The sequence below is a fragment of the Zavarzinella formosa DSM 19928 genome, from assembly GCF_000255705.1.
Lineage (GTDB): Bacteria > Planctomycetota > Planctomycetia > Gemmatales > Gemmataceae > Zavarzinella > Zavarzinella formosa.
The window spans coordinates 256919-314589 of record NZ_JH636443.1 but is presented as its reverse complement, the minus strand read 5'-3'; the positions used below and the strand labels follow the sequence as shown (position 1 = coordinate 314589).

At 60.1% G+C, this 57671-nt stretch carries 44 protein-coding genes and 2 pseudogenes (1 of these 46 cut by a window edge); 27 read left to right on the top strand and 19 right to left on the bottom strand.

What is annotated here, in order from left to right:
- The 6 genes from BGIM_RS0126625 to BGIM_RS0126600 all read right to left on the bottom strand — a co-directional run.
- Positions 1–250, bottom strand: partial view of a PIN domain-containing protein gene (locus tag BGIM_RS0126625; protein WP_020472754.1) — the 5' portion only. 197 nt of this gene lie to the left of the window's left edge; 250 of the gene's 447 nt are visible here — the first part of the coding sequence; its start codon is at positions 248–250; its stop codon lies off the left edge, out of view.
- Positions 247–558: an antitoxin family protein gene (locus tag BGIM_RS52550; RefSeq protein ID WP_020472753.1), complete on the bottom strand. Its 312-nt coding sequence runs from the start codon at positions 556–558 to the stop codon at positions 247–249. Before BGIM_RS52550 ends, BGIM_RS0126625 begins: the two co-directional genes overlap by 4 nt.
- A 119-nt stretch (positions 559–677) precedes the next feature.
- Positions 678–1844 (bottom strand): pyridoxal phosphate-dependent aminotransferase, encoded by a 1167-nt coding sequence (locus BGIM_RS0126615; protein ID WP_020472752.1) that lies wholly within the window; start codon positions 1842–1844, stop codon positions 678–680.
- A 157-nt stretch (positions 1845–2001) separates the two neighbouring features.
- Positions 2002–2745, bottom strand: a complete 744-nt coding sequence (locus tag BGIM_RS0126610; RefSeq protein WP_020472751.1) for a YebC/PmpR family DNA-binding transcriptional regulator — start codon at positions 2743–2745, stop codon at positions 2002–2004.
- An 86-nt stretch (positions 2746–2831) separates the two neighbouring features.
- Complete coding sequence (locus BGIM_RS0126605; protein WP_029630580.1) at positions 2832–3725, bottom strand: transglutaminase family protein; 894 nt, start codon at positions 3723–3725, stop codon at positions 2832–2834.
- Between the two features lie 246 nt (positions 3726–3971).
- Positions 3972–4445: a hypothetical protein gene (locus BGIM_RS0126600; protein WP_020472749.1), complete on the bottom strand. Its 474-nt coding sequence runs from the start codon at positions 4443–4445 to the stop codon at positions 3972–3974.
- A gap of 326 nt (positions 4446–4771) precedes the next feature.
- On the opposite strand from BGIM_RS0126600, the gene BGIM_RS0126590 reads away from it, so the two are divergent.
- Positions 4772–8077, top strand: coding sequence for a YCF48-related protein (locus tag BGIM_RS0126590; protein WP_020472747.1), 3306 nt, complete (start codon positions 4772–4774; stop codon positions 8075–8077).
- A 158-nt stretch (positions 8078–8235) separates the two neighbouring features.
- Here BGIM_RS0126590 and BGIM_RS0126585 read toward each other — a convergent pair whose 3' ends face one another.
- Positions 8236–9042 carry an SDR family NAD(P)-dependent oxidoreductase gene (locus BGIM_RS0126585; protein ID WP_029630578.1) on the bottom strand — a complete coding sequence of 269 codons (807 nt, stop codon included), beginning with the start codon at positions 9040–9042 and terminating at the stop codon, positions 8236–8238.
- Between the two features lie 86 nt (positions 9043–9128).
- Here BGIM_RS0126585 and BGIM_RS0126580 point away from each other — a divergent pair, with 86 nt between their 5' ends.
- Positions 9129–10151 (top strand): AAA family ATPase, encoded by a 1023-nt coding sequence (locus BGIM_RS0126580; protein ID WP_020472745.1) that lies wholly within the window; start codon positions 9129–9131, stop codon positions 10149–10151.
- A 108-nt stretch (positions 10152–10259) separates the two neighbouring features.
- On the opposite strand, the gene BGIM_RS0126575 is transcribed toward BGIM_RS0126580, so the two are convergent.
- Together BGIM_RS0126575 and trhA are read right to left on the bottom strand one after the other, a co-directional pair.
- Positions 10260–10862 carry a 3'-5' exonuclease gene (locus BGIM_RS0126575; protein ID WP_020472744.1) on the bottom strand — a complete coding sequence of 201 codons (603 nt, stop codon included), beginning with the start codon at positions 10860–10862 and terminating at the stop codon, positions 10260–10262.
- 52 nt (positions 10863–10914) lie between these two features.
- Positions 10915–11637: a PAQR family membrane homeostasis protein TrhA gene (gene trhA, locus BGIM_RS0126570; protein WP_020472743.1), complete on the bottom strand. Its 723-nt coding sequence runs from the start codon at positions 11635–11637 to the stop codon at positions 10915–10917.
- Positions 11638–11814: 177 nt separating this feature from the next.
- On the opposite strand from trhA, the gene BGIM_RS0126565 reads away from it, so the two are divergent.
- Complete coding sequence (locus BGIM_RS0126565; protein ID WP_020472742.1) at positions 11815–12330, top strand: CBS domain-containing protein; 516 nt, start codon at positions 11815–11817, stop codon at positions 12328–12330.
- A gap of 294 nt (positions 12331–12624) precedes the next feature.
- On the opposite strand, the gene BGIM_RS0126555 is transcribed toward BGIM_RS0126565, so the two are convergent.
- Positions 12625–13155, bottom strand: coding sequence for a nucleoside deaminase (locus tag BGIM_RS0126555; RefSeq protein ID WP_020472741.1), 531 nt, complete (start codon positions 13153–13155; stop codon positions 12625–12627).
- A 173-nt stretch (positions 13156–13328) separates the two neighbouring features.
- On the opposite strand from BGIM_RS0126555, the gene aroF (BGIM_RS0126550) reads away from it, so the two are divergent.
- The 8 genes from aroF (BGIM_RS0126550) (at position 13329) to BGIM_RS0126515 (ending at position 25328) form a co-directional block, all read left to right on the top strand.
- On the top strand, positions 13329–14348 hold the full coding sequence (gene aroF / locus BGIM_RS0126550) for a 3-deoxy-7-phosphoheptulonate synthase (protein WP_020472740.1): 1020 nt from the start codon (positions 13329–13331) through the stop codon (positions 14346–14348).
- A gap of 202 nt (positions 14349–14550) precedes the next feature.
- Positions 14551–15573, top strand: coding sequence for a 3-deoxy-7-phosphoheptulonate synthase (gene aroF / locus BGIM_RS0126545; protein WP_020472739.1), 1023 nt, complete (start codon positions 14551–14553; stop codon positions 15571–15573).
- A 70-nt stretch (positions 15574–15643) separates the two neighbouring features.
- On the top strand, positions 15644–17647 hold the full coding sequence (locus BGIM_RS58325; RefSeq protein ID WP_020472738.1) for a protein kinase domain-containing protein: 2004 nt from the start codon (positions 15644–15646) through the stop codon (positions 17645–17647).
- Between the two features lie 82 nt (positions 17648–17729).
- Positions 17730–19763 carry a serine/threonine-protein kinase gene (locus tag BGIM_RS58320; protein ID WP_020472737.1) on the top strand — a complete coding sequence of 678 codons (2034 nt, stop codon included), beginning with the start codon at positions 17730–17732 and terminating at the stop codon, positions 19761–19763.
- Positions 19764–19863: 100 nt separating this feature from the next.
- A complete protein-coding gene (locus BGIM_RS66560; RefSeq protein WP_020472736.1) occupies positions 19864–22788 on the top strand; it encodes a serine/threonine-protein kinase in 2925 nt (974 codons plus the stop codon).
- A 72-nt stretch (positions 22789–22860) separates the two neighbouring features.
- Positions 22861–23613, top strand: a complete 753-nt coding sequence (gene tpiA, locus BGIM_RS0126525; protein ID WP_020472735.1) for a triose-phosphate isomerase — start codon at positions 22861–22863, stop codon at positions 23611–23613.
- Between the two features lie 151 nt (positions 23614–23764).
- A complete protein-coding gene (locus BGIM_RS0126520; protein ID WP_020472734.1) occupies positions 23765–24787 on the top strand; it encodes a DNA cytosine methyltransferase in 1023 nt (340 codons plus the stop codon).
- Entirely contained in the window at positions 24780–25328 is a 549-nt protein-coding gene (locus BGIM_RS0126515; RefSeq protein WP_238537722.1) for an HNH endonuclease, read from the top strand. The genes BGIM_RS0126520 and BGIM_RS0126515 overlap by 8 nt, the downstream gene beginning before the upstream one ends.
- A gap of 60 nt (positions 25329–25388) precedes the next feature.
- Here BGIM_RS0126515 and BGIM_RS0126510 read toward each other — a convergent pair whose 3' ends face one another.
- Entirely contained in the window at positions 25389–27452 is a 2064-nt protein-coding gene (locus BGIM_RS0126510) for a S46 family peptidase (protein WP_020472732.1), read from the bottom strand.
- A gap of 143 nt (positions 27453–27595) precedes the next feature.
- Between BGIM_RS0126510 and BGIM_RS0126505 the strand changes: the two genes are divergently transcribed.
- Both BGIM_RS0126505 and BGIM_RS0126500 read left to right on the top strand, forming a co-directional pair.
- Entirely contained in the window at positions 27596–28384 is a 789-nt protein-coding gene (locus BGIM_RS0126505) for a sugar phosphate isomerase/epimerase family protein (RefSeq protein WP_020472731.1), read from the top strand.
- A 159-nt stretch (positions 28385–28543) separates the two neighbouring features.
- Positions 28544–30481 (top strand): hypothetical protein, encoded by a 1938-nt coding sequence (locus tag BGIM_RS0126500; protein WP_020472730.1) that lies wholly within the window; start codon positions 28544–28546, stop codon positions 30479–30481.
- Positions 30482–30626: 145 nt separating this feature from the next.
- Here the strand turns inward: BGIM_RS0126500 and BGIM_RS58310 are convergent, their stop codons facing one another.
- The 3 genes from BGIM_RS58310 to BGIM_RS0126485 form a co-directional block, all read right to left on the bottom strand.
- Positions 30627–32987: a serine/threonine-protein kinase gene (locus tag BGIM_RS58310; protein WP_052640015.1), complete on the bottom strand. Its 2361-nt coding sequence runs from the start codon at positions 32985–32987 to the stop codon at positions 30627–30629.
- A gap of 181 nt (positions 32988–33168) precedes the next feature.
- On the bottom strand, positions 33169–33849 hold the full coding sequence (locus tag BGIM_RS0126490) for a hypothetical protein (RefSeq protein WP_020472728.1): 681 nt from the start codon (positions 33847–33849) through the stop codon (positions 33169–33171).
- 33 nt (positions 33850–33882) lie between these two features.
- Complete coding sequence (locus BGIM_RS0126485) at positions 33883–35805, bottom strand: anthrax toxin lethal factor-related metalloendopeptidase (RefSeq protein ID WP_020472727.1); 1923 nt, start codon at positions 35803–35805, stop codon at positions 33883–33885.
- Positions 35806–35889: 84 nt separating this feature from the next.
- On the opposite strand from BGIM_RS0126485, the gene BGIM_RS0126480 reads away from it, so the two are divergent.
- Both BGIM_RS0126480 and BGIM_RS0126475 read left to right on the top strand, forming a co-directional pair.
- Positions 35890–36324 carry a BlaI/MecI/CopY family transcriptional regulator gene (locus tag BGIM_RS0126480; RefSeq protein ID WP_029630570.1) on the top strand — a complete coding sequence of 145 codons (435 nt, stop codon included), beginning with the start codon at positions 35890–35892 and terminating at the stop codon, positions 36322–36324.
- On the top strand, positions 36321–37937 hold the full coding sequence (locus BGIM_RS0126475) for a M56 family metallopeptidase (protein WP_020472725.1): 1617 nt from the start codon (positions 36321–36323) through the stop codon (positions 37935–37937). The genes BGIM_RS0126480 and BGIM_RS0126475 overlap by 4 nt, the downstream gene beginning before the upstream one ends.
- A 203-nt stretch (positions 37938–38140) precedes the next feature.
- On the opposite strand, the gene BGIM_RS0126470 is transcribed toward BGIM_RS0126475, so the two are convergent.
- Positions 38141–39007: a bestrophin family protein gene (locus tag BGIM_RS0126470; RefSeq protein ID WP_020472724.1), complete on the bottom strand. Its 867-nt coding sequence runs from the start codon at positions 39005–39007 to the stop codon at positions 38141–38143.
- A 187-nt stretch (positions 39008–39194) separates the two neighbouring features.
- Here BGIM_RS0126470 and BGIM_RS52525 point away from each other — a divergent pair, with 187 nt between their 5' ends.
- The gene (locus BGIM_RS52525) at positions 39195–39602 is read left to right on the top strand and encodes a hypothetical protein (RefSeq protein WP_020472723.1); all 408 of its coding nucleotides are present in this window, start codon (positions 39195–39197) and stop codon (positions 39600–39602) included.
- 140 nt (positions 39603–39742) lie between these two features.
- On the opposite strand, the gene BGIM_RS0126460 is transcribed toward BGIM_RS52525, so the two are convergent.
- The 3 genes from BGIM_RS0126460 to pyrH all read right to left on the bottom strand — a co-directional run bounded on the left by BGIM_RS0126460 (position 39743) and on the right by pyrH (position 44715).
- Entirely contained in the window at positions 39743–42742 is a 3000-nt protein-coding gene (locus BGIM_RS0126460) for a calcium-translocating P-type ATPase, PMCA-type (protein WP_020472722.1), read from the bottom strand.
- Between the two features lie 434 nt (positions 42743–43176).
- Entirely contained in the window at positions 43177–43737 is a 561-nt protein-coding gene (gene frr / locus BGIM_RS0126455; protein WP_020472721.1) for a ribosome recycling factor, read from the bottom strand.
- Positions 43738–43974: 237 nt separating this feature from the next.
- Positions 43975–44715 (bottom strand): UMP kinase, encoded by a 741-nt coding sequence (gene pyrH, locus BGIM_RS0126450; RefSeq protein ID WP_029630568.1) that lies wholly within the window; start codon positions 44713–44715, stop codon positions 43975–43977.
- A gap of 144 nt (positions 44716–44859) precedes the next feature.
- On the opposite strand from pyrH, the gene prfA reads away from it, so the two are divergent.
- The 4 genes from prfA (at position 44860) to BGIM_RS0126425 (ending at position 47912) form a co-directional block, all read left to right on the top strand.
- Complete coding sequence (prfA, locus tag BGIM_RS0126445) at positions 44860–45936, top strand: peptide chain release factor 1 (RefSeq protein ID WP_020472719.1); 1077 nt, start codon at positions 44860–44862, stop codon at positions 45934–45936.
- Positions 45937–46062: 126 nt separating this feature from the next.
- The gene (gene prmC, locus BGIM_RS0126440) at positions 46063–46929 is read left to right on the top strand and encodes a peptide chain release factor N(5)-glutamine methyltransferase (protein ID WP_020472718.1); all 867 of its coding nucleotides are present in this window, start codon (positions 46063–46065) and stop codon (positions 46927–46929) included.
- Between the two features lie 172 nt (positions 46930–47101).
- The gene (locus BGIM_RS63330; protein ID WP_020472716.1) at positions 47102–47608 is read left to right on the top strand and encodes a hypothetical protein; all 507 of its coding nucleotides are present in this window, start codon (positions 47102–47104) and stop codon (positions 47606–47608) included.
- Between the two features lie 88 nt (positions 47609–47696).
- A complete protein-coding gene (locus tag BGIM_RS0126425) occupies positions 47697–47912 on the top strand; it encodes a hypothetical protein (protein WP_020472715.1) in 216 nt (71 codons plus the stop codon).
- Positions 47913–48296: 384 nt separating this feature from the next.
- Here the strand turns inward: BGIM_RS0126425 and BGIM_RS0126420 are convergent.
- A pseudogene (locus tag BGIM_RS0126420) lies at positions 48297–49124 on the bottom strand (IS701 family transposase); the annotation flags it as partial.
- Between the two features lie 487 nt (positions 49125–49611).
- On the opposite strand from BGIM_RS0126420, the gene BGIM_RS0126410 reads away from it, so the two are divergent.
- From BGIM_RS0126410 to BGIM_RS67275, 7 genes and pseudogenes are all read left to right on the top strand, one after another.
- A complete protein-coding gene (locus tag BGIM_RS0126410; RefSeq protein WP_040890605.1) occupies positions 49612–50523 on the top strand; it encodes a DUF1559 domain-containing protein in 912 nt (303 codons plus the stop codon).
- Positions 50524–50561: 38 nt separating this feature from the next.
- Complete coding sequence (locus tag BGIM_RS0126405) at positions 50562–51011, top strand: hypothetical protein (RefSeq protein WP_157369440.1); 450 nt, start codon at positions 50562–50564, stop codon at positions 51009–51011.
- 620 nt (positions 51012–51631) lie between these two features.
- Positions 51632–52072, top strand: coding sequence for a hypothetical protein (locus BGIM_RS58305; RefSeq protein WP_020472711.1), 441 nt, complete (start codon positions 51632–51634; stop codon positions 52070–52072).
- Positions 52073–52084: 12 nt separating this feature from the next.
- Complete coding sequence (locus BGIM_RS52515) at positions 52085–53080, top strand: DUF1559 domain-containing protein (RefSeq protein WP_020472710.1); 996 nt, start codon at positions 52085–52087, stop codon at positions 53078–53080.
- A gap of 27 nt (positions 53081–53107) precedes the next feature.
- Complete coding sequence (locus BGIM_RS0126390; RefSeq protein ID WP_169331891.1) at positions 53108–54463, top strand: sulfatase; 1356 nt, start codon at positions 53108–53110, stop codon at positions 54461–54463.
- 175 nt (positions 54464–54638) lie between these two features.
- Positions 54639–57251: a DUF1549 domain-containing protein gene (locus tag BGIM_RS0126380; protein WP_020472708.1), complete on the top strand. Its 2613-nt coding sequence runs from the start codon at positions 54639–54641 to the stop codon at positions 57249–57251.
- Between the two features lie 209 nt (positions 57252–57460).
- Positions 57461–57671: pseudogene (locus BGIM_RS67275) on the top strand (DUF1501 domain-containing protein); the annotation flags it as partial.

The following is a 57671-nucleotide window of genomic DNA, read 5'->3' as shown; positions in this document are numbered from 1 at the left end:
TCGCTGGCGTGGAAAGAGAAAGATATTCAAGCCGTCGGCCCAAATCATCAAGGTTGGCCAACGCCTGAAAACTTGCCAGACGCATCAGCGACCGCCTGATTTCATAGTCGGCAATTTCGGCGACGATTACCCGCCGTCCCGCCGTCAGGAGGCTTTGAAGCCACGTTCGGCAGGCTGCCGCATGTGGCGGGTTTCGCGGATGGGCAAGGATTCCGAGCGGAGTGGAGTCCAGAACGATCACATCGCTCACGGCTCGGGAACCTCCGCCGGAAGCGATGGTTCCCGGCCTGACCAGCGCCGGTCTTCATTTAACTCGGCAATGATGTCATAACCGCCGTCATCCGGCGGCATCGTGGCCATCAGGGCGAACCATTCATCAATCGATTTGCATTCACTAACTCGCCGGGCGTATTCGACATCTTCTGTGGTCGGCAACCGCTCCGGTCCAATCGCCGGGAATGGGAGGACGGTCAGTTGGACTCGCTGCCCCTCGGACAGCCCCGGCGGCTCGGTTGGTCGAAACACGCCCCCCTCGAAGATGGCTGATATGGTGGTCATGATTTGTTCTCCCTTCAACCATCATGATAAGCGATCATGCTTGCAAACGGCGGAGGTTCAGCCATTGGCTTCCGTGGTCCGCGCTCCGCTGCGAAGACTCCGCGTCGCGGCTTCACGGCTTATTCCGGCGTCATCGACCGCAAGCCTTGCAAGCGTTCGCCGGCCGCTTTCAGGGTTTCGTCTTTCTTGGCGAACATGAAGCGGACCATTGTCTTGCCGAGTTCCTTCGGGGAGAAGAAACTGCTGCCGGGGACGGCCGAGACGCCGACGGTTTCGATCATGCGTTTCACGAAGGCGGTGTCGTCGTTCCAGCCGAGGGGGGCGATGTCGGTCATCACGTAGTAGGCCCCCTCCGGTTCATAGACTGTCAGGCCGGTGGATTTCAGCAGCGGGATGAACAAGTCGCGGCGGCGGGTGTAGTCCCGCTTCAGCTTCTCGTAATAGGCGTCCGGCAGATTCAGGGCGGCCACCCCGGCCATTTGCAGCGGGTGGGGGGCGCCGACGGTCAGGAAGTCGTGGGCCTTGCGGATGCCGGTGCTGATTTCCGGCGGGGCGATGCAATAACCGAGCCGCCAGCCGGTCACGCTAAAGGTTTTGGAAAGGCCGCTGATCGTCACCGTGCGTTCGGCCATCCCCGGCAGGGTGGCGATGCTCACGTGCGGGGCATCGTTGAGAATGATGTATTCGTAAATCTCGTCGGCCAGCGCGATGACATCATGCTTCTGGCACAGTTCGGCGATGAGCGTTAATTCTTCCCGCGTGTAGACGTGGCCGGTTGGGTTGTTCGGCGTGTTGAGGATGATGGCCCGCGTGCGGTCGGAGAAGGCCCGTTTCAGTTCGTCCGGGTCAAACGACCAGTGCGGCGGCCGCAACGGAACCCAGACGGGTTTGGCGCCGCTGATGATCGCGTCCGGCCCGTAGTTTTCGTAGAAGGGCTGGAAGATGATGACTTCGTCGCCGGGATCGACCAAGGCCAGCATCGTGGCCATCATGCACTCGGTCGCCCCGCAACAGACCGTCACGTTCAAATCGGGGTCGCACGGGATGCCGTTGAATTTCCTCGCCTTGGCGGCAATTGCCTGCCGCAACGCGGGGGCGCCCCAGGTGATGGCGTACTGGTTGTAGCCATCCTGAATGGCCTTGCACCCGGCGTCCTTGATTTCCTGCGGCGTCTCGAAATCCGGCATCCCCTGGCCGAGATTAATGGCCCCGTGCCGCATCGCCAGCCGGGTCATCTCCCGAATGACGGACTCGCTGAAATGGCTGACGCGATTGGCTAACTTCATTGGCAATCTCCGTTAAAACCCGGAAGGAATTTAACCGCGGAGGGCACGAGAGGGCACGAGAGAAGACAAGCACAGAAGAAAAGAAAATTTTGTTCTCCTCTGTCTTGTTTTCTCTCGTGCCCTCTCGTGCCCTCCGCGGTTAAATCTCTTCTGGTTCTTATTCGTCCGCGTGCATTTCCGGCGTCAGGTGAACGTTGCAATACACGTTTTGCACGTCTTCGTGTTCCGTCAGATTGTCAATCAGGCGGACGATCTTTTTGCCGGTTTCCAAGTCCACCTCGACCGGGGCCTTGGGCAGTTGGACGATTTCGTTGGTGTCCATCGTGATCTGGGCCTTTTCCAAGGCTTCCTGTACGGCGGCGAACGCGCCGACTTCGGTGACGATCTTGAAGTTGTCGCCGTCGCGGCTCATGTCCTCGGCGCCGGCCTCCAGGGCGACGCTCATCAGCGTGTCCTCGGTCACGCCCGACGCCGGAATCAGGAACAGTCCCTTCCGGTCGAACATGTAGCCGACGCTGCCGGGGTTGCCCATGTGGCCGCCGCTGCGCTCGTAAAGTTTGCGGACTTCGCCGCTGGTGCGGTTGCGATTGTCCGTCATAATGTCGCAGATGATCGCCGAGTTGCCGGGGCCGAAACCCTCGTACACCAAGTCTTCCATCACCGCGCCGCCGAGTTCGCCGGTGCCGCGTTTGATGGCCCGTTCGATGTTCTCGCGCGGCATGGACACGGCGCGGGCCTTGTCGATGGCGTAGCGAAGCTTCAGGTTCATCACGGGGTCGCCGCCGCCGGCGCGGGCCGCGATGATAATGTACCGGCTCAGTTTGCTGAAGAGCTTGGCGCGAGCCGCGTCTTGTTTGCCCTTGCGGACGGCGATGTTCGCTGAATGGGAATGCCCGGCCATGATGCCTACCTCCTGCTCGCGCCGGAGGCCGCGGGCGGCGGAGTCGGCGCTTCAAAAAATCAAAAACGAAAGAGAGACATATTGAACTACGCCGGGTTCCCGGCATCGTCAATTGGCTCCACGTCCACGGAAACACTCATGGAGTGCCGCCCGCCGCCGAGGATCACCCCCTTGATGGGGCTGACATCATCATAGTCTCTTCCCCAAGTCAGCAGAATGTGATGATCGTTCACCATCAGATTGTTGGTCGGGTCCAGGTCCACCCAGCCGGTTCCCGGCACAAACACGGACACCCACGCATGGGAGGCATCCGCCCCGACGAGGCGCTTCTGCCCCGGTGGCGGGGTGGTTCGCAAATACCCGCTGACATAACGGGCGGCCAGGCCCAGCGAGCGTAAACAGCCGATCTGCAAGTGGGCGAAATCCTGGCATACCCCCCGCCGTTTCTCCAGCACTTCCCGCAATGGGGTGGCCAGCGTGGTGGCCCGAGAGTCGAAGACAAATTCGCGGAAGATCCGGGCCGTCAGATCGGCGGCGCCATCCAAGATCGGCCGGCCGGGCGTGAAGGAGGGGGCGGCGTATTCCGCAAGATCGTCGCCCGTGACAATAAACGGCGAATTGTAAGTGAACTGGGACGCCTCCAGCCATTCGGGATGCGTGTTCACGCGGAGTTGCCCGACCACCTCTTCCCACGGCGGCGTCCGTTGCGGGTCCGGCGGGTAGCGCTTCAGCACTTCCACATCATGTTTGGCGGTCACCACCAGTTCGCGGTGAAGATCCTGAATGGTGAAGAACACGGCCGGGTTGCCGAAATAATCCCCCCGGTTCACGCTGACGGCCGGCGTTGGCGAGACATCCAGGGATGTTTCGTGAACCTGCTGCCATTCCGTGGCCCTTGGCGTCAGATGCGTCAAGTTATGACACAACGACACCTGCTCCGCGTAATCGTACTTGGTCTGGTGAGTGATGCGGTAGTGGATGACATCCCTCTTGCGTCAGATCATTTGGAGAGAAGGGTAATTTAATGGGGAAAATGACCAAAGACCAATGACCAAGGGGAGAGAAGAGTTCTCGCAAAGCACGCCAAGGGGACGCAAAGCTCGCCAAGAATCGATGAAATAATGTGATGACCTCGCGGCTGGAAGGATCATCAATTCATCTCATTGACTCTTGGCGAGCTTTGCGCCCCCTTGGCGTGCCTTACGAGAACTCTTCTCTTCAGATTCTCACTTCGGCAGCGGCAATTCCGGAACGACCGGCAATTCGGAGGGCTTCGTCAGCGAGGTCGGGGTGGCCGGGACGGCGGGGGACGCCGGGGCGTCGCTCTTGGCCATCGATTCCTCGGCCTTGCTGATCAATTCCTTCAGCCCCTTGCGGAACCCTTCGTACTGGCTGACGGTTTGATCGCGTTCGGAGGTTCGGCGTTCAATCAGTTCGTCCTTGATCTTCACGTCCTTGGCCAGCCGTTCGGTTTGGGCTTGCAGTTCGGCTTGGGTTTCCTCGGCTTGCGACAGTTTCTTCCGCAGTTGGTCGCGGGCTGAACTGGCGGCCCGGAAATCGTCTTCCAGCTTGGCCAACTTGGTTTCCACTGTCTTCAACTTCTCTGCGGACAGTCCACCGTCTGTCGGGGCCTTGGAGCATCCCCACAACCCAAACAGGGCCACCAACAACACGGCAATCGCTTGATGAGAACGGGACATTATTGACTCCGAAGGAAGCGGGCTGTCCCGCTTGGTTGAGAAAAAAATCGGCGGGTTGGAGAGCACAACTCAATCATGACATCTTCGCTGGATGACGCAAACCCCCTTTGTCTCTTCCTCGGAAAACTCAACGATTGTCGGTCCATCTTTTCCGAATTACCCACACGGAACGAATTGCCCCGTCGAACGACTCCACCGGACCAGACGAGTCGATGGCCCGGCCAACACCCTCCCAAACTTCAATCTTTCCGGCTGGATTTTCCGGGTTGAATGGGGTATTCGCGCCGAGCAAGTGGTTTTTGAGCCGGATGGCGACGAGGCAAGACATGAACAGCGAACAACGAGACCCCCGCCCGCGAACTTTCCGTCAAAAGGATCGGCGGGCCGGATATCGACTATTGGCGTTGCTGCCGATCCTCTTCGCCATCCTGCCTTGCTCGGCCAAGGCGAATGAGTTGCCCAATCATGCCGATGCCCCGCTTCGCGGCATCCAATTCGTGGATGAAAACGAAGGATGGGCAGTCGGCGACGACGGGTTAATCCTGCATACCATCGACGCGGGCAAAACGTGGGAACACCAGCACGCCGGCACGCGAGCCTCGCTGCGGGCGGTGCATTTTCTCACGCCGTATTCCGGGTGGGTTGTCGGCCGGGTCGAGTTGCCCGGCGGCGGCAGTTCCGGGGTGGTGCTGTCCACGTCCGACGGTGGGTTGAAATGGAAAGTGGTGAACGTCAACAGCGTGCCCGGCCTGAATGTGGTGAAGTTCTTTGACGAACGCACCGGCATGGCCGCCGGGGATGGCGGCGACAGCCACCCGACCGGGTTGTTCCACACCATCGACGGCGGCAAAACATGGCGGCCCGTCGCCGGTCCGCGAACGCCAAGCTGGCTGGCCGGTGATTTTTCGGATGCGGAAACCGGTGTCGTGGCCGGGGCTTGGAATCGTGTCGCCCCGTTCCGGGATGGCTCCCTCGGCGTGGCCGACGTGGACTCCCTCGGCGGGCGCAACATTCGCGGGTTGAAGCTCAACGGGGAACGTGCCGTGGCCGTCGGCCAGGGGGGCCTCGTGATGGTGAGCCAGAACACCGCCGGGGTGCGGTGGGGCTTCCCGGATTTGAAACTGCCGCAAGAATTGCGGGCCTCTCTCGATTTCAATGCCGTGGCGGTTCACGGTTCGCATGTGTGGGCGGTTGGCCGGCCCGGATCGGTCGTCTTCCACAGTGCCGACAACGGGCTGACGTGGGAAATGCACAAGACCGGCCAGCCAATGCCGTTGAACGCAATTCATTTTCATGATGCCAACACCGGTTGGGCGACCGGCGAACTCGGGACGATCATCGTCACCACGGACGGCGGCAAGTCGTGGGTGGTCCGTCGCCAGGGCGGGATGCGGGCGGCGGTGATGTTTGTTCACGCGAAGGCCGAGAAGACCCCTTGGGAAACCATTTCTGTCCTCGGCGGTGAAGAGGGATATTTCGCCACCTCCTTCGGCCTCACCTGCGCCGACCCGGCCACACTGACCAAGCGTTATGACACCGATGCCGAACGACTGGCCGCCGCGATGAAGGCCGCCGACCCGGCAAGGGCGTCGGACGCGGATCGCCTGAATTTTGGTCTGCGGCAATGCGGCGGCCTCGGGGGGGAAATCGGCTGGCAGTTTCCGCTGGCCGGATTTCAAGAAAACGCCACCGCCTCGGCCATTCTCGATGCGTGGGACAAACGCCTTGGCGAAAAAGCCACGACGGCCATGCTTCGGCAGATGGTGTTGGCCTTCCGGATCTGGAAACCAGAAGTGATCGTCACCGACGCGGCAGGAGACGACGAACTGGAAAAGATCGTCAACGCCGTTGTGCGCAAAGCCTTTGATGTGGCCGCCGACGAAACCGTTTTCCCGGAGCAAATCAAGGAACTCGGCCTGGAGAAATGGGCCGGGAAGAAATTGTTCGTCACCAGCGCCAAGGCCGACGCCATCGGGGCGAAGGTGGACATCGCCTCGCCGCTCCCCCGCATCGGCGGGACAGGCCGCGACCACGCCATGTCGGCCGTGCGTCTGTGGGGCGAGTCGAACCTGCAAGCCGATTCGCAGAGCTATCGGTTGGTCGCCTCCCGGCTGAAAGACGGCGAGGGCATGGGCCGGATCTTTGAGGGCGTGACGCTCGCCCCCGGCGGCGTTGCCCGGCGGCCACAGCCAATTCTCACGGAGCAGGAAGAAGCCTATCGGGCCAGTCTGCAAAAAGCTCACGAAAAGAAGCGAAACGTCGAACTCATGGTTCGCGGGGCCACCGGCCCGCTGGCCACCCCGGAGCAGGGATTGTCCCAACTCGCGGACGCGGTGAAGGATCTCCCGGCGTCCGACGCGGGCAAGGCGTTGTTCACCGCCGGGACCAGCTATGTGAACGCGGGCCGATGGCCGATGGCCCGCGAGGCGTTCCTGATGCTGATCGATAAATATCCGGGGCATCCCCTCTCGCTGGACGCCGCCCGCTGGATGGTGAAATATCAATCCAGCACGGAAGCCCGCCGCCGGGAAGAGTTGAATCAGTTCATCGAATCGACGGACATCGATTTCAAACTGAAAGACAAGCCGCCGCAACTCAACGACTTTTTGCCTCCCGGCGCCAAGAAGCCGATGCCAGTCACGCCTCCCCGCGAGACGGAGATGATTCAAGCCACGCACCGGGACACCATCGACGGCATGGTCAACGCCCGTGGCTGGTATGCCGGGGCGCTGGAACTGGAAGCCCGCCTAGCCGCCCATGGGGATATCTATGCCCGCGATGTGCCGTTGAACCTCTGCTGGTCGTCGGCTCGCCGCCAGCTTGGCAAGGCCGAGGAATCGCAACGCTGGCTGATGCGCTATGTGACCGAAACCACCCCGCCGGTGACTTCCGGCGGAACCGTTCGGGGGTCGGACCCGTGGCGGGATTGCGTGCTGTTGGAATCGTGGCTGATGAACAAAGCCCGTTCTCCCCAACCGCCGAAGTCGGTGAGCGTGTGCAAAATGACCCCGAAGCGGCCGTACCTCGACGGCAAGCTGGACGATGATTGCTGGGCAAACGCCCTGCCGATGCTGATGGCCACGACGGCCGGGGAACTTGGCGAGGAATTCGGCGACCGCGAATCGATGGCCAAGGGCCGCACCCAGGCCGAGACCGACAACACCACCTTGAACACCACGCGCGCCGCCTTCAGCTACGACAATGAATTCATGTATGTGGCCGTCGTCTGCAAGCACCCAGCCGGGATGAAGAAGCCGAAAGTGGAAACCCGCACCCGCGACATGGACCTGAGCAAGCACGACCGCGTGAGCATCCTGATCGACCTCGACCGGGATTACCAGACATACTACCAGCTACAGATCGACCAGCGCGGCGCCGTTGCCGACGACTGCTGGGGCGACAAGACTTGGAACCCCCGCTGGTTCGTGGCCGTCAATGCCGAGGAAACCGGCTGGACCGCTGAAATCGCCATCCCGCTTTCGGAACTCTCCGGCGACCCGATCACCCCCGGCAAACTGTGGGCTGTCAACGTCGTCCGCACCATCCCCGGCAAAGGCATCCAAGCCTGGAGCGGCCCCGCCGGGGCGACGCCGCGACCGGAAGGGTTGGGTGTGATGAGTTTTGTGAAGTAACCCGTGAAGCCGCGACGCGGAGTCTTCGGAGCGGAGCGCGGACTTCCGGCGTTCGATTGCCAACGGTTGTGGCAATCAGTTTTGATTGCTGGCAGTTCACGCTCCGCTGCGCAAAGCCTCCGCGTCGCGGCTTCACGGTCTTGCGTTGTCATTGGTCGTTACCAGTGCATCACAAACCCGCCGTCCACGTTGACCGTCTGGCCGGTGATGTGCGCCGCCCGGTCAGATGATAGAAACACGATCATGTCGGCGATGGCCTCCGGGGTTTGCCATTTTCCCAAGGGCACGACTGAGCGGATCTTTTGGTCGGCCCATTGCTCGTAGGTCAGTCGTTCCGCAACCGGGCGTTGGTCGTGCCAAGCCTGCCACACAGAGCGATTGAGCGGCGTTTGCACCATGCCGGGGCAGACGGTGTTCACGCGGATGCCGTGCGGGGCGAGGTCTTTGGCCATGCACTGGGCGAAGTTGATGTTCGCGGCCTTCGAGGCGCTGTAAGGCGGGTCCGTTTGCGAGCCGATCTGCCCGGCGACCGATGCCAAGAATACCATTGTGCCGGATTTTCGTTCGATCATCTTCGGCGAAACCGCCAGCGAGACGTGGACCATACCCATCACATTCACCTGAAGCACCCGCTTCCACTCGGCCACCGGGACATTGGTGAACGGGAAGCCGAACTTCCCGGAGCCGATGGCGGCCGCGTGAACCACATGGTCAATCGGGCCAAGTTCCGCCGTTGTTCGCTCAACGGCCGTGTTGACCGATGATTCATCGCCGACATCAACCGGCAGGCCGATGGCCCGGATGGGGCATTTTGCGAGAAGGCCATCCACGACGGCGCCACTGGCACCCAAGTCCCAAATGGCCACATTCGCCCCCTCGGCGGCAAACGCCATTGCGGCGGCCAGTCCGATTCCACTGGCCCCGCCGGTGACCACGACCACGCGATCTTTCAGATTCATGTCCATTTTTTCGTTCCGAGACCGAGTTCCGGGTTCCGGGTTTTATCTTCTGTCCGTACCATTTTCCAAAAGCAACAAGGGAACTTCCCGAAATGGCGAACGCCGACGCGCAGGCTGTCAAGGAAATCTCGGCCGCCTACGAGCGCATGTCCGAACAGATCGGCAAGGTGATCGTCGGCCAGCATCAGGTCATCGAAGAGATGATTATCGCCCTGCTGAGCCGGGGCCACTGTCTCCTCGTCGGCGTGCCGGGGCTGGCCAAGACGCTGCTGGTCAGCACCGTCGCCCGCATCATGGCCCTGAGCTTCAAGCGCATTCAGTTCACCCCCGACCTGATGCCGGCCGACATCACCGGCACGGACATCCTCCAAGACGACCCGGAAACCGGCCGGCGCAAGTTCATCTTCCTGCCGGGGCCGCTGTTTGCCCACATGATCCTGGCGGATGAAATCAATCGTACTCCGCCGAAGACGCAGGCCGCCCTGCTGGAGGCCATGCAAGAACATCACGTCACCGCCGGGGGGACGACGTATCTTCTGCCGAAACCGTTCTTCGTGCTGGCGACGCAAAACCCCATCGAACAAGAAGGAACGTATCCGCTGCCGGAAGCCCAGCAAGACCGCTTCATGTTCAACATCAAGGTGGAGTATCCGTCGCGGGCTGACGAAATCCAGATCATGAAGAACACCACCTCAAACCAAAAAGCGGAATTGGAACCGATCCTGACGGCCGAGCAATTGATCCGGCTTCAGGAGATCGTCCGGCAAGTGGTGGTGGCCGACCACGTGTTCGCCTACGCCGCCGACTTGGTGCGGGCGACCCGGCCAAAGGAACAGGGGGTGCCCAAATGGGTTCCCGAACTGGTGGCCTGGGGGGCCGGGCCACGCGCGAGCCAATACCTCATCCTCGGCGGCAAAGCCAAAGCTGTGTTGCATGGCCGATTGCATGTGACCACGGAAGACATCCGCGAAGTGGCCTACCCGGTGCTACGGCATCGTCTGATGACGACATTCAACGCCGACAGCGAGGGGATTTCCACGGATGACATTATCCGCAAGGTGATCCAAGCGGTGCCGCCGCCGCAGGAGGAGAGCACTTCGCGGATGCGGCGATGATGGGGGGAATGCCCAACTTGGGAATGACCAATGACCAATGACCAAACCGATTGTGTTTGAGTCTCATCCCGGTCAGTGAACAAATCCTGATTGGTCATTCGTCATTCGTCATTCGTCATTCCCAAGTTGGGCATTGGGCGTTCCCAAGTTGGGCATTCTGCCGCGAAGGCCAGCGATGAGGTGGTTCAAAATCCCGGCGATATTCCAAGCGTCGTCGTGGCCGCGGTGGTGGGTTCCTTCCAACGGCAGTTCCAGCATTTCCAACGCTCCGGCCATTCCGATTTCGGCCGGCAGTCCCCGACTCAGGGCAAACAGGGTTTTTACATTCAGATGTCTTGGCCCGAAGGGGTAAGTCACGCCTGTGAGTTTGCATTGTTCTTGGAACATCGTGCGGTCGTAGTCGCCGAAACTGGCCCAGACGCGGTCGCGGGTCAGATACTCTTTCCGCAGGATCTCGCAGGCCATCGTGAACGGGATGCCCGCATCGACGTCGGCTTGGGTGAGCGTTGTCAGTTGAGTGCAAAACGGGCTGATCGTGGAGGCGATGGGCCGGACGAGCAACGATCGTTTTTCCAATCGGCGGCCAGTGTGGAGTTCGAGAGGGCAGAGGCCGATTTCAATGATCTCGCTTCTCATGCCCTCCGGCGGCTTTCCCTCCCAACAGGTGGCCTCCAGGTCGATCACCAAAATTTGATCCAGCTTTTTGCTCATGGCCCACCCGGAGAAAGGATTGGAGAAAGGCAGCCCGCATGGAGGAGCGGCCTCACTCCTTGTTTGCCGTCTCCACCGCCAGTTCCTCGTCGACGACGACCGGCCGATGATGCTTCCTGATGTTTTTTCGCAGGACGGGAATCACGTACAGCATCATGATCGAGATGTGGGCGAGTGTGCCCAGAATGTCCGTCAGGTGGAAGACTTCGTGCGGGCCGATCACGCCCGGCCAGATCACCGGCCATTGCAGAACGTCGATGACCGCCCCGGCAATGTAAATCACCGGCTCAAAGATCAACAATGGCATCGCCCGGCGGCCCGCCCCGCGAATGTAATAGCGCACGCCCAGCAAACCAACCATGCCGAGGCCGATATAGATGGCCACAACTACCGGGTAAGGGGGAGATTGAACGAGCCACAACACCAGGACGCCCGCGACCACCAACGACCACATGAACACCAGATACACCGCCCGGATGAGACCGGGGACGAATGTGACGATCAGCGGGGTGAAACTTCCGGCGATCAGAAAGTAGATGGCCGTCATGTCCAGATTGCGGAAGATGTCCCGTTCTTCCGGGGGAAGATGCACCGCGTGAAACAGGCCGCTACAAGTGTACAGGAAGACCATCGAGAAGCCGAACATCCCCACATCAATGCGGCGAAGGCGGTTTCCCCACGCCAGCCGCAGCAAAATGACCGCGACAAACAGGGTGGCCCCGGCCATCAGCAAATGAGTGCCGGCGGAAAACGGATCTCGAAGAATCTTGTCCATGGTTGAAAAAAGGTTCCTCCTTGTTCATCCCATGTGTTGACGGACTGTCCGGCTGAACCACTGTTTTATGGCATACGCCATGCCGTCCGCCTTCGGATTTGCTGTTTTTTTTCCCCGACGTACAACAACCCTCCGGGGGGTGCCTGTCAGTCTTGGAAATCCCAGCGGAATGATTCCATGATTTGTCCATCCTGTGGCCATGTCAACGTGCCGGGCGCCGACGAATGCTCTCAATGCCTCTTTCCCCTGGCATCTGTTGATGCCAATCCAACTGGGCAGGATGCCGTCGAGGAAAGCGTTTTGCACGACCTCGTGCGCAAACTCAAGCCCAAACCGATGGTGACCATCCCCGAGGACGGCACCCTTGGCCTCGCGCTTGACCGCATGGTCGAACACGGCGTCGGCGCCTTGCTGGTCGTGGACAAAAACGACAAATTGGCGGGCATCCTCACCGAACGGGATTATCTCAAAAAAGTGATCGGCCTCATCGACGACTACGCCCGCCTCCCCTTGCGCGATCACATGACCCGTGACCCGGAAACCGTCACCCCGGATGACCCGCTCGGCTTGGCCGTCCAAAAAATGGATGTCGGCGGTTATCGCCACCTGCCCGTCGTGGAAGACGGCAAACCCGTCGGCATCATCTCTGTCCGCGATGTCATCCGGCATCTGACGAGGCTTTGCAACACCTGACAACACATCCCGCATCTGCTCGCCATTTGTGGCCCGAAATGCCACGGATTATGCCAAAATCATGTGGGCATCCTTCATTTTTCCGGGGAATTTGAAAAAAGGTGTTCAGTTGGCCCGCTAAAAATGACCACTTTTTGGAGAAAAACAGACAGAAAATGGTCGCCAGATAGCTTTTTGATGTCTATTTCACATCACTTTTGGACCGGATTTCGACCGATTTGGAATTCTTGAAAACCAAGGCCCTGTAACGCTTGCGCGGCGAAGTTCTTGGCGGCTTTGCATGAACTCTTTTCCTCACTTCTTGCCCATTGCCCGTTTGGCCGCGAAGAACCGGGACAAAATCCCCGCACATTCCTCCGGCAGTACCCCGCCGATCACTTGGCAACGATGGTTTAACCGGCTGTCGTTGGTGATTTGGTACAGCGTGTGGCAGGCACCCGCTTTTCGATCGGTGGCCCCATAGATCACATACGGCAATCGGGCTTGGACAATGCCCCCGGCGCACATCGGGCAGGGTTCGAGGGTCACATAGATCAGGCAGCGTTCCAACCGCCAACTGCCGAGGGATTTGGCGGCTTGGGTAAGGGCGATCATTTCCGCGTGGGCCGTGGGGTCTTGGAGTTGCTCCCGCTGGTTGTGGGCCGAGGCGATCACCCCCCGTTCCGGGGAGACGATCACCACCCCGACGGGAACTTCGTCCTCGTCGGCAGCCGTTTGGGCTTCTTCCAGCGCCATCCGCATATGCTGGACATGCACCGGATGCCGGGAATCCGTGAAGGTTGGGTCAAGGGCGAAGGATTTGCCATTCCATGTGTTTTCGGACATGTGGCCCCCACCGGAAAGCGTTCGCTTCTTTCAAGAAAGTATAGGCCAATGCCTGCGGACGGACCATGAACGGTTTGCCCCGTCCCCCCAAGAACCGTAAACCAAATAAGTGATAGTCGGTAATGTCTCCGGCCATCCATTCCCGCCCAAAGTCTCTCTCTTGTTGAAGACCCATGATTCTTGTGCTGCGACCCGACGCCACCGAACCCCAAATTGAACATATCATCCAGCGGATTGGGGAGTTGGGGTTTACGCCGCACGTCAGCCGGGGGGAGCAACGAACCATCGTCGGCGTCATCGGGGACGAGCGGAAGCCGCAGGCCGAGAACTTTTCAGCCATCCCCGGCGTCGAGCAGGTATTGCGAGTCTTGAAGCCGTTCAAACTCGCCAGCCGGGAGTTCCGCAAGGAAGATTCCGTGGTGACGGTCGGCAAAGTCCGCATCGGCGGCGGGCACCTGGCGATGATCGCCGGACCGTGTGCCGTTGAAAGCCTGGAAGGGCTGGACACCATCGCCGGGCATGTGAAGAAAGCCGGGGCGAACATCCTGCGCGGCGGAGCCTTCAAGCCCCGGACCAGCCCCTATGCCTTCCAAGGCATGGGCGAAGACGGCCTTAAAATCCTCCGCGATGTCGGCGACAAGCACGACATGCCCGTCGTGACGGAAGTCATGGACCCGCGACAGGTTCCGCTCGTCGAACAGTGGGCCGACATGTTCCAAGTCGGCGCCCGCAACATGCAGAACTTCGATCTCCTGAAGGAAATCGGCCAGACGCGCAAACCCGTCCTGCTCAAACGGGGCATGAGCGCCACGGTGAAGGATCTCCTCATGTCGGCCGAATACGTGCTGGCGGGGGGCAATCAACAAGTCGTCCTCTGCGAACGCGGCGTGCGGAGTTTCGAGGATTCGACCCGCAACATGCTCGACATGAGCGCGGTGCCGAATGTGAAGGGCCAGAGCCACCTTCCCATCATCGTGGACCCGAGCCACGCCACCGGCCGGCCCGACCTCATCCCCAGCATGGCCAAGGCGAGCATCGCCGCCGGGGCCGACGGGGTGCATGTCGAAGTCCACGACTGCCCGGAAAAAGCCTTCTCGGACGGCCCCCAAGCGTTGTTGCCCCCGCAATTTGCCACCTTGATGGACGATATCCGCAAGCTGGCGGCGGTGATGAATGTGGATATTGACGCGTAAGGCAACCTCACCCCCCGGCCCCCTCTCCTGACAGAGAGGGGGAGCAAGCGGGTGGAAATTTCTGTCAAAGGCTTCCTGTCTTCCCCGGCCGGTTTGGTTCCCCCTCTCTGTCAGGAGAGGGGGTTAGGGGGTGAGGTTGTCTTCAAACGACCAACACCAATAACATTCACCTGTCCTGAATCCCGAAAGTTCCGAGTTTCCGATGATCGTTGTCCTCCGTACTGATGTTTCCGAACCGCAGATTAACCATGTGCTGGAGCGCGTGCAGGAACTCGGTTTTGAACCCCGCCTCATTCGTGGGGAGTTTCGCACCATCGTCGGCCTGATTGGCGACGACAACAAGACGGCCGCCGGAGCCTTGGAAGCCATCCCCGGCGTCGAGCAGGTGTTGCGCATCCTCAAGCCGTTCAAGATGGCCAGCCGGGAATTTCACAAGGAAGATTCGATTGTCCCGGTCGGCAAGGGGAAGGTCCGCATTGGCGGCGGGCATCTGGCGATGATCGCCGGGCCGTGCGCGGTCGAAAGCCTGGAGGGCTTGCGGGCCATCGCCGGGCATGTGAAAAAGGCCGGAGCCAACATCCTGCGCGGCGGGGCCTTCAAGCCCCGGACCAGCCCCTATGCCTTCCAAGGCATGGGCGAAGACGGCCTTAAAATCCTCCGCGATGTCGGCGACGAAGTGGACATGCCCGTGGTCACCGAGGTGATGGACACCCGACAGGTTCCGCTCGTCGAGAAGTGGGCCGACATGTTCCAGATCGGCGCCCGCAACATGCAGAACTTCGACCTTCTGAAAGAAGTCGGCCAGACGCGCAAGCCGGTCCTGCTGAAACGGGGCATGAGCGCCACGGTGAAGGATCTCCTGATGTCGGCCGAATACGTGCTGGCCGAGGGGAACCCGAACGTCGTCCTCTGTGAACGCGGCGTGCGGAGTTTTGAGGATTCGACCCGCAATATGCTGGACATGAGCGCGGTGCCGAACGTGAAGGGGCAAAGCCACCTCCCCATCATCGTCGATCCCAGCCACGCCACCGGTCGGCCCGACCTTATCCCCAGCATGGCGATGGCCTCGGTCGCCGCCAAGGCCGACGGGGTGCATGTGGAAGTCCACGACTGCCCGGAGAAAGCGTTCTCGGACGGCCCTCAAGCCCTCCTGCCGCCGCAGTTCGCCAGCCTGATGGACGACCTGCGGAAACTCGCCACCCTGTTGGGCCGCACCATCGACTGATGATGGCTCTTGCAACGGCCCGGATTGTTTCGAGAATATCCGGGCACTCGTTGTTATTGCGGACTCCGGCATGAATAGTTTGACGAATCTCACCGATGCGCCATCCGACGAGCCAGAAGTTCCCCTCTCCAAATATTTTGGCCCGCCGAAACAGCCCGACGAACTGGGAACCCACGGCCGATACCGCGTGCTGAAGCAACTCGGCATGGGCGGCATGGGGGCGGTGTTTCTCGCTTTTGACGAGTCGCTTGATCGCAAGGTGGCCCTCAAAGTCATGCTGCCGAACCAAGCCGCCCAACCGCTGGCCAAAGAGCGCTTTCTGCGGGAAGCCCGCGCGGCCGCCAGGGTGAAAAGCGATCACGTGGTCACCTTGCACGAAGTGGGTGAAGCCAACGGCATCCCCTTCATTGCGATGGAATTTCTGGAAGGGCAGCCGCTCGACGAGTTTCTGCGGCACAACAACGAACCCTCCCTCCCGTTGATTTTGCGCATCGGCCGGGAGACCGCTTTGGGGCTGGCCGACGCCCATGCCCTTGGCTTGGTTCACCGGGACATCAAGCCCGCCAATCTGTGGGTGGAAGCCCCCAAGGGACGGATCAAGATTCTCGATTTTGGCCTCGCCCGCCAGCAATCCAAGGACGCCCAACTCACCCAAAGCGGCATGGTGATGGGGACCCCTTCGTTTATGTCCCCCGAACAGGCGATGGGCAAACCGCTCGACGGCCGGAGCGATCTGTTCAGTCTGGGAGGCGTGCTGTACCGGCTTTGCGCGGGCCGGTTGCCGTTCCCCGGCAACAACCAAATGGAAGTCCTGACCCGTCTGGCGACGGAAGAGCCAAGTCCCGTGCGCGGGCTGAATCCAAACATTCCCGAACCGTTGGCGCGGATCATCCACAAGCTTCTGGCCAAGAACCCGGCGAATCGGTTTTCCTCGGCCGACGAAGTGGTCCGGGCCATCATGGCCGTCGAGGCCGGCGGAGTCGGGACAGGTTCATCGGGCACGCCATCAGACCCGTCGGGTTTCGGCGAGAATGTGACGCTCACCCGGCCCATTCCGTCCCCGGCTGCTACGGCGCCGCAAAAGCGGATGTCCCTCGCGCTCGCGGCCTTGCTTGGCGTCGGCACGGTCGTGATGCTTGCCTCGCTCGCCGCGTTGTATGACCAAACTCGGACCCGCCAAAAGTCGGCGCCGGAGATCGAGCCGCCGGTCCAAAATACCGCGTCCGCCACACCGGTTCCGGCTCCCACTCTAACCGCCTTTGAAATCCTGACTTCCCCCGCGTGGACATGGTCGGCCCCGGAAAACCTCGGCCCGGCGGTCAACACGGCGAAGCCCGAGTATTCCCCGGTAGTGACCGGCGACGAGCGACGACTGGTCTACTCCGGAATGTTAAACGTGCCGTGGATGATTCTGGAGGCCACGCGCGAGAGCCCGAAGCAGCCGTTTGGCAACGTCACCAAGGTGGTGGCCGGGGGAAAATTGGTTTCGGCAACCCAGCCGTGGATCAGCGACGACGGCCTGACGCTCTTGGTGGTCGCCCAGCGGCCGGGCGGGAACGACCAGGATATTTGGATGTGCCGGCGGAAGAGCTTGACGGCTCCGTGGGATCGCCTCGAGCAATTAAGCCGGAACGTCAACTCGGATTCCAGCGAAGAATCACCGGCCATGTCACCGGACGGGCGAACTCTTTATTTTTCCAGCAACCGGGGGAGCCGGAACTTTCACATCTGGCGGTGTCGCCGGTCGTCCCCGGAGGTTGAATGGGGACCGGCGGAACGGCTCGATCTGGAAATCAACACGGAATCGGCCCAGCGATGCCCTCGCGTGCTTTCCGACGGCAAAAGCATCACGTTCACCAGACGGGGCGACAGCGAATACCATTTCTGGATGGCGGCAACACCATTGCCCGCCGGAAATTGGGATGTCCGGATCATCACCAAAATCTCCCCCACGGGGACGCATGATCCCTGTTTCGCCGCGGACGGCAAGACCGTCTGGTGCAGCGGCGACGGACCCGGCGGCGCAGGCGGCTCCGATCTCTGGCAGATGAAACGGATTCCTGTCCAGCCTTGACCGTCGGCGGCCTGCTTGCTCGCCGTCGCGGCATCTGTGACAATACCCCCGAACGCCCCCCAACCCTCGCCCGGACCGGCCCATGCGCAGCGCCACGGACTTTTCAGATGCGTTCCCCGACGAAAAGGATGTCGCGCCGTCCCGCTACCTCGGCCCCCCCGCGCACCCGGATGATTTGGGAACGCTCGGCCGTTACCGGGTGCTGAAAAAACTCGGCGCCGGCGGCATGGGGGTGGTGTTTCTGGCGCTCGATGAATCGCTTGACCGCCGGGTGGCCCTCAAAATCATGCTGCCCCATTATGCCGCCATGCCCACGGCGAAAGATCGCTTCCTCCGGGAAGCCAAGGCGGCCGGGAAGGTGAAAAGCGATCATGTCGTCACCCTGCATGAAGTCGGCGAGGCCAACGGCAGCCCGTTCATCGCGATGGAATATTTGCAGGGGCAGCCGCTCGACGAGTTTTTGAAGGCCAACAGCAACCCGTCGGTCAGCCAGATTCTGCGCATCGGCCGCGAAGTCGCCGCCGGTCTGGCCGATGCCCACGCCTTGGGGTTGGTCCACCGGGACATCAAGCCGGCCAATCTCTGGCTGGAGGCTCCCAAGGGCCGGTTGAAAATCCTCGACTTTGGCCTCGCCCGCCAGCAAACCGGGGATGTTCAGCTCACGCAAAGCGGCATGGTGATCGGCACCCCCTCGTTTATGTCTCCCGAACAAGCGATGGGCAAACCGCTGGACGGCCGAAGCGATCTCTTCAGTCTGGGAGGCGTGCTGTATCGGCTATGCACCGGCCGGTTGCCGTTCCCCGGCGACAACCAGATGGAAGTGCTGACCCGACTGGCGACGGAAGAACCAAGTCCCGTGCGCGGGTTGAATCCGAACATTCCCGAACCGTTGGCGAAACTCGTCCACAAACTTCTGGCCAAAAACGCGGCGAATCGGTTTTCCTCGGCTGAAGAAGTGGTCCGGGCCATCACCAAGATCCAAGCCATGCAATTGGCGGAGGCCGCCCCCGCCCGGCCCCGTAATTCGCCGCCGGAGGTTCCCGTGGCCGAAGCCACCAGCACGCATGAGATCAAGGCGCCATTGGGCCAAAAGAAGCCGACGTCCCGCCGGAGGATGTCATGGGCGCTGGCCGCTGTTTTGGGCATCGTGGTGATCCTGATGCTGGCGGTCGCCGGAGAGATGTATAACAGGAGCCGTCACAAGGCGGAGGAAAAAGGGGATTTGGCCGAGTTTCCAACAACCGTCGAAACATCCGGTCCCAAGCCGGCAAAAAGTGGCGAACCCGGTTTGTCCGTCGTGGACCTTCTCACCTCCCCGGACTGGAAGTGGTCGGAGCCGGAAAACCTTGGCCCCGGCGTGAATTCGGAAGAGGCCGAGTTTTCCATCGCACTGACCGATGATGAATTGCGGCTGGTGTTTTCCTCCGTCCGTAGCCGTGGATGGAATCTGTACGAAGCTCGCCGAAACAACATCTCGGAGCCATTCGCCAATCCGAAACTGATTCAACCGCTCGGCGGGGCGACGTTCGTCAGCCAGCCTTGGATCAGCGGCAATGGGTTGCTCTTGCTGTGTTCCCGCTGTCGTGTCGGCGAAAACCACAACGATATTTGGGAGTGCCGCCGACCCGGTTTGTCCGCCGCCTGGGACAAGCCCGTGCGTTTGGGGGCCAACGTCAATTCCGGCGACGATGAAAACTCCCCCGCCCTCTCGCCGGACGGCCTGACGATGTATTTTTCCCGTGGCCGCGTCCAAACGGACAATTACGATATTTGGCGCTGCCGCCGACCATCCGTCGATGCCGAATGGGAACCGGCGGAGCGATTGGGCCTGGATATCAACACCGATGTGCCGGAACGATGCCCCCGCGTTCTCTCCGACGGCAAAAGCCTGTCGTTCACCCGGCGCGGCGGTCCGGGGGAACACCTCTGGCTGACGGCCACCCCGGCCGCCGGCGACAGATGGACTGTCAAACGTATCGGCGCGTTTCCCAACGGCGCCTCGCATGATCCCGTGTTCTCCAAGGACGGCCGAACCGTGTGGTTCAGCGGCACATTGCCCGACGGGGTTGGCAAGCAGGATCTCTGGCTCATGCGCCGGGTTCCGGTTGAAAAATAAGCATCCGGTCATGCGGGCCGATGGCCATCTTCAGGCTTGCAGGCCGCCCACGCGCGCCTCACAATACCCCCATCACAGCAGGCCACTCACCGGACCCGTCATGGATAGTTCGAGCGACACCTCCGATGAGTCGTCCAACGACCGGGGGTTGTCTCCGGCCAAATATCTCGGCCCGCCGAAACACCCGGACGAATTGGGAACCCTTGGCCGCTATCGTGTGCTGAAGCAACTCGGCGCCGGCGGCATGGGGGCGGTGTTTCTGGGGTTTGACGAAGCACTCGAACGCAAGGTGGCCTTGAAGGTCATGCTCCCGCACCATGCCGCGCGTCCCACGGCCAAGGAACGCTTCAAGCGGGAGGCGAAGGCGGCGGCGAAGGTCAAGAGCGATCATGTCATCAACCTATACGAAGTCGATGAAGCAGGAGGCGTTGCTTTCATTTCGATGGAGTATTTGCAGGGTCAGCCGCTCGACGAGTTTTTGAAGAAAAACGGCAATCCAACCATCGCCCAAATTTTGAGGATCGGCCGGGAAGTGGCGACGGGCCTGGCCGATGCCCATGCCCTAGGCTTGGTTCATCGGGACATCAAGCCCGCCAATCTGTGGCTGGAGGCCCCCAAGGGCCGCGTGAAGATCCTCGATTTCGGCCTCGCCCGTCAGCAGGCGGACACCACCCAACTGACGCAAAGCGGCGCTGTGGTCGGCACGCCGGCGTACATGTCCCCCGAGCAGGCACGGGGCAAGCCGCTCGACGGCCGAAGCGATCTCTTCAGCCTCGGCGGCGTGCTGTACCGCCTTTGCACGGGCCGATTGCCGTTTGCCGGCAACAATCAAATGGAAGTGCTGACCCGGCTGGCGATGGACGACCCGACGCCCGTTCGCTCGCTCAATTCATCCGTGCCGGAACCGTTGGCCCGAATTGTCGAAAAGCTGCTGGCAAAAAATCCCGGCGACCGCTACGCCTCGGCCGACGATGTCGTGCGGGCCATCGGCGCCATCGAGTCCACGGCATCCGGCACATCTCTGCGATCAGCCGCCCCCATTCATGTGGCCGCTCAGGCCGAGAGTGTTTTCGCCCACTTGCAGGATTCCAGCACACAACAGGCAGACTCGCCGGGCCTGACGGTGACCAGAAAACCGAAGGCGCCCCTGAAGAAGAAGACCCCGTGGCTATTGGTCGGCGGGTTGGCGGCCGGGGTCGTCGTCGTGCTGGTCGCGGCCATTGCCTTGTTCAGCAAATTTCAGCCCAAACCCGAAGAAAAGCGGCCCGAACCGGAGATCATCGAACACAAGGAAAAATCTCCGATTGTCGCCAAAGCGAAAGATTTAGAGAAGAAGGATGCCGGTTTTGCCCAAACCGATCCGGAGCGGAAAGCGGCCTCGCTGCTCAACCTTCACGCGACGCTGACATTGAAAATGGCCGACGGGGCCACCATCACGACCGACAAAGGGAGTCCGCTTCCCGCCGGAAACTTCGTCGTCACCAAAGTTGTCTTCCCGGCGGGGGATTATCCCAAACCATTCGTGGCCAATGTGCTGATCCCGGCGTTTGCCGACATGGCCGCCTTGGAAGTCTTCGACGATTTCCACTTTCATATCAAGACAACCGATGCCGAACTATCCAAGCTGGCGGGCACACCGGCCGCCAAGTCATTGACCCAGCTCAACTTGGGATTCGATCTGAACGCCGCCTGTCTGGACAGCCTGCGAAAGTTTCCGAAGCTGACCAAGTTTGGCTGCTACGGGCGAGAAATGACCGACAGCCTGTTTGAAATACTGGCCGCCGATCATCCAAACTTGGTCAGCCTGAGTTTGGGGAGCGTCAAAGACATTCAGGCCGGCAAGGGGTTGCGAGCGGCGGCCCGACTGCCGCTGGGATTCCTTGGCCTTGCCATGATCAGATCGCTCGACCCGGCCGCGGCCAAGATCATTGCCGAGATGCCGATGCTTCACTTTCTAAACTTAAACGACAGCAAGGTCACGGACCCGATCGTCCGCGAACTCTCGGCTTCCCGGTCCATTGATTTGCTCTCATTAAGCGGTACCCCGATCACGGATGACGGCCTGACCGCTCTGCAAGGACTCAAAAGCCTCAAAACGCTTGAGGTGAAAAAAACACAAGTGACGGCCGCTGGCATCGCCAAGTTCCGAGCAGCGCGGCCGAACGTGACCGTCCGATGGAACGACCCCGAACAGAGGGCCGCCGCCATGCTTGCTCCCCACGCGATTCTGACTCTCCGGATGGCCGATGGAAAATCAGTCACGATTGAAAAGGGCGGCTCGCCGCCCGCCGGGGCGTTCATCATCAGCAAAATCGTCTTGCCAAACGGCGTTTATCCCAAAATGTTTGTCGCAGACACATTGATTCCGGCGGTTGCCGACATGGCTGGCCTTGAGGAACTCAACGACACGTTTCTCCGGCTCTCGATCACCGACGCCGAATTCGCCAAGTTGGGGGACACGTCGGCCGCGAAGTCGTTGACCAGCTTGGGTCTCGCGTTCGAGTTGAATGCTTCCACGGTGGCCGCCCTGCGGAAATTCCCGAAGTTGGGCAAATGCGGGTGTTATGGCCGGATCATCGACGAAACTGTGTTGGAGGCATTGGCCGCCAACTCACCGGCCCTGACCGAGCTTCAACTGAGCATTGGCAAGAATATCCCGACGCCGAAGAGTTTGGCGGCGCTGGCCCGCCTGCCGTTCACCTATCTCTATTCGACGAACGCCCCGGCGCCGGACCCGGCGGTGGTCAAGTTTCTCGTCGGCCTGCCGAAACTCCGGTCCCTGTACCTGATTGACAGCCAGATCACGGACGTTGTTGTCCGCGATCTCGCCGTGTCAAAGTCGATCACTAACTTTTCCCTGAGCGGTTCCCCGGTGACGGACGAGTGCCTGCCCGCCCTCCGGGACATGACCTCGCTCCGGAACCTGGGCCTGCTGCGGACCAAGGTGACGGCGGCCGGGATCGCCAAGTTCAAAGCCGCCCGCCCGGACGTGAATGTTGAATGGGACGACCCGGCCAAGAAATGAAGTCCCTCATTGCCATTCACCCAGTGGACAAGAAACTAGTAGCTACCAACCAGAACGAGGAACTTGGAAGACATGCGCAAGAAATTCATCGCCGGGAACTGGAAGATGTACACCACCCTCGCCGGGGCGAAGTCGCTCGCCCTCGGGGTGGCCCAAGGAGTGACGGATGATGCCGTCACCGTGGCCGTGTGCCCGCCGACGTGCTGGCTCGTTCCGGTGGCCGAGGTCCTCAAGGGGTCGCATGTGGGCGTCGGCGCCCAGAACGTCCATTACGCGGCCGAAGGAGCCTACACCGGCGACCTGTCCCCGGCGATGATTCTCGAAAGCGGCTGCCAGTATGCGATCATCGGCCACAGCGAACGCCGCCACGGTTTGGCCGAGCCGGATCTGTTCCTCAACCGCAAGGTGAAGGCCGCCACCGCCGCCGGGCTGACGGCGATTTTCTGCGTGGGGGAATTGCTGGCCGAGCGGGAAGCCAAGCAAACGGAAGCGGTGCTGGAATTCCAACTCGCCGCCGGGCTGGCCGGGTTGGAAGCCGGGGCGTTGGGCAAGCTGGTTGTCGCCTATGAACCCGTGTGGGCCATCGGCACCGGCAAAGTGGCCACGCCGGAACAGGCGCAGGAAACCCATGGGTTCATCCGCAAGACCTTCGGCAAACTTTTCGGAGCGGAAGCCGCCTCAAAACTCGTCATCCAATACGGCGGCAGCGTGAAACCGGACAACGCCGCCGAGATCATGAAACAACCCGACGTGGACGGCGCCCTGGTCGGCGGGGCCAGCCTCAAGGCCGACTCATTCGTGAAGATTGTCCAAGCGGCCCGTTGAACCGAAATTTGGAAATCCGGTCAGGCTATCCGGTTTGACAGGTCTGTCGGGCCGGATAGCCCGGCCTGCTTCAAATCAATTCGGGTCGGGCATCCATGCTCCCCGGACGATTAGTTACAATATTGCATATCAGCCTCGCGGGATCACACGCATGACGTTCCGCTCGATCGAAATTTGCGCCGGGGCGGGCGGGCAAGCCTTGGGACTGGAGCAGGCGGGCTTTGAGCATGAATGCTTGGTGGAATTTGAACCGGCCGCCTGCGAAACACTTCGACTCAACCGGCCATCCTGGAATGTCGTGCATGGGGACGTGCGGGAATTTTCCGGGCTGAAATTTTCCGGCATTGATCTGCTGGCGGGCGGTGTTCCATGCCCGCCATTCTCCAAGGCAGGCAAACAACTTGGAAGCACGGACGAGCGAGATTTGTTCCCGGAGGCGCTTCGACTGGTCAGGGAAATCAAACCCAAGGCCGTGATGCTGGAAAACGTCCGCGGTCTGCTAGATCCTGTTTTTGGCGATTACCGACGAATGATATTGGATTCGCTTTCAGAGCATGGTTACGTCGGCGAGTGGAAATTAATCAACGCCAGTGATTGCGGAGTTTCCCAACTTCGGCCTCGAGCGATTCTGGTGGCTCTTCAGGAAAAGTATCTGCCGGGTTTTGAATGGCCGCATCCGAATGCCGTTCCGCCGGCGACCGTCGGGCAGGTGCTGGCCGATCTGATGGCGGCCAATGGTTGGAAAGGGGTCGCCGAATGGCAGGCGAAGGCCAACCAGATCGCCCCCACTTTGGTGGGCGGAAGCAAAAAACATGGCGGTCCCGACCTTGGACCAACTCGCGCCAAAAAAGCGTGGGCCGCCTTGGGGGTTGACGGGATGGGACTGGCCAACTCCGCCCCTGAAATGAATTTTGTCGGAATGCCCCGCCTGACCGTTCGCATGGCCGCAAGGATACAGGGATTCCCGGATGAGTGGCAACTCAGTGGCCCAAAGACTTCAGCCTATCGCCAGGTTGGCAATGCGTTCCCCCCCCCGGTTGCGCTGGCGGTCGGCCGACAAATTCGAGCGGCTTTGCTGAACACCGAACAATCATCAACTCGCAATGGAATTCATCATGGCCAAACGCCCAAGACTCGGAGCAAGAGATTCGCTCAGGGAACACTTTTTGAATAATCTTGGGCGTGTGATGGACGCGGAAGAACTTCGACTGGTCGCCGGAAACATCAGCGAATGGGCCAGACGAGTCCGAGAACTCCGAACGGAAGAGGGATATCAAATCCTCACTCACAATGATCGCAGCGAATTAAAACCCGGCGAATATCTCTTGGAGACGGACAAAATCCAGCCGGCCTTCGAGAGAACGATTTCCAAAGAGACTCGGGCATATGTCTTGGATCGCAATGGTTTCACCTGCCAGATGTGCGGAGCGGTGGCCGGTGAAATTCATCCATACGATGCCGGACGGAAAACCCGGCTGCACATCGGCCACATTCTTGACAAAAGCATGGGCGGCAACGACGAGCCTGTCAATCTTCGGGCCATTTGCTCGGTGTGCAACGAAGGTGCCTCCAACGCCATGCTGATCCGGCCCGATTTGGCGAGGCTGCTCGTCCAATTGCGTCGGGCAACCTCGGTCGATCAAATCGAAGTATTGAAATGGCTGGTCAAAAAATACCCGAGGCAAGCGGACGAACTTCGGAAACTTGGCGAGTAATCACACGACGAAAACGGGAAACTATTGTTCTCCGCACGACCAGTCAAACCTTCCAGATATTCACTTCCCCAATTCTTTCAGTAACGCCGGACAATCGTACAGCTTTAACGCCTCCAAGATTCCCTTGGAATGAACCGAGATGTGCCGGGCTTGAACGTCGGTGTAGACGAAGTTGCGCACCAAGCCGTGGCGGTTGCGGTCGAAGTTGATGCCGATGAACTCGCCGGCCCGGTTCAGGACCGGGCTGCCGGAGTTGCCGCCGATGGTGTCGGCCGTGGAGGCGAAGTTGAAGGGGGCGGCCGGATCGACTTTTGATTGGCCGTCAAGCCAGCGCTTCGGCAGGTCGAACGGTTCTTTGTGTTCCTGCCGGTCGGCTTTCTCGAACAGGCCGCCGAAGGTGGTCGCATAGGGGATTTGCTTCCCCTCGGCTTCGTAGCCTTTCACCACACCATAGGCGAGCCGCAGGGTTAACGTCGCATCCGGGGCGACCGTCCGGCCCAGCACGGCAAAGCGGACCTTGGCGAGTTCGCCGTAAGCCTGACGTTCCGGCTCTTCGACCTGCTCCTCGAATTTCTTCCGCACGGCTCGGGCGTGGGTGTCGAGGATCAGGGCCAACAAAATCATCGGATCATCGCTTTTTCTCAGGGCTTCTTTGCCCCCTTCGAGCAGTTTCTTGCGCTCGGCCACATCGAACAGTTTGGTCTTCATCAACTCATCGGCCGCCTTGGCGGGGGAGGCTCCCTCAAGGGCCACCTTCACCACCGGATGGTTCACGCTCAATTGTTCGGCCAAGAATGTCAGCGAGGCCGTCAGCTTGGCTCGTTCGAGGTCCGCGTAAATCGGGGCCGGGGAGAAGAGTTCGAGCTTCAGGCTTTCCAAATTGGAATCGCGGTACTCCCGCAGTCGTTCGCCGTTGGACTTGGGTTGTTCTTCCACCAACCGGACAATCGTGCGGGCAATGCTGAACAGTGGGGATGAGAAAGCCGTGCTGGTTTCGATCAGGTTGTGTTCTTTCTCGATGGACTTGTAAACGGCCTGCACCTCCCGGACGGTGGCGATGGCCTTCAAATACTTGTCGTTCATTTCCTTGCCTTCCGGCAGTTTCGCGGCCGTCACGGAGAGGTTGTATTCGGCGGTGTTTTTGGTCCGCAGCGTTGCGGAATCGAGCAAGCCCTGATACTGCCCGCTGAACGCCTTGCGGGCATTGGCGACCCGGTGGAGGTCCGTGGAGGCTTGGCGGCGTTGTTCCGGGCCGCGTTCGCTGTATTGCAGCAGGGCCGCTTCCATCGCCCGGAGGCGGGCCAGCGTATAGGGCAAGGTCTGGTCGCGGCGGTGTTCCAGTTTGGCGGTCGTTTCCAGCCGGTTGGTCGTGCCGGGGTGGCCGGTGACGAACACCAAGTCCCCTTCCTTCGGGCCGTCGGGGCTGAATTTCAAGAAGTGTTTCGGCGTGGTCGGCTTGTCGTTCTCGTAGGCCCGGAAGAAGCAGATGTCGAGGTTGAAACGGGGGAACTCAAAGTTGTCCACATCCCCGCCGAAACCGGCGATGCCGCTCTCGGGAGCGAAGACCAAACGCACATCTGTGAATTTCTTGTAGCGATAGAGATGGTAGGCCCCGCCTTGGTAAAGCGTCACCACATCCGATCGCAGGCCGGTCTTCTCCAGTGATTCCTTTTCGATGGCGGCCATCACGCTCCGGCGGGCGGCAGCCGCGCCGGCGGGAGGCGTGTCCTTCAGGGAGTTGTTCACCCGTTCGGTCACGTCCGTGATGTCTTGCAGCACGTTCAACTCAAGGTCTTCGCACTTCAACTCGTCGGCCATCGTCGGGGCGTAAAAGCCCTCCTTCAGCAAGTTTCGTTTCGGGGTGCTGAGTTTGGAGAGGGCATCCGAGCCGATGTGATGGTTGGTGATAATCAACCCGGTCGGCGAGACGAAACTGCCGGACCCGCCGTTGTTGAAGCGCACGGAGGCCAGCCGGGCGTGTTCCAGCCACGGCTCGGTGAGGTCGAAGCCGTATTTCTCCTTGAGACGTTCTTTGGGAGGCTCGTTGAGCAGCCACATTCCTTCGTCCGTGTACGCGGGCATGAGACAGAAACCCCCGAGAATCAGCGTGAACAGGTAACGCATGGCAGCCATCGCTCCGTGATTGACGTTGGTTTCGGTGTATCCCGGATTCGGACGAATGGCGACCGTTCACTTGACCGGCCAAGCCCCAAGGCGTGAAATGAACTGATCGCTTTGTTGAAACAATGCCCCGGCCGGAGCGCTCCATGAAAATTGGCGTCTGTCTTGAATCGATGAATCTGTCCCTGCGGCAAGGGCTTCCGCAGGCGGCCCGGTTGGGGATTGGCGGCGTGCAGGTCAACGCCAACGGGGAACTGACGCCGGACCAACTCGGGGACACCGGCCGACGGGAAGTTCGCAATTTGCTGAAGACCTATCACCAGCAGATCACCGCCCTGAACTGCCCGCTGCGATACGGTCTCGACGTGGCCGAGAACCAACAACCGCGTATCGAGTATATTCGCAAGGTGATGACGCTGGCCTTTGAGCTGGGCAGCCGGATTGTCATCGTGCCGTGCCCGAAATTGCCCGGCGAAGGGGAAGAGGTTCGGGCCAATTTATTGCGCGATGCCTTGCTGGACTTGGGCCGTCACGGGGATCGCATCGGCGTGTTGCTGGCGCTGGAAATCGGGCTCGATTCCCCGGAAGCGGTGCAAGCTTATCTGGAATCGTTTGAGGTTGGCAGCCTCAAGGTCAACTACGATCCGGCGAACCTGCTGGCGAACGGTTTCGATCCGGTGAAGGGCGTCATCCCCCTGCACAAATTGATCGTCCACACACATGCCCGAGACGCCCGGCGAACGTCGATCAACATGGGCATCAAGGAAGTACGACTCGGGGCCGGGGACATTAACTGGCTTTCCTATATCGCCACGCTTTCCGTCGTGGAATACAAGGGCTGGCTGACCATTGAGCGGGACACACCCTCGGATCATCTTGCGGAGATCACCGCGAGCGTGGAGTTCTTGAAGCGAATGTTGATGCCAACAGGTTGAACATGGGCGCTTCCGGGAAGCAGGGAAACCCGCAAATCGTCAACTTCCTCTCATGCCGAAGTTCCCCTAACAAATCACGTTGACACCTGCCGATCACCGGGTATTGCCTCAACGCGGGAAATGGATTTCCCGTAGCCCACACACCACGGAAGGCACGACATGAGATCACGGCGAAGTCCACGCCTGGCGCTCGAATGTCTGGATGATCGCGTATTGCCGGGGGCCGTGGTCCCGCTGGCCAACGCCAGTTCGGTGATTGGCAAAAGCCCTTCGCCCAGCCCTTCGCCAAAACCGCCTTCGCAGTCAAACAGTCAGGCGCCGGTTAACTCAGATCATCAGAATTATTCGCATATTCGCGTGGCCATGCTGGCCTTCTCCGGTACGCCGCTGGGGAATTTTGAGTCGAATCTGCTGAAGAACAGCGTCGATTTGCTGATCCCGAACACCCAATATTTGGACCGTTACAACACGGCCGCGCCCAACACGCCGCAACTGCTTTACTCCAATCTCTCGAATATCTATCTCGATCTGTACACGGATTGGCTGAACTACGCGGACAAAAACAAGGACAACCGCGAAGCCGCGTTCTTCCATGCGGATCACGCATTGGCGTTCTCCGGGGACAGCGGATCATCGAAACCCGTGACGTGGTTCTGGGGTGTCAGCACGGGCAGCGACTCGGCCGGCTGGGTCGATCACACACCGCTGACCGCGAAAAGCGACACCTCATTTCAGCTTCCCAAATCCGGCCAGTCGGCCGCCATTGGTTACCCAGACAAGTTCCGCGAGATTAATTTCAACATTGCCAGCAAGGGCGACGCCAAGTGGAGCGGCACGCTGGAATACGCGGCCGCCATCGACTCCAAGGGCAATCCCTATTACTGGAAGCCGCTGACCACGCTCACGAACACAACCGCCGGATTCAAACAGACGGGCAAGGTGACCTTTGACCCGCCGAGCGATTGGAAAGCCGGCAGCATCAACGGGTCCGACCCGCTGTTCTATGTGCGGGTGCGCTCCACTGGCGGCACCGGCGCCGGGCCGACGGTTCGCAATGTGCTGGGCGCAGATTATGTGAACGCCAAGGGAACCACCAAGGGGGTGATTCCCGCTTTTGACAGCTCGGCCGACAAGAACCATGATGGCTACTTGAACGATGCCGAGTACGCCCGTCGGGCCAAGGGGGACGACGCCCGCTTTGCCTATCAAAGCCGCTTGTTTTATTCGCCATATGGCCAAATGCGATTTGCCACCAACCCGTCGAACGCGGACTTCCGGGCTTGGAGTTTGGACTACTCCAAGCGCTTCATGGCGGCCCATCCGGGCTCGGACGGGATCTTTTTCGACAACTCCACCGGCCACCTGCAAACCAAGGCGACGGATCTGGTCGAACCCTCAGCCAACTACGCGAACGACTATGGTTTGATGCTTGGAAACATCGACCGGGCCATTGGCACCAAATGGGTGCTGGCCAACACCTCCGGGGCCGGGGACAACGCCCTGCCGATCGTGAAACAGGGGGTCTCCTTCCTGGAGGAATCCGGGTTGCGTCCGCTGGCGCAAAACTACGTGCAGTTTGAAGACACGGCCAAGATGATCGCCGACCGTTTGAAGGTCATGGGGCCGAATAGCTACGCGATTTTGGACACCTACCCCGCCGGGGGATCGCCCACCGACCCGCGCACGCAAATGTCCGAACTGGCATACTACTATCTGCTGGCCGATCCGAAGAAAACCTACGTGATGTTCAACGGCGGCTACGAACCGGCCACCACTTGGAGCCGCCACTGGACCAACGCGGTGAAGTACAACGTCGGTCAGCCCAAGGGCGCTTGGACAGTGATGGCCACCGGCCGCGACCCGTCGAACCGCTCGCTAACTTTCAAGGTTTACGAACGACAGTACGACAATGCCTTGGTGCTGTACAAGCCGCTCGCCACATTGAAAGGCGCCAACGGCAGCCTAGGCGACGCCTCGGCCACTTACCACAAACTCCCCGGCAAATACCGCGTCCTGCGAGCCGACGGCACACTTGGCCCGGTGGTGACATCGGTGTTGTTGCGGAACGGGGAAGGGACTGTCTTGATCAAAGCGTAAAGGGATAATTCACCGATGGCGAGCCGGGTCGCGTCAGCGCCCGGAGTTCGTCACACACCCAAAGTTTGAGCCATTGAAAGGTGGCAGTCTCCGGGCGCTGACGCGACCCGGCTCGCCGATCGTCTTTCGCATTCAATCTCGCCACTTACTTCTTGACCGGCGGCGCCAACATCTGCTCCACATACCCCAAAATCGTTTTGCTTTGGTCGTCCTCCAGTTTGTCGGCGGCGAATTGTTCCAAGATGGCTTTGGCCTTCAACAAATGAGGGCGGGCCTTGGCGGGTTGCATGGTGAAGTACCAAAGCTGGCCGAGATTCCAGTAAACCTGGGCCAGTGTCAGCCGGAGGTCGCGGGTTTTCGGGTAGTCTGTCAGGAGTGATTCGTATTCCTTGGCTGCGGCGAGATATGCCGTCTCGGCCTCGGGATTTTGATTCAGGGCAGCCAGCACATCCCCGCGGGTCCATTCCAGGCTGGCCTTCATTTTGCGGAAGCGCATCGACGACGGTTCTGTCCGGGCGCCGAGATTCTTCTGAATGTTTTCCAGCAACGGCGCCGCTTCTTTGGGCCGGCGGTGACTGGTGAAAAAACCAACCAGCAGCATTTGGGCTTGCGCGAGATCCAAGGCCCGGTCCAAATTGGCGGGGGCCAGCTTGGCGAGATGCTCGTAAACGGCCACATATTGCCGGATGCCGGCCTCGGCCCGTTTGTCATCCTTGGCGGCCAGCGCGTCCTGATATTCCTTCGCAATGGAAAGAGTGCTTAACTTCAACAACTCCTCGTTGTCCGGGTCGTCCTTGAGCAACCGCTGACTCATTTCATGCGAAATTTTCAGGTGTTTGGCCGATTCCTCCGCCTGGCCCAACCGGGCGGATAGCAGAGAGATGAGCGAATGATAACGAGCTTGTTTGATCTGAAATGCCTTTTCCTCGGGATGTTCGGCCACCAACTCATCGGCCAGTTGCAAGGCCCGCCGCTCGGACTCCAAGGCCGCCGGATAACGCCCCAGCCTGTTCTCCGCGACGGCGAGTTTGTCGTAGCCAACCATCGAGTATTCCCGCACGGCGTAATCCTTGGGCCGCAGCTTGTCGAGTTCCGCGAGAGACTTGCGGGCATCGTCGAGCAAATCCCGCTGGATGGTTTCAGTGTTTGGCATGTCCCCCAGCTTTTTGACGACGTCATACGTGAACTTGTCGAGGTCTTCCAGGGCGAGCTTGATCACCATGTCTGCCTCGCGCTTTTGGGCAATCAGATCGTCGTTGGCCTTTTTGAGCAATTCATTGGCCGAGTCCGTTTCCTTCTTCTGGGCGGCCAAATCAATGTTGGATTGCGTCAGCAGTCCGTTGGCCGATTTTGTTTCCCGGTAGGCGCCTTGCAACAGATAAACACCGACCCCGGCGCCGATCAGCATGAACCCGGCAAGCGCGACGGCCGCCGCCTGCCACGGTTTTCGCCGGGACCATTTCCACGCCCGTTCCCACGGCCGGACCGGCCGGGCGATGATGGGCCGGTTATCCAAAAATCGCCGGAGGTCTTCCGCGAGTTCCCCGGCCGAGGCGTAGCGCTTGCGGGGCGATTTTTCGAGGCACTTGAGGCAAATCGTGTTCAAGTCAGCCGGGAGTCGGGGTTGCAATTGCCGGGGGGGCACCGGCTCCATCGACAACACTTGAAGCACCGTTTGCACGGCATCCGGTCCGGCAAACGGAGGACGGCCGGTCAGGCATTCATACAGGATGGCCCCGAGCGCATAGACATCGGCCGGCGGCCCGATCCCGGTGACAATCCCGGAAGCCTGCTCCGGGGCCATGTAGCTCGGCGTGCCGAGGATTTCCCCTGTGCGGGTAATCTTGGCCTCGTCGGCAAATCGCTTGGCGAGGCCAAAGTCGGCGACCTTCACTTCCAGTTCGAAAGTCGGCAACCGGGACTCCGAACCGGAGCCATGCGCGGTTTCGTTGTCCTTCTTCGTCCCGGCGTTGGGTTCTCCGGTCCGCACCCGGTCGGCGTTGGGCAGGAGGATGTTTCCGGGTTTGAGATCGCGGTGGATGATGCCGTTTTCGTGGGCATGCTGCATCCCGCGGGCGATGGCCTCCACGATCCGGGCCGCTTCCGGCGGGGGAAGCGGCTTCCCGGCCAGCGCCTCCGCGAGCGAGCCGCCGGCGATGTATTCCATCGCGTAATAGGGGGAACCGTTGGCCGTCCCGGTGTCGAAAATCTGGGCGATGTTCGGATGATGCAACGAGGCGACGGCCTTCGCCTCCTGCTCGAACCGGGTGACCATCTGGGGATCATCCCCGGTGCCGATCAACAGTTTGATGGCGACGACGCGATTCAGCCCGCGATGCCGGGCTTTGTACACCCGGCCCATGCCCCCCCGGCCGATCAATTCGTCGATGTCGTAACCGGGAATATCCGGCACATCCGACCGGGTGGCCGTGACGGGGTCCGCAATGGTGGAATTGGCCGGGGGCGTTTCCGGCAGGGCGTCAATTGTGACAGGTTCCGGCATCATCGGCCCTCGGGAGAATACCCGTCAGGATAGCCTTTGATGCGGATTTGCTCAATCAACGAAGAGTGTTTTCATCCCTTGATCATGTGATTGTTGCTTGCCTGCTTAACGTGGGCGGTGCCGCTTGCGTCGCTTCAGATCTCTGGCGACGCAAGTGGCACCACCCACGACAGGTGGCCGTTTTTCATTTCCAATTGCCAATCAGTTTCTTCCCGCCGCCATACGGGGAAGTCGTCCACACATCCGGCCTCATTGACGTGGCATCGGCCTTGGCATTTCGCGGCCTCTTGGGATCGTATTGAAAGTCGCGGCCCCAAGCGTCCTTGGGAATCTTCCCCCCTTCGATTAACTTGGCCACAACCGCCAGAGTATCCGGAAAAACGCCATCATTCCTGATGGCATAAATTTTCACCGCCTTCTCGATGGTGATGGCCCGGACCTTGGTTTCCCCTTCCAAATCTTCGGCGAGATTAATGCAATAAGGCAGGCCCTCGATGACCGCAATGGCATCGGGAATGATCGATATTCTGGTGAATTCGTTGTGGGTGGCTCGGCCCCCTTCAATCAAGGCATTTTTTTTCTCTTCGGGCAACGACTTGATCGCATCCGCCCCTCCGGCTTTGGCGTGTTTTTCACAAGCCTCCAATTGCGATTTCAGGTCTTTGCCGAGTTCAGACAGTTTCGCCGTGGCATTCTCGGCCGACGCCCGGTCTTTGACGGCGGACAGCACTTTCGCAACCTGCTTTTCAAGTTCCGCCGCACGCTCAACGGCCGTCCGCAGTTTTACCGCGTCATCTTCCTCGGCGAACAGCGAACCGGGCAACGCGACGCCGACGAGCAACACCAACCACGACGAGGCTTTCATGAGGCTTCTCCCAAATGGCTGAACCGTTTCCGCTTACTTCTTCGACACCCGCCAATGATCGGCCATTCTCACGGCCTCGACGGTGGCCCTTGCATCCGGAAAGGTCTTCTTCATCTTCTCCACGGCTTCGCCGAGTTGCTTCAGGGTGGCCGAGTTGGACGAGCGGAATTCCGGCTGGCGGGGGTCGAAACTGAGTTCCTTGCCGGAGAGTTGGACGTCCAGTTTCTTGATGGGTTCAAGGGCCGTTCTCGCCCGCACTTCGAGGGCCACCTTGGGGTTTGATCGTAACTTGAGAATCATGTCTCCGGCGGTCTTCGCAGGCGGGGTGTATTTGTACGCGGCGGCCACCCGTTCCAGGATTAACCACGCGGCGACCGGATCGTCCTTCATCATCGTCTCGGCTTCGTCGACTTGCTTCTTCGCCCCTTCGGTCAGGGCATCCCGCAAGGCGGTCCAATCGGGCTTGGCCTCGCTTCCAAGCGAGTCGCCAATCGCGTTAAGCTTCGTCAGCGCCGCCGGAATGCCGGCGCCTTGTTCTAACAGATCAACAACAGGCTTGACGCCCTTGGCCCAAGTTTCCTTGCCGGTTTTGGCCAAGATTTCTTGATTCACAATCAGCCGGGCGTAAATCTCCCCGTCGAGCGGATCGCCCCGGAAAACACACTTGCCCGCCTGGTCGTACACAATTGCGTGAGGCAACCGGAATCCTTCGGTTGGCCCGATGCGGGCATCCGGGCACAGGGGGTATTCAATGTTCCGGCTGGTGGCGATGAATTTGATTTCCTCTTCCGGCGTGTCGGATTGGTGGCCGCCGATCACCAGCAATCCGAAGTCCCGCAACTCCGCGAACAGCGGGTTTAGCTTTTGCATCAACTGCGGCATCCGGTCATTGTTCGGGGACCACAGCACCACCAGCATCGGCCGGCCCGCCCGTGACCGGGCCTCCGGCAGTTCCCCGGTGATCGCCGGGCCAAATTTCAGGTTGCTCACCTTCAAATCAAGCGGGAATTTCCCGTCGCCATCCTTGCTCGGCAGTTTCGGCCCCTTCGCCACCGGATCTTTCTTCTCGGGAACCCGGCCCCAGAATTTCTCCATCATCTCGTGGGCTTTGGGATCGTGCTTCTTCAATTCCTCGCGGGTGCGGGGATAGGCATCCATGCGGTCGAGATAGGCGCAGGTCAGTTCGGCAAAATACTCGTGTTCGTTCGTCGCCACATACAGAGCCGGATCGTAGAGCTTGCGTTCCATCGCCTGCTTGTAAGTGTTCCGCACAATGATGTTGTCATCGCCCACGACGAAGTGCTGGAAGGCGTGCGCCAGCTCGTGCAGGGTGACGCAGCGGCCGGAATCCGTCACCGGCTGGTGTTCGAGGGCGAGGGAGCGCAGTTTCAGGATGGTGACTGACTTCCCCTTGATCCCCTTCTTGGCCTCCGCAAAGACATCCTGTTGAGATCCGCCCGAGAACACCGCGACGGCCGTGCCGCCCCGGCCGTTGCCCATCGCCACCGATTCGTTCCACTCGACCCAAATCGGCACAGCCTTGATCGACTTCAACTTGTCCGGCGGGATCACTGATTCCACGATGATGAGTTCCCGCTCCAGCGCTTCCAGCGGCGTCCGCTTGAGTTTGGTTTTCTCGTTCTCCTCCAGGACTTCATCGCTGAAATAAAGCGTGAATCCCCGCAGGTCGGACTTCTTGTAGCCCTCCGGGGATTCGTCCTTTTTCTTGGGGCCTTTGGACGCCGGAGTTTTCGGCGCCGGCGTCTTCGGCGTCTGGCCGGCCGCGACCGAAACAATCAGGCACAGGAGGGCAAGAACACGCAGAATCATGAAGACCGCCCGGCGAGGATCGAGGGTGAAAAAGACGGCCGCTTCGGGCTGCCGCAAGTCTGTTACATCATATTCCAAAACCAGCCCGGCGGGAATTGGCTTGCGCCGCGACGAGTGCCTTCGCATTCGACGGGTCCGCCGCCTCGGCGAGCAGGAAAAACAGAACGGCAAAAATTGTTGACACCGCGTCAGCAATTGGTTATTGTCTACATGATGTCAACAAAATCAGGGGCCGACATGGGGGCGTTCAATCGACCCGCGATGAGCGACGCGGAGCGCGAGGTGATGAAATTGCTGTGGGATCACGGCCCGCTGGCCGTGCGAGATGTGTTGCTCCGGCTGACGGAGCAGGGGCAAGAGTGGACGCGATCCACCGTCGTCACCCTGTTGCAGCGCTTGGAGAAAAAGGGGTATGTCGCCAGCGACCGTTCCGGGTTCGCCTTCGTGTTCCGGCCACTGGTTTCCCGCGAAGAGGAAATGCACGCCCGGATGGCCAGCCTGGCCGGGGAGTTGTGCGACGGGGAGGCCCTGCCGCTGGTGCTGGCCTTCGCCGAGCGGCATCAATTCTCGGCCGCCGAGCTGGCCAAGTTCCGCCAGATGATTGATCAACTCGAAGCCACCCCCGCGAAGCGAGGCAAGAAATGAACACCCTCCTTTGGTGGCTGGCCGCCAACACGGTCACTGTCGCCGTGATGATCCCCGTGGTGATGGCTGGCTGCCGCTTGTTCCGGCACCGGCCGGCCGTTCAGCATTTGCTGTGGGTGATCGTGCTGGTGAAACTCATCACCCCGCCGTTGGTCTCCCTGCCTTGGCCGACGGCCTCGCTGGAAAGGGTGGCCGAGCCTGTTCCACTCCCTCAGCCGACAACCACGATCGAGGAAATGCCGCTCCCTCGCATTGACAGCAGCCGGTTGCCGGAATCACTTCCAAAATCGTTGCCGACAGAGGTGGTTGCAACGGCTTTTCCGGTGATCGAGGCCAAACCGGTCGAACGGACCAATGATGGCCCGCTGGCGACAAGGCTTCTTTTCGTTCTGTGGGTATCGGGCGGGCTGGTCTGGCTGGCGATGCAGGCCCGGCGAATCGCCCGGCATCGGCGGATTGTCCGCATGGCTTCCCCGGCCCCGGACTACTTGCGCGCCGAGGTTCGGACGGTGGCCGATCACCTTGACGCGCCGCTCCCGCCCGTGCTGGTCTCGGACATGATCGCCTCGCCGTTCGTGTGGTGCGTCGGCCGGCCCCGACTGGTGTGGCCGACGACGATGGCCGACCCGGCGGACATCGAATCGTCGCGGGGAGTCATCGCCCATGAACTGGCTCATCTTTGCCGGCGCGACCATTGGGTATCGTGGCTGGAACTGGCCGCCGGGGCGGTGTGGTGGTGGAATCCGCTGTTTCGGTTCGCCCGCCGCCGGATGCGGGAGTCGGCCGAAATGGCCTGCGACGCCCTCGCCCTCTTGGCCTTGCCCGGCCACCGGCGTGGTTACGCCGAACTGTTGTTGCGACTGTCCGCCGGTTGTCCATCCGGCGAACCGGCCCCCGTCCTGGGGGTCGGCGCCCGCTCCCATTCCTCGTTTGAACGGAGACTTTCCATGATCCTGTCTGATCGCGTGACCGGAACGGTGTCCGGTCGCGGCCTGCTGCTGGTGACGGCGATGGCGATGGCCCTCGCCGCTCTGCCCGGTTGGTCCCCGGCCCAGGCGCCGAAGACGCCGCCCGCTGCCGAGCCTGTCAACAAAGCTATCTCCCCGCCGGCCGCCATTCCGGCCAAGTCGGCGACACCCGCCGCCCCGAAAACAGATCCACCGGCCCCTCCCACTCCGGCGCCGGAAATTTTCCCGTCGTCAACCAATCGCCGGGCGCCGTCCGACAACATCCGGGTGGATCTCTCGGCCCTCGACTTGGGAGAGCGATACCTGAAGGCCGACGCGGATTTGAAGATTGCCGCCCAGAAGCTCAAGAATGTCATAGCGCTGGCCAAGGACAAAGTGGTGAGCAACCAAGAAGTTCAGCTTTATGAAATTGAGATGGCGCGAGCCGAGCGCACGCTCAAGCTCATGCAAAGCTTTCTCAACGTCGAACTGAGCAATGCCGAGCAGGCTCTTGAGAGCCAGGCGAAGCAATTCCAACTGGTGTCGGAGGGATACAAGAAAGGCATCATTCCGCAGGCCGAATTGCTTCAAGTCCGGGCCAAAATGGAGGAATGCGAGGCCCGGCTCCGGCTCATCAAGGTTGTCGCGGACATGGCGGGGAAGTGACACGGAATCGCATTGATCGCCGACGAGGCGAAAGTCTCAAGAGACCCCCTCCGGCTCCCCCTTGCCAAGGGGGAGAGAAGAACCGATCATCGCCAAAACCATCAGCCTTGGAAGAGAGACCGGTTTTGCTCTCCCCCTTGGCAAGGGGGAGCCGGAGGGGGTCTCCGAGACTTCACCTTGGTTGTCAGCAATGCGATTTGGTATCACGCCACGGCGAGAATCTTCGCATCCCGTTGGATGGTCGCGCAGATCGCCTCCAGCGGCAGGTCGTTCGGGTCGGTGCCGAAGGGGTCTTCGATTTCTGTGCCGGCGACTTCGATGCCGATCATCCCAAAGGCGATGACGGCCGTCGCCGGGATGGCCACCCAGCCCATTTCGCCGACGAGAGCGAACGGCAGCGTGATCAGATACAGCGTCAACATTTGCTTGATGTGGACCGCGTAGGCGAACGGAATCGGCGTCCGCAGGATTCGCTCGCAGCCCCCTTGGTTGTCGAGCAGCAGGCGAACCAACGACTCCAATGACTGGGCCGTCACGGTGTCGATCTTCCCGTTGTTCTGCCGGTCGAGAATCCATCGGCTCATGCGGACGGCCAGCAGCGACGGCGGGTTGGCCGTGGCCGCCAGCTCATCAAGCACGGCCGGGGAGACCAGTTCTTTCAACTCGGAAAGATCCTTGTCGTTGCGTAGATGTTGTTTGAGAGCGAAGGCATAGGCCGCGACGTAGTCGGCCATGTCCGGGGCCGGCCCGGCGTAGATGGTCGTCCCCCGGATCAGGTTGCGGGACGTGTTGACGATGGCCCCCCAGAGTTTGCGGCCTTCCCAATAGCGGTCATAGGCACAATTGTTGTGGAACACAATCAACAGGCCGAGGGCCAGCCCCAGCAAGGTGTGTCCGATGGGCTTGAACGGCCGGAACACCGGCTCGGCCATTGGAACCCATTCCCGCAAGGCCCAGATGCCGACGGCGATCAGCACAATCCACCACAGGCGTTCCATCACCTGACTGATGACCGTGCCCCGGACGGAACACATCACCTTCAGCCAGTCTTTCGGTTCGTAAACAATCATGAGTTTCAAATCTCCGAGGGTTCGGGGCGTTCTATCAGTTTTTCGCCCGCAGACCGAAGGAGTTTGAACGGAGATGACCGGGTGGCCAAAACCCTGTGTGTTGCTTTGCCGGCTTAGCGGTGTAAGGACCGGACTTGACTGTCAGTATATCAAGCAATCACCATTCAAAAACGCAAGGAAACCAATCATGAAATGGCTCGGCATCATTGTCCGCACGTTTGTGGGCGCGGTGTTTCTGTTCTTTAGCCTCAACTTCTTTTTCAACTTTCTGGACATGAGCAGCCAGGGGGCCAACATGCCGGACGAAGCAAAGCAATTTGGCGGCTTGCTCTTCAGTAGCGGCTATATGAAAGTGGTAAAAGTGCTGGAGCTTGTCGGCGGCTTCCTGCTGTTCACCGGGTTGTTCGTGGGGCTGGGCATCACCATCCTGACGCCGATCAGCGTGAATATCATGCTGTTTGAACTGTGCCTCACCAAACAACCCGGACCGGGGGTTGTCCTCACGGTTCTGTGTGCTGTGTTGATTGGTGTGTATTGGAAGCACTTCCGGGGTGCGTTCTCCATGAAGCCGATGGCTGGCTGTAGCCACGGATAATCACCACCCAAAAGCTTGACAATTCAAGAACGTCTCCGCATCAACCGAGAAAGAGCCCCGCTGCGTAAGCGGCGGAGGTGGCAGTGTAAATGGGCCACCCCCGCCGCTCACGCAGCGGGGCTCTTGGATTTTGCCAGACTTCACTCGGTTGCTTTGCCTCGCAACTGTCGCACCACCTCCGCGAATACCAGCACGCTGGCCGTTGCCGCCGTCAGCAAGGCCCACTCGATTGGCTTCAATGCTTCCAGCGAGAAGATAGCGCCGCCGAAGGTCACGATGATGACTTGGCCAATGATGATCGCCAGCATGATCCCCATGAAGGAACGGTTGCGCCAGAAGCCGATCAGACCGCTGGATTCCGGCGTCAGCGAGCGGCAGTTGATCATGTTCCAGACTTGGAACAACACATACATCGTGAAGAAGAGGCTCACCTGCCGGATGTTCAGAGGGGCGAACTCCCAGCCTTCCGGGTTGGGGCCGCTGCCTTCCGCGAACCACTGTTGATGCTGCATTCCGAACAGCACGCCCATCATCACCACCACGAAGAAACCGCCCGTGAGCAGGATCGTCAGCCGCATGGCGGGGGTGATGATGCTTTCATCCCGGCGTTTCGGCTTCATCTTCATGAGGCCGGCGCGGGGCGGTTCGCTGCACAGGGCGATGGCGGCGAACGTGTCCATGATGACGTTGATCCACAACAGTTGCAGCACCGTGAACGGCGGCTTGATGCCGAAGAACGGCCCGAGGAACGCAATCATCAATGCGGATACGTTGATGGTTAGCTGGAACAAGACGAACCGCTGGATGTTCTCGTAAAGCGCCCGGCCCCAGTGGACGGCCTTCACGATGGTGGCGAACGAATCATCCAGCAACACGATCTTGCTGGCCTCCTTGGCCACTTCCGTCCCGGCGATTCCCATCGCCAGCCCCACGTCGGCCTTTTTCAGGGCCGGGGCGTCGTTGGTTCCGTCCCCGGTGACGGCCACCACATGCTCGAGTTCTTGAAGCAACCGCACGACGCGGAATTTGTCCAGCGGCCTCGCGCGGGCGAGAATTCGCATGTTCGGCAGCTTTTCCTTCAACTGATCGTCGGTCAGTTGATTGATCTCGGCCGAGGTCAGGGCGATGGAGCCGGGATCGTCCATCAGGCCGATTTCCCGGCCGATGGCGGTCGCTGTTTCGATGTTGTCCCCGGTGATCATCTTCACTTCGATGCCCGCCTGACGGCACTGGGCGACGGCATCCTTCACCTCGGGCCGCAACGGGTCACGGATGGCCACGAAGCCCGCGAAGGTTAGTCCCTTTTCAAGTTGGTCGCGGCCTTCGTGCAAGGCGTCTTCGTCCGTGCTGGTCCCGGCGGGAAGTTCCTTGTGGGCGAAGGCCAGCGTTCGCATGGCGAGGCCGGAGGCTTCTTTCACCTGCGTGATAATCCGCTCGCGGATCTCGGAAGTGAGTTCGGCCGGCTTACTGCTTTCATCCAGCCAATGCGTGCAATGCGACAGCACGACTTCCGGGGCGCCCTTCATCAGCGCCACCAGTTTCGACCCCTCGGCCACGCTGGTCATGCGCTTGCGGTCAGAACTGAAGTGCATCTGATAACGCAGCGGAAACTCGGATCGCATCCGGCCGTATTCGACGCCGGACTCGCGTGCCCATTGCAGCAACGCCCCCTCGGTTGAGTTACCGATCACGACCGTCTTGCCCTCTTTTTCCTCCAGATTGGCGGTCGAGTTGGCCGTGCCGTTGAGGGCAATCCAATCGGCCGCCGTGTTCAATTGAGCGGTCGGTTTCGGCCAGTCATTTCCGCGATCAAAGTTCTTGCCGCCGAGGACGAGGCGGTCCACTTGCATCTTGTTCTGGGTGAGGGTGCCGGTCTTGTCCGAACAAATCACCGTCGCCGAGCCGATGGTTTCGCAGGCGACCAGTTGACGGACGAGGCTGTTGGCCCGAGTCATTTTCCGCATGGCGAGGGCGAGGGACACCGTCACACTCATCGGCAATCCCTCGGGGACGGCGACGACGATGATGATGACCATGTACACGAAGTACGAAAGCAGATTGCGAATCGTGTCCCGCACCACTTCGGCTTGGGACATCGTCTCCGTGCCCGAAAAAGCCACTTCCCCGACGATCAGGCCGCGAACCAGCAAGGCGAGGAAGATGGCGACGGCTGCCGCGTAGCCCACCTTGCTGATGAGGCCCGCGAGAGCGGTCAGCTTCACTTGAAGAGGGGTTTGCTCTTTGGAAAGCGTAAGCTTCCGTTGAACTCGGGTTTCTTCGGTCTCCGGCTTGTCGCCTTCTTCATCGTCTCCGGCGTCGGCCGACAGGCGGCGGGCAATCTGGCCGATCATCGTCAGGTCACCGACATCTGTGATGACCATCTGCCCGGCCCCGTCCACCACTTGCGTGCCGCGATAGACGCAATGCGGTTGATCCGGCCCTTCGGCCGTTTCGTCATCAGGCCGGACAATCTTTTTCACCGGCTCCGATTCGCCAGTCATCAGCGATTGGTCAATCAGCAACTCGGTCGCCCGCACGATCCGGCCATCGGCGGGGATTTCATCACCCATTTCCAAGATGACAAGATCGCCGACCACCACATCTTCCAGCGGGAACGTGTGAACCTGTCCCCCCCGGACGACTTTGGATTTCAGAGAGTCCTTTTGCGTATTGAGGACTTCAAATTCCCGGTCGCTCTTGTACTCGCTGGCAAACGCCACGCCGGTGGCAAGCATCACGGCGATCATCACCGCCAGCCCCTCGAAGGAGGGATGTTCCGTCAACAAGCTCAGGCCCACCAGCACAATCGCCACGGCGAACATCATGCTCGGCAGCCACTCGGTCAATTTCAGGGCGAAGCCCAGCCCGAGTGTGATAACCAGCAAGGCCAGTCCGATCATCCCAAAGGTGCCGCTGACGGCAAAGAGATCCACGACCGTTTTGAGAAGCGTGGCGGCCAGCAAAATCTTGATGATGGCCTCGTCGAACTTGCCGAGGAATTTCTTCCACATCGGTTCTCGCGGCAACGGCGTGAGGCGATTCGCCCCGTATTGCTGAAGGCTTTTGGCCGCGTCCTCGGAAGAGAGGCCGGTCTCTTTCAGGCCGGGAAATTGCTGGATCAGGTCGCGGAGGGTGCGCATGAGGTTTCTTTCCGGCGATCTCGTAAAAACGGCATCGCCACGGGGATGCCCGCGTCGAACGTGTGTCCGAAACGGGGATCATCGTGGCAATGCCGACGCATTCTTTCTGGTTTGTTCGTAATCGGCGGGCCGATCTTTTGACACAACGGCCGATGCCCAAGATGGTGTTGGTTTTCCGGTCTGAAGGACCGGCTAACATAGCCCGGTCCGTAGGGGCCGGGAACACGAACCCCCGCAAGGTTTTCCGGTCTGAAGGACCGGTTATCGGCCGGTGTTTGTCATCGCGGCCCTCACGGACCTTTGACCAATAATCGGTCCTTCAGACCGAGGTCGTTTGATGGTTTGATTACCCGGCCCTCACGGGCCGGGCTATGTTAGCCGGTCCTTCAGACCGGAAAACCAACGCCGCCCAGGCCACTCCAATCTTCAATTGCTCACACTTCCATGATTTCCTTGGACTTGGCGTTGGCCACCTCGTCCACCTTGGTTTCGTATTCCTTGAGAATCGCTTGCAGCTTTTCCTTGGCCTTCTTGGCATCATCCTCGGGGACGGTCTTTTCCTTCTCGGCCGTTTCGATGTGCTTGTTGCCGTCGCGGCGCACGTTTCGGCAGGAGACCTTGGAAGCCTCGGCCAGTTCCTTCACCTTCTTGGACAGCTTGGTCCGCTGTTCGCCGGACATGGCCGGGATTTTCAGCCGGATGACTTTGCCGTCGTTGTCCGGGGCAAGGCCGAGGTCGCTGGCGCGGATGGCCTTTTCAATGTCCTTGAGGGCGGCCGCGTCGAACGGCTTGATCATGAGTTGCTGGGCTTCCGGCGCGCTCACGGAGGCCAGTTGCTTGATCGGCGTGAACTGCCCGTAATACTCGACCCGGAGGGCGTCCAGCAACGCCGGGGACGCCCGCCCGGTGCGCAGCCCCTTCAACTCGTTGCGAAGAACGTCGAGGGCCTTTTCCATCCGATCTTTACTGTCTTTGATGGCCTGATCTGGTGTCATGGTGAATACTCGCTTCAAAGAATGATGTCAAAGCTTCAAAGAACCTGATGTTAGCGGGCAAGTCTCTCGCCCGGCAACCTAACCCCCCCCGGCCCCCTTCCCTAAGAAGGAAGGGGGAGCAAGTGAGTAGAAGCCTCTGGAACGTAGGTCAGGCTTTCTAGCCTGACGGGTCTGTCAGGCTAGAAAGCCTGGCCTACTTTTCCAAAACCATCTACCCGCCAGAGGCTTGTCGCTGCCTTACGCCGTCACCAGCGTTCCAATCGGGTGGCCGGCGATGGCTTTTTCGATGTTCCCTTCTTTTTTGTAGTTGAACACCAAAATCGGCAGTTTCTTGTCGGCGCACAGGTCGATGGCCGAGAGGTCCATCACCCGAAGACCTTCCTTGAAAACCCGGTCGTAAGTCAGCCGGTCGTACCGGGTGGCGTGGGGGTTTTTCTCGGGGTCGTCCGAGTACACGCCGTCCACGCGGGTCGCCTTCAGGATGATATCCGCTTCCAGTTCGATGCCACGCAGGGCGGCGGCCGTGTCCGTGGTCACGTGCGGGTTGCCGGTCCCGCCGGAGAGGATCACCACACGGCCTTTTTCCAAGTGCCGGATCGCCCGACGGCGGATGAAGAACTCGCTCACGCTGTCCACCCGCAGGGCGGTTTGCAGCCGGGTTTGCATCCCGAGGCTTTCGAGGACTTCCTGCAAGGCCAGCCCGTTCATGATCGTGGCCAGCATGCCCATGTAGTGGGCCGTGGTTTCCTTGATGACTTCGCCCTTCGCGGAGAACTGCGCCCCGCGAAGAATGTTGCCGCCGCCAACGACGACGGCCAGTTGCACGCCGCGATCCACCACCCGCTTGATCTGGTGGGCGATGCCCATCGTCTCGGAGATGCTGATGCCGCTTTGCCCCCCGTGGCCAAAGGCTTCGCCGCTCATTTTGAGCAGCACGCGGTTGTATTTGGGTTTGAGGGGGTCGATGGCATCGCTCATGGGTTTCGGAGCATCCTCGCGGGTCGGGTTGGCGTCGGGGGAGATTATACGGTTCCGGCCCGGTTCGGGCAGGGAAGGCCGGTTCCGGGCGGGAGTTTCCCCGTACAATGATTGTTTCGAGTCCGACTGGCGGGAAGAGCGATCATGTGGCCGTCCCTTGACAAAAAACTAGTCCGATATCGGGAGTTGGAAGCCTTGATGGTCGAGCCGGAAGTGGCGACCAACGCGGCCCGCTACGCCACCGTGGCCAAGGAACACGCCAGCCTGGCCAAGCTCGTCAAGCCGTACATGGAATACGAGGAAGTCTCCAAGAACCTCGCCCAAGCCGAGCAAATGCTCGCCGCCGAAACCGATCCCGAGATGCGGGCCTACGCCGGGGAGGAAGTCGCCTCCCTTCGCGCGGCTCAGGAAAAGCTGAAGAACAAAGTCGAGGACAAATTGCTCGTTGACGACGGCGAAGATTACGGCTCGCTGATCGTCGAAGTCCGGGCCGGCACCGGCGGGGATGAAGCCGCCTTGTTCGCGGGCGACCTGTTCGAGATGTATACCCGCTACGCCCGCACACAAGGCTGGCAAATCGAGGAAATCGACGTCAGCCCCGGCGAGGCGGGGGGCTTCAAGGAAATCGTCTTCGGCCTGCGCGGCGACGGCGTTTACCAACAACTTCAATACGAATCCGGCGGCCACCGCGTCCAGCGGGTGCCCGAGACGGAGACGCAGGGGCGCATTCACACCTCGGCCGCCACCGTGGCCATTTTGCCGGAACCGGACGATGTGCAGGTGGATTTGAACCCTGAGGACATCGAGGTGGAGACGATGCGGGCCGGCGGGGCCGGGGGCCAGCACGTGAACAAGACGGAAAGCGCCGTGCGCCTGTGGTACAAGCGGGGGACGCCCGAAGAAGTCGAAGTGAAGTGCCAGGACGAGCGCAGCCAGCGGAAAAACCGCGAAAGCGCCATGCGCGTGTTGCGGTCCCGTGTGTTTGAGAACCAGCGGTTGAAGTTGCACAAGGAGCGAGCCGACGCCCGCAAAAGCCAGATCGGCACCGGCGACCGCAGTGACCGCATCCGCACCTATAACTTCCCGCAAAACCGCCTCACCGACCACCGCATCGGCCTGACCCTCCACAAACTAGACGCCATCATCATGGGCGACCTGACGGAAGTGATTCAAACGCTGGTGGCCGTGGATCGGAAGAAACGGCTGGATGGATTGACGTAAGTTTTCAGTTTTCAGTTTTCAGTTTTCAGTGAAGACATATGCCGGAGGTACGCCGTTTCCACCCGGCACGTGTCTTCACTGAAAACTGAAAACTGAAAACTGAAAACTCCACCAAAGGACAACGGAATGGCCGCAGAAATCTGGACAGTCAAACGGTTGCTGGCGTGGACCGAAGATTTTCTGCGCAAGAAAGAAATCGAACCGGCCCGGTTGGAGGCCCAGATTCTGCTGGCCCACGCCCTTGGCTGCAAGAAAATTGACCTGTACGTTCGGCATGACGAAGAACCGGCCGAGGCGGTGCGGACTCGTTTCCGCGAGATCATCAAGAAGCGGGCCGAGGGAATGCCGAACGCCTATCTCGTCGGCCGGAAGGAATTCTTCTCGTTGGAGTTCAAGGTCACCCCGGCCGTTTTGATTCCCCGGCCGGAGACGGAACTGCTGGTGGTGGAGGCGGCGAAGTTTCTCAAGCCGCTCAACGCCCCGGCCGTGCTGGATATCGGCGCCGGATCGGGCTGCATTTCCATCGCTCTAGCCAAACAACACCGCACCGCCCGTGTGACGGCCATCGACATCAGCCCGGCCGCGTTGGAAGTGGCCAAAGAGAACGCGGCCACCCACCAACTGACGGATCGCGTCCGGTTCTTGGAGGGGTCCGTCTTCGGGCCGGTCGCCGGGGAGACGTTTGATCTGATCGCCAGCAACCCGCCGTACATCACGCACGCGGAACTGGAAACGCTGGACAAGACCGTCAAGGACTACGAACCCCGCTCAGCCCTCGACGGCGGCCCGGACGGCCTGACCTTCTACCGCCAGATTGCCAGCGGGGCGACCGCTCATCTTCGATCAGGCGGTTTGCTGATTGTCGAAATCGGCTACCAACAGGAAACGGCCGTGCGGGAGCTCTTCGCCGCTGAAGCAGGCTTGGAGAATGTGAAGTCGTTCAAAGACATCGACGGCCACCCGCGAGTGGTGACCGCGAATCGCAAGAAGTAAGACCGACAATTCGGATCTGTCAGGCTGGAAAGCCCGACAGATTCATGAGTCATTTTCCGGCCATTCGGCCAATTATGCCATGCAGCAACAAACCGGAGTGCCGCCCATCATCATGCAGCATACGCAGCCGGACTTCATGCAGGCCATCATGCAGTCGCAGCAGCCTTGAATCATGTCGCAGCAAGCCTTGTCGCCGCTGGTGCAGGTCATGCAGCAGCCGTCGTTGGTCATTTCCATTTTGCACGTGCCCATCATCATGTTGTGGCAACACACCATCATGCCATTCATGGAGCACATCATGGAACACATGCCGCCAGCCATCATGGAGCAGAGGTTCTGCATCATCGTGCAGGAAGCCATGTCCTCACACATGCAGGTGATTTTCATCCCGCCGGTGATCTTTTCCATCTTCATCGTGCAGCGGGGCACCATGACCATGTTCGGCATCATGGAGGGCATCGAGCCCATCGACATTCCGGTTCCCATGGAGGGCATGGTCATCGCGGCGCGGTCCATCATCATTGCGGTTGACATGTTTGATTACCTGATGGGTGATGTTTCTTCAAAGATCAACGTCAGCACCCGCCTTGACGGATCTTCTCGTACTCAATGCAAAAAAACGTCAAAAATACCCGACTTGCCCGACCGATTTAGTTGCTTTTCTGCCAGTTCCGGTTAGAATTCGGACAGATAAAAAACTAAGTTCATTAGTTTAGTGCCAAATGAATAGCTGACTAAATCAGTCGTCTTTTTTTTAGGGGCCTGACATGTTGGAACATCGCTTCCGGGAATACTTCCGCTCTTCATCCGTGACCATTGCGGCCCCGGTTGCTTGTGCGTTTGTCCCGTGTCCGATGTTCCAGATGTTCGGCATGGCCCAGCAATCCCGAATTCAAGAGATCTACCGGCTCGCCGCCGAACAAACGCGGGAACAACTGAAAGTGCGACCCCAGACCCGCAAAGCTGAGTTTTCAATCAACTGAGCGATCCGTGATTCCGTTTCCTTCGAGCCTGTGTGGTGAATTCGTTCATCACACGGGCTTGTTTTGTTTCCGCGACACAGGAAAAGTAACAAGTCAAAAGGTGGATGTCTAGCGACTAATTGGATTGTTCGGCCGACTATGTCAAGATTAGATTGTTCATCGTGGAGATGATGAACAATTGATGATTAATGGAAGCCGAAAGGTGACTTAAACTCCGTCAAACGCCAGAAAACCATAGGCGGCAAACACTAAGCTCACATGGTGATGCCAGCCCTGCCAGGTTCTTCCCTCAAAGTGATCCAATCCCAAGTCCAGCCTCAAGCCGTCAAATAATCGGTGAGCCTCGGCCACCAATTCGGCCCGGCCGTCCAGCAGGCCGAGTCGCCGGTCGTTCAATCCGTCAATAAAGCCGGGAAGAGTGGCATAACCTTCCTCGGCAATGATTCCCGGCACGCGGGGCTGTTCGGCCCGCAATTCGTCGATCAGGCTCAGGGCGATTTCGTATTTGGAGGTTGGCTTTCGGTATTCCTCGGGAATCATCTTCTCCGCAATCTCCTGGTGTTCTTGCAGCCAGTACGCGGGAAGATAAAGTCGGCTGGCCAGCGGGTAATAGCCGCTCGGGCCAACTTGCCCGACCACCACCGCCATCTGGCAGTTTAGCTTGCGACCCACCGAGCGGGCGAATTGCCGCTGCACCCCCACCGAATGACGGCCTTTTTTGGGGAACACGCCATCGTGAACCACCCACACGGCCTCCGGGTCGGCCGGGCGTTTCGACAGGATCTTCCGATAGGCGACCATCAGCTTCGCCGCTTCCCACGGGCTTTGGCTAATGAAATGCTGCAACGCTTGCGTCAGATCCGACTTGCCGCGAACCTGCTCGCCGGCGGCCGTGGCGATGGCCTCCACGTTTTTGCGGTCGCCGGGCTCAAGCAAGCCGCGCAAATAGAGGCCAAATCGCTCAAACTGATCGGTTCGTTGGAAGACCGATTGGAAATGGTCGAGGTATTCCCCCAAGCGCCGCTCTCGCTCCGATTCAACAGGAGAAAGCGGGATCGTGGTGTCGGTCAAAATGGCGTGGCCCTCCACACGAGCCAGCACCGTAGGAGCCGGTGTTGGCTCGCGCCGGTCGTGTTCCTTGTCCGTCGGCCGCGTGCGGGAGAGGGGTGAGGGCGTCACCCAAGACGCATCCTGTCTGGGCAAAGTCACCATGACACACGAACTTTCCGTAAAAACTCGATCAAGTTTGTCATTTTGATGAACATAATTGGAATCGGTTCGTTGGTCAATCAAAATGAGCCCATTCCCCCGGAGGGGCAGGCCACTTCGTCAGGTCAATGTTCACTAAAATGCAGATGTTTTACGATCTAAATCATTCATTAAGTCATGTATAGCGTATGGCTTCTCGAAATATCCAGTCCCAAATGCTTGGCCTGCACCCACTCTGTTACGTCTGGCCGTTTGCTCACCCTCACCAGTTTTCCTGAAATCAATCAACGCAAATTATTATCAGAAAGTATTTTGCATCTAAAACAGTCGGCCGGTCATGTCAGGTTTTTTGACGGAGTGGCCTCCCGGAATTCGTTCGCCGAACCTTTGTCGGTTGAAATAGATCATTTAGCCGATCATATTACTGCGATATGTGATTGGGCCGAAACAAGCGCCCAAGCATGACATGGAACAAAGGGAGTTTTCAAAAATGCCTTCGCCTCGACAAAGGACCGGCTTTACGCTCATCGAATTGCTGGTGGTGATTGCCATCATCGCCATCTTGATTGGCTTGTTGCTGCCCGCCGTCCAGAAGATCCGGGAGGCCGCCAACCGCCTGAAATGCTCCAACAATCTCAAACAAATTGGCTTGGCTTCCCACAACTATCACGACGTGAATGATGCCGTCGTTCCGGCGTGGATCGGCACCAATGCCGTGGACCCGGACGGCTGGGCCTCGTGGGGCGTCCTCCTGTTGCCTTATCTGGAGCAAGACAACCAGTTCAAACTGTGGGATTTGCGGCTGGTCGCCTCGCTGCAAACACCGGCGGCCTACCAAACCCAGCCGAAGATGTACAGTTGCCCGTCCCGCCCGCTTCCGGTCTTGAGTGTCAGCGATTTCACGCCCGCCGGCGGGGCGCTGACGGATTATGCCGCCTCGTTCGGCCCGGATGCCTTGGTTGACAAATCCACCGGGGCCATCGTCCCCCTGCCGCCAAGCATGATGACCATTTCCGGCACCACCATGTCCTCGTGGAGAGCCGGGCAATTTGGTTTCTCCGGCATCACGGACGGTTTGAGCAACACCACGTTTTTCGGGGAAAAGCACATTCGCCCCGCCTCCCTGCGAGGCAAGAACGAAGACCGCAGCATCTTCGGCGGGCAGAACAACTCGATTCGCCGGATGATGGGCCGAAGCGTGGACGGGACCACCGTGCGGCTCCTGAGTCCGGAAAACGACGCCACGGCCACCTCCAACACCAATTTTGGCGGCCCGCACACCGGCGTCACCCTGTTCGTGTTCGGCGACGGCAGCGTGAAACCCATCCGAAACACCGCCTCGGCCGACTTGCTGACCGCCTTGGTCACGCGGGCCGGAAACGAAATCGCGCTGGACAACTAATCTCCATCCCTTGAATGACTCTCGGAGGAAAACCGGCCATGATGCCGATGAAACGATTCAAAAAGAGCTTCCCGGTTATTGCGCTGCTGACCATCCTGACGGGGGCTGCTGGTTGTGGAAGGTCCGGCCCGAAAACCCATCCGGTGACGGGAACGATCACCCTCGACGGCGCCGATGTCTCGCAATTGGCGGGACATTCCGTCGAAGGGGTGCTGGAAACCGATCCGGCTGTCCGGGCGTCCGGGGTCATCCAGAAGGATGGCCGTTTCAAACTGGTGAGCCTGCTGGAAGGCGAGATGCGAGAGGGGGCGGCGCCCGGAAAATACAACGCCCGGATCGTCGTCTCGGATGATGTGGACGACCACGGGAAAAAGCCCGGCTGGCCGCCGCTTGCCAAACGGTTCCTTCGGATCGAGACCTCCGGCCTGTCGTTCGTGGTGTCGGAGACATCAGAAGTGCAACTGGCCCTCTCAGCCCGCGCGAGATAACCTCCGATTCTCCCGGCCGGTGATGTTTCAGCGGCTCTGTGATTTGAGGTTTCCTCAAGCACCCCCGGCGTTCGTCGGGGGCGCTTCAATTTCTGCCCCTCCCCCGGAAATCTCCTTCAAGTAATTGGTTGAACTCCAAGAGCCCCGCTGCGTCAGTCAGCCTGGCAAATCAAAAGACGGACTCAATTCTATTTCCTCCAAGTGGCAAAAGCCGTCTCATCGAGATTAATGATTACTTGATGGTGCATGATTCGCTCCCAGTCATTGACGTAGTCATGTTATGGCGAATGATTTTGAGGAAACCCCATCGAAAGTGGTTGCTCTTCCACCCACTTCGTCAGGTCGAGCCGACTTGGGTGCCACAGACAATCCCTCAGAAAAATATTGACATAAATGCTTAAATAATACCACTTTAATTCAAAAAATCTTTAGGTGTCCATGTCAGGTTTTGTGACGAAGTAGTTCCTCGGCTGGCCGTCTCCGAACCTTTATCGGTTGAAATAGATCATCTCTGCGATCATATTACTGCGATATCTGATGGGTCACACATTGGTCAACGATGTGCGGAGAGATTCAACGGCAGAATCCTCCCTAGCTGACTGAACATGAGGTTTCTTGCGATGTTCCGAACTTCAAGCTCCCTGATGGTTTGTCTGACCATCGTGGCCGCATTGACATCGTCCGGTTGCGGCGGAGGCGGCAAGCCGAAAACCTACCCGGTGAAAACGGTGGTTCTCGTCAACGGAGCCCCGGCCACTGGCGCCAGCATCACCCTGCATCCGGAGGCCGGAGAGTGGAAGACGCAGTTTCGGAACCGGCCGGCCGGCAAGGTCGCTGATGACGGAACGGTGAAGTTCAGCACTTTCAGCCCGCAGGATGGTGTTCCCGCCGGGGAATACGTGGTGACGATCCACTGGCCGGCTGGCGGGGATCGTGACGCCTTGCACGGCGAACACCAAAGCCCGGAACGTCCGAACCCACTGAAACTGACCGTCGCCGCCGGCTCAAACGATCTGACGCCAATCCAGATTACCTCGGCCAAGCTTACCCGCAAGAAATAAGGAATTTTCCCAATGACACGAGTCTCTTTCTCTCGGCGCGGGTTTACCCTGATTGAACTGTTGGTGGTGATTGCCATCATCGCCATTCTGATCGGCTTACTACTTCCGGCCGTGCAAAAGATCCGGGAGGCCGCCAACCGGATGAAGTGTTCCAATAACCTCAAGCAACTGGGGCTTGGGTTTGCCAACCAGGAAAACACCTTGGGTTACTTTCAAGGCGCTGTGCGGCATAACTACACCCCGGCCCCGGCTCGCAACACCCGGCATTCATGGACGTTGTTTTTGCTGCCTTATTTGGAACAGGACAACCTGTTCCGCAATTACACCATCGCCACCGATGGCACGACCGTGAACGCGGACTGGAACTCGGCAAACAACGCCCCGACGGCGGCCACTCCGGTGAATGTGTTCAGTTGCCCCTCGTCGCCCGGACAACGGACATACGTCAACGCGGCCGGAAAAACGCTCTCGCCGAATGATTATGCCTCGGCCTGGCGGGTTCCTCGGGCGCTCGCCACCGCCGGTTGGGCGGATCAGATCAGCACGATTGTTAACGTCGCGCCGGCGTCGGCGACGGCCTCGAACACCGACAACGGATTTTTGCCATTAGGGAAAGTTCCCAGTGGAACCGGGTTGAACGGCGGCCAGCGATACCTGTCCTCTGTGACCGATGGCTTGTCGAACACGCTGGTTCTTGGGGAATCGGCCGGCCGCCCCGGCACTTGGATATTGGGCAAAAAGATTGACGATCTGCAAACGGATGGTTGGGTTCAACCCGCCAGCGACGTCGAGGGAATGCGGGGAACGGACTTTGCCACGGGGACGGCCGACACTGGCCCCTGCCCGATGAACTGCAAAAACTCGGGGGAGTTTTACTCCTTCCATACCGGCGGCGGCAACTTCTTGTTCGGTGACGGGTCTGTCCGGTTCGTGAAGCAAACGATTGACATTCGGGTGCTTGCTCGGCTAATTTCCGTGGATAGCGGCGAAGTGGCAAACACCAACTGAGACACCTGACGACCCGGAGCGATGTTCATGAGACGGATTTTTTTCACGCTGACTGTCCTGCTGATGGCCGCAAGCCTCAGCCTCGCGGCCCCCAAAAGGCCGAATATTATTATGATCGTCGGCGACGACATGGGCTATGGGGACATCGGTGTTCACGGGGTGAAGGACATCCCGACGCCGAACATCGACAAGTTGTCCAAGGATGGCGTGCGGTTCACCAATGGTTATGTCTCCGGGCCGTATTGTTCGCCCACGCGGGCCGGATTGCTTACCGGCCGGTATCAGCAGCGCTTCGGCCATGAGTTCAACCCCGGCCCGAAAGCGGAGGCGGCCTTTGGCCTCAGCCTGAAGGAAACCACGCTTCCCAGCCGGTTGAAGGACATTGGTTACAAGACCGGGATGGTCGGCAAATGGCACCTCGGCTTCGAGGACCAGTTCAACCCGATCAACCGGGGCTTCGATGAATACTTCGGCTTCCTCGGCGGCGCCCACGACTACTTCAAGAACGGAATGGGCCAAAACGCCATTGTGCGGGGAACCAAACCCGTCGAGGAAAAGGAATACCTGACCGATGCGTTTGCCCGCGAAGCCGTGTCGTTCATCGAGAAGAACCAGAAAGACCCGTTTTTCCTTTACCTGACGTTCAACGCTGTTCATACTCCGTTGGAAGCCTCGGAAAAATATCTCAAGCGGTTTGAATCCATCAAGGATGAAAAACGGCAAAAATATGCCGCGATGATGTCCGCGATGGACGACGCCATTGGCCAAGTGCTGGCGACCGTGAACAAGGCCGGGTTGGAAAAAGACACGCTGGTGGCCTTCATCAGCGACAACGGCGGCCCGCCGGTGAACGGCTCCAACAATGGCCCGTTGCATGGCTTCAAGGCGACGACATGGGAAGGGGGCGTCCGCGTGCCCTACTTCATCAAGTGGCCCGCCGCCTTCGCCGGTGGCAGGACGCTGGATCATCCGGTGATCCAGCTTGATTTGCACACGACCATCCTCAACGCCGCCGGCGCCCAAGCCAAGACCGACTGGAAGCTTGACGGCGTCAACCTGCTCCCCACGCTCACCGGGGAAAAGAAAGACCCGCCGCACACGGCCCTCTACTGGCGGTTCGGCGCCCAAGTCGCCATCCGTGCCGGCGACTGGAAGCTGGTAAAGGCCAACGAACCGGGCAGCCCGGTGACCCGAACTGAGAAACGCCTCGACGGGGCGAAGTTGTTCAATCTCGCCGACGACATCGGCGAGAAGACCGACTTGGCCGCCAAGAACCCGGAGAAGGTGAAAGAACTGACCGAGCTTTGGGAAAAGTGGAACGCCGAGCTGGTGCCCCCGACATGGCTGCCCGCCCCGGCTGCGAAGAAGAAAAACATCGAGTGATGAATTGCGTTGGTTGACCGAAAACGACCTCACCCCCCAACCCCTTCTCCTGGCAGAGAGGGGGAGTCAGACCATGATGATCGGGCGACCGGCTTCCGCTCTCTTGCTCCCCCTCTCTGTCAGGAGAGGGGGCCGGGGGGTGAGGTTGGCCGCCAGTAACAAAGGAACTTGTTCCATGACCCTGAATCGCCGACTGATGGCCCGGTTGCTGACGGCTCTGGCCGTCGGCTCCCCGGCCGCGGCCCTGGCCGAGACGAAACCGGCCGACGACACGGCCAAACTGGCTTTCTTCGAGAAGAAGATCCGGCCGATGCTTGTGGAGCATTGCTACGCCTGTCACTCGGCCGAGACCAAACCGGCCGGGAACCTGCGGGTGGACGATCACAAGGGCCTGCTGACCGGCGGCAACACCGGGGCAGCCGTCGTCCCCGGCAATCCGGCCAAGAGCCTGTTGCTGACACGGACCTCCACGGGGGATGCCAAGCGGCGGATGCCCGTTCAAGGGGAACATCTGTCGGAAGAACAGTTGGCCGATCTCAAGACGTGGATCGCCGACGGGGCCGTGTGGCCCAAGCCGAAGATCCCCGCCAGCCTCGGCAAAGGCAAGCCCGAATACGACCAGTTGAAGAAAGACCACTGGGCCTGGCAGCCGTTGAAACAACCGGCCGTGCCGACGGTGAAAGACACCGCGTGGGCGAAAGACGATCTCGACCGTTTTGTGCTGGCCAAACTGGAGGAAAAGAAACTCCCGCCGGTCGCCGACGCGGACAAGACGACGCTGATCCGCCGGATCACCTTCGACCTGACCGGCCTGCCGCCGACCCCGGCCGAGATTGACGCCTTCGTGAAAGACGGTTCGTCGGACGCCTTCGCCAAGGTGGTTGACCGGCTGCTGGCTTCCCCGGCTTTCGGCGAACGCTGGGGCCGACACTGGCTGGATGTCGCCCGCTATGGCGAATCGACCGGGCCATCCCGCAACATCCCGTACCCCCACGCGTGGAAGTACCGGGATTATGTGATCGACTCCGTGAACGCGGACGTGCCGTACAACCGCTTCATCACCGAGCAAGTCGCCGGTGACTTGCTCCCCGCCGCCACGCCCGCCGAGCGTGACCGCCTTCTCACCGCAACCGGCTTTCTGGCCCTTGGCGTGAAGGACGTGAACCAGCGATTCAAAGTCCGCTTCGTGATGGACAACGTGGATGAGCAGGTGGACGCCGTCACCCGCTCGACGCTGGCGCTCACCGTGAGTTGCGCCCGCTGCCACGATCACAAGTTCGACCCGATCCCGACGACCGACTATTACGCCCTCGCCGGCATCTTCACCAGCACCGACAATTGCGCCGGTGTGCGGAACAAAATGGGGGGCGGCGGCCTCGATTACTATGACCCTGCCATGCTGGTGAAACTCTCTTCAACGGCCCCGGCTGCTGACCCGGAGAAGGTGAAGAAACTGGAGGCCGAACTGGCCGTCGCCAAGAAGGCGTGGGATGAGATTCGCGGCACGCCGAAGGGGCTGGCCAAAGCTCCGAACGGCCAGCCGGTGCAACGGCCGTTCCGATTGAAATACGAGGCGTTGCAGGCCGAGTTCAACGGGCTGACTGATCCGGCCCAAGCCGGTCATGCGGTCCACGGGGTGCGCGATGCGAAGACCATCGCCGACACCGAAGTGCGTCTGCGCGGCGAGGCCGAAAAGCTCGGGCCCGTGGTTCCGCGTGGTTTCCTCTCCGTGCTGAACGTGCCGGAAGTGAAGGGAATCAACCCCGCCCAAAGCGGCCGACTGGAACTGGCCAAATGGCTCACCAGCCCGAACAACCCGCTGGCCTCCCGCGTGGCCGTCAACCGGGTGTGGCAGCACCTGTTCGGCCGGGGGATCGTCAGCACTTCGGACAACTTCGGCATCAACGGCGACGTTCCCGCCAATCCGGAATTGCTCGACCATCTGGCCGGGCGGTTTGTGCAGGATGGCTGGTCGGTGAAGAAGCTGGTGCGGGCGGTGGTGTTGAGCCGGTCGTACCAACTCGGCAACGACGCCCCGGCCACGCACCTGACGGCCGACCCGGCGAACAAGCTAATCTGGCGGCACACGCCCCGTCGATTGGACGCCGAGGAAATCCGCGACGCCGCCCTTCAAGTGGTCGGCACGCTGGACCGCGCCCGCCCGGCGGCCTCCCCGGCCAAGGAACTGCGGATGGTGGAAATGCGGGACAACGGCCCCGAGGCCAAGAACATCAATGAAGCGGCCGACAAGACCGAACACCGCAGCGTCTACCTCCCTCTGCTTCGCGGCGTGACGCCGAAATCGCTGGCCCCGTTCGATCCGGTGGACCAAACGCTCGTTTCCGGCAACCGGGAAACCACGAACGTCCCCGGTCAGGCATTGTTCCTGCTGAACTCCGCGTTTGTCCGGCAACACTCGTTGCTTCTGGCCGAAAAGCTCTTGAAGGAGAAAGACGCCAGCGACGCCGCCCGGATTGAAAAAGCTTATCGCCTCGCCTTCGGCCGCCTGCCGACCGCAAAGGAAACCGACCGGGCCAACGCCTTCATCGGCGAGTATGAGTCGTCATTCCGGCAACAGCCGGTCGCCGTGGAAAAGCCGAAAGTCGAACCGAAGACTCCGGCCAAGAAAGACGAGGCTGCGGCCCCGATCATTGACCCGGATCAAGTGGACCAAACTGGCGAGTCGGTGGTCGAAGCCGATGTGAAGGCGAAAGACGGCCGCACCGCTGCCTGGCTGGCCTTTGTGCAGGCGTTGATCGGGTCGGCGGAGTTTCGATACGTGCGGTGAGGAAAAGGCCACCTCACCCCCTAACCCCCTCTCCTGACAGAGAGGGGGGACCAGACAGGCCGGCGAAGCGCTGACGCAACGAACAGAGATTGACGCCCTCTTGCTCCCCCTCTCTGCCAGGAGAGGGGGGCGGGGGGTGAGGTCGCCGGGCCAACCGCCGGAACCCAAACGAAATACTCACGAAATTTAAAACTCAAGGATTGTCGAATATGTTTTCCCCCGATTTGATCTCGGCCGTGTCCCGGCGGCAGGTGTTGAAGTCCGCCGGCGCCGGGTTTGGGTATCTGGCCCTCGCCGGGTTGCTCGGCCAGGAGGCGGCGAAAAGCCGGGCGGCCGAGGCGCCGAAGCCGCTGGCCCCGAAGGCCCCGCATTTCCCGGTGAAGGCCAAGAAGGTGATCTTCCTGTTCATGCAGGGAGCCA

Excerpts from the sequence above, each read along its gene's own strand:
- BGIM_RS0126380 (WP_020472708.1), top strand. The coding sequence starts at position 54,639 with ATGACCCTGAATCGCCGACTGATGGCCCGGTTGCTGACGGCTCTGGCC.
- BGIM_RS0126470 (WP_020472724.1), bottom strand. The coding sequence starts at position 39,007 with ATGATTGTTTACGAACCGAAAGACTGGCTGAAGGTGATGTGTTCCGTC.
- BGIM_RS0126500 (WP_020472730.1), top strand. The coding sequence starts at position 28,544 with ATGAGATCACGGCGAAGTCCACGCCTGGCGCTCGAATGTCTGGATGAT.
- BGIM_RS0126390 (WP_169331891.1), top strand. The coding sequence starts at position 53,108 with ATGAGACGGATTTTTTTCACGCTGACTGTCCTGCTGATGGCCGCAAGC.
- BGIM_RS0126475 (WP_020472725.1), top strand. The coding sequence starts at position 36,321 with ATGAACACCCTCCTTTGGTGGCTGGCCGCCAACACGGTCACTGTCGCC.
- BGIM_RS0126555 (WP_020472741.1), bottom strand. The coding sequence starts at position 13,155 with ATGTCCGAAAACACATGGAATGGCAAATCCTTCGCCCTTGACCCAACC.
- pyrH (WP_029630568.1), bottom strand. The coding sequence starts at position 44,715 with ATGAGCGATGCCATCGACCCCCTCAAACCCAAATACAACCGCGTGCTG.
- BGIM_RS0126580 (WP_020472745.1), top strand. The coding sequence starts at position 9,129 with ATGGCGAACGCCGACGCGCAGGCTGTCAAGGAAATCTCGGCCGCCTAC.
- prfA (WP_020472719.1), top strand. The coding sequence starts at position 44,860 with ATGTGGCCGTCCCTTGACAAAAAACTAGTCCGATATCGGGAGTTGGAA.
- BGIM_RS0126480 (WP_029630570.1), top strand. The coding sequence starts at position 35,890 with ATGATGTCAACAAAATCAGGGGCCGACATGGGGGCGTTCAATCGACCC.
- BGIM_RS0126425 (WP_020472715.1), top strand. The coding sequence starts at position 47,697 with ATGTTGGAACATCGCTTCCGGGAATACTTCCGCTCTTCATCCGTGACC.
- trhA (WP_020472743.1), bottom strand. The coding sequence starts at position 11,637 with ATGGACAAGATTCTTCGAGATCCGTTTTCCGCCGGCACTCATTTGCTG.
- BGIM_RS0126590 (WP_020472747.1), top strand. The coding sequence starts at position 4,772 with ATGAACAGCGAACAACGAGACCCCCGCCCGCGAACTTTCCGTCAAAAG.
- aroF (WP_020472739.1), top strand. The coding sequence starts at position 14,551 with ATGATCGTTGTCCTCCGTACTGATGTTTCCGAACCGCAGATTAACCAT.
- BGIM_RS0126585 (WP_029630578.1), bottom strand. The coding sequence starts at position 9,042 with ATGGACATGAATCTGAAAGATCGCGTGGTCGTGGTCACCGGCGGGGCC.
- BGIM_RS0126610 (WP_020472751.1), bottom strand. The coding sequence starts at position 2,745 with ATGGCCGGGCATTCCCATTCAGCGAACATCGCCGTCCGCAAGGGCAAA.
- BGIM_RS63330 (WP_020472716.1), top strand. The coding sequence starts at position 47,102 with ATGTCGCAGCAAGCCTTGTCGCCGCTGGTGCAGGTCATGCAGCAGCCG.
- aroF (WP_020472740.1), top strand. The coding sequence starts at position 13,329 with ATGATTCTTGTGCTGCGACCCGACGCCACCGAACCCCAAATTGAACAT.
- frr (WP_020472721.1), bottom strand. The coding sequence starts at position 43,737 with ATGACACCAGATCAGGCCATCAAAGACAGTAAAGATCGGATGGAAAAG.
- BGIM_RS0126485 (WP_020472727.1), bottom strand. The coding sequence starts at position 35,805 with ATGCGAAGGCACTCGTCGCGGCGCAAGCCAATTCCCGCCGGGCTGGTT.
- prmC (WP_020472718.1), top strand. The coding sequence starts at position 46,063 with ATGGCCGCAGAAATCTGGACAGTCAAACGGTTGCTGGCGTGGACCGAA.
- BGIM_RS0126405 (WP_157369440.1), top strand. The coding sequence starts at position 50,562 with ATGATGCCGATGAAACGATTCAAAAAGAGCTTCCCGGTTATTGCGCTG.
- BGIM_RS58310 (WP_052640015.1), bottom strand. The coding sequence starts at position 32,987 with ATGATGCCGGAACCTGTCACAATTGACGCCCTGCCGGAAACGCCCCCG.
- BGIM_RS0126505 (WP_020472731.1), top strand. The coding sequence starts at position 27,596 with ATGAAAATTGGCGTCTGTCTTGAATCGATGAATCTGTCCCTGCGGCAA.
- BGIM_RS0126460 (WP_020472722.1), bottom strand. The coding sequence starts at position 42,742 with ATGCGCACCCTCCGCGACCTGATCCAGCAATTTCCCGGCCTGAAAGAG.
- tpiA (WP_020472735.1), top strand. The coding sequence starts at position 22,861 with ATGCGCAAGAAATTCATCGCCGGGAACTGGAAGATGTACACCACCCTC.
- BGIM_RS0126565 (WP_020472742.1), top strand. The coding sequence starts at position 11,815 with ATGATTTGTCCATCCTGTGGCCATGTCAACGTGCCGGGCGCCGACGAA.
- BGIM_RS52515 (WP_020472710.1), top strand. The coding sequence starts at position 52,085 with ATGACACGAGTCTCTTTCTCTCGGCGCGGGTTTACCCTGATTGAACTG.
- BGIM_RS0126600 (WP_020472749.1), bottom strand. The coding sequence starts at position 4,445 with ATGTCCCGTTCTCATCAAGCGATTGCCGTGTTGTTGGTGGCCCTGTTT.
- BGIM_RS52525 (WP_020472723.1), top strand. The coding sequence starts at position 39,195 with ATGAAATGGCTCGGCATCATTGTCCGCACGTTTGTGGGCGCGGTGTTT.
- BGIM_RS0126615 (WP_020472752.1), bottom strand. The coding sequence starts at position 1,844 with ATGAAGTTAGCCAATCGCGTCAGCCATTTCAGCGAGTCCGTCATTCGG.
- BGIM_RS0126510 (WP_020472732.1), bottom strand. The coding sequence starts at position 27,452 with ATGCGTTACCTGTTCACGCTGATTCTCGGGGGTTTCTGTCTCATGCCC.
- BGIM_RS58305 (WP_020472711.1), top strand. The coding sequence starts at position 51,632 with ATGTTCCGAACTTCAAGCTCCCTGATGGTTTGTCTGACCATCGTGGCC.
- BGIM_RS66560 (WP_020472736.1), top strand. The coding sequence starts at position 19,864 with ATGGATAGTTCGAGCGACACCTCCGATGAGTCGTCCAACGACCGGGGG.
- BGIM_RS58325 (WP_020472738.1), top strand. The coding sequence starts at position 15,644 with ATGAATAGTTTGACGAATCTCACCGATGCGCCATCCGACGAGCCAGAA.
- BGIM_RS52550 (WP_020472753.1), bottom strand. The coding sequence starts at position 558 with ATGACCACCATATCAGCCATCTTCGAGGGGGGCGTGTTTCGACCAACC.
- BGIM_RS58320 (WP_020472737.1), top strand. The coding sequence starts at position 17,730 with ATGCGCAGCGCCACGGACTTTTCAGATGCGTTCCCCGACGAAAAGGAT.
- BGIM_RS0126520 (WP_020472734.1), top strand. The coding sequence starts at position 23,765 with ATGACGTTCCGCTCGATCGAAATTTGCGCCGGGGCGGGCGGGCAAGCC.
- BGIM_RS0126575 (WP_020472744.1), bottom strand. The coding sequence starts at position 10,862 with ATGAGCAAAAAGCTGGATCAAATTTTGGTGATCGACCTGGAGGCCACC.
- BGIM_RS0126410 (WP_040890605.1), top strand. The coding sequence starts at position 49,612 with ATGCCTTCGCCTCGACAAAGGACCGGCTTTACGCTCATCGAATTGCTG.
- BGIM_RS0126490 (WP_020472728.1), bottom strand. The coding sequence starts at position 33,849 with ATGAAAGCCTCGTCGTGGTTGGTGTTGCTCGTCGGCGTCGCGTTGCCC.